The sequence below is a fragment of the Salinarimonas rosea DSM 21201 genome (genome assembly GCF_000429045.1).
GTDB lineage: Bacteria > Pseudomonadota > Alphaproteobacteria > Rhizobiales > Beijerinckiaceae > Salinarimonas > Salinarimonas rosea.
The window spans coordinates 280355-324917 of the sequence record NZ_AUBC01000001.1; the positions used below are offsets into that span (position 1 = coordinate 280355).

A 44563-nucleotide genomic window follows, 5' to 3' on the forward strand; every position below is an offset into this window, starting at 1 on the left:
GGGACATGACCGGCCTCGACCTCGACGCGACCGCGCGTCGCGCCCGCCTCGCGCGGGCCGCGGCGGCCGGGCTCGCGCTGGCGGCCCTCGCCGGCGGCCTCGTCGCGGCCGCGGGTCCCGCCGCAGCGCAGTCGATCACGCTCGATCTCGGCGAGGGCGACGGCGTCACCGAGCGGGCGCTCCAGCTCGTCGCGCTGATCACGGTCCTGGCGCTGGCGCCCTCCATCCTGGTGATGATCACGTCCTTCACGCGGATCGTGGTCGTGCTGTCGCTGCTGCGCTCGGCGATCGGCACGCAGACGGCGCCGCCCAACGGCGTGATTGTCTCGCTCGCGCTCTTCCTCACCGCCTTCGTGATGGCGCCGACCTTCCAGGTCGCCTACGAGGAGGGCATCCAGCCGCTGCTCGCCGACGAGATCGCGCCGGAGGAGGCGTTCGAGCGCGGCATCGCGCCGTTCCGCACCTTCATGCTCGCCCACGTGCGCGAGCGCGACCTCGAGCTCTTCGTCGGCCTCTCCGGCGGCGCCGCGCCGCAGACGCCGGACGATCTCGGCCTGCACGTGCTCGTTCCCGCCTTCATGATCTCGGAGCTGCGCCGCGCTTTCGAGATCGGCTTCCTGCTCTTCGTCCCGTTCCTGATCATCGACCTCGTGGTCGCCTCGATCCTGATGTCGGTGGGCATGATGATGCTGCCTCCGGTCACGGTGTCGCTGCCGTTCAAGCTGATCTTCTTCGTGCTGGTGGACGGCTGGAGCCTGGTGGCGGGCTCGCTGGTGCAGAGCTACGGCGGCGGATAGCGCCCGCCGTCCGCCTCAGAGCGCCTGCTGCCCGTCGGGCGCGCGCGCCTCGGGGCCGGGAACCTCGGGGCCGGGGACCGGCACCGGCTCGGTCGCCGGCTGCGCGGGGACCTCGGGCGCGGCCGTCGGCGCCGGATCCGGCGCGCCAGCCTCCACCATGGGACCCACCGGCAGCGCCGCCCCCGGGTAGCGCGCCTGCAGCGCGGCGAGGAAGTCGGCGAGCGTGTCCTCGCTGGAGATCGTGCGTGCCGCCTCGCGGAAGGCGGGCGTGGCAATCGCGCCCGGGTCGGAGAGGTGCGCGAAGCCCGGAGCGTCCTGCGAGGCGTTCATCGCGTCGGCGAACTTCGCCTTCAGGCGATCGAGCCCGATCGCGTCCTGGCCGAGATTGTAGGCGAGCGCGGCGCGCATCACGTCGGTGCGCTCGCGATCGGTGAGCTCGCGCTCCTCCTGCCAGCTCGTCCCCGCGAGCGCCTCGTGCGCCTCGCCCGCCTCGCGCCAGCGCCGGCCCGTCCACCAGATGTCGGCGCGCAGGCGGTCGATCTCCGGGCCGCTCTCGTCCTCGATCACCTCGAGCGCGAGATCCGTGCGCGAGAGATCGGAGAGCGCGCGCGCCTCGATCAGGTTGCGCACCCGGCGTGCCGCCCGTGGCAGCTCGGCGATGCGGGTGCGCTCGATCGTCGAGAGCGCCTCGGCCGGACGGCCGTCGATGAGGTGGATCGTGGCGAGCCGCGCCGCGACCGCCGCACGCCCCGCGCCCTCGAGCCGGTTGTCGACCTGGTGCGTGAGGAGCTCCGCCGCCTTGTCGAGCAGCCCGAGCGAGACGAGCCGGTCGGCGAGGCGCCGCACGATCTCGTCGCCGCGCCGGCCGATGGGCAGGAACTCCTTGAAGTCGAAGAACAGCGCCACCGCCTCGACCTCGTCGAGATCCGCCCCGCGCCCGGAGAGGAACAGGTCGTCGAACGCCTGGGCCGTCTCCTCGTGGAGCTTCAGCGTGACGGGATGATCCGGGTAGATCAGGTTCGCCATGTGCGCGGTGAAGAAGGCGTCGCGCCAGCGCCCGGCCTCGGCGTAGAGCCGCCCGAGCAGCCCGTTCGTCTCGATCTCGATCTCGTCGCCGCGCCAGGAGATGGCGAGGCGCTCGAGCGCCTCCATCGCCTCGCTCGCCGCGATCTCGCCCTCGGCGAGCGCCAGGCGCACGCGGGCGAGCTCGGCCTCCGCCGCGACCGGCCGCGAGGCGCTCTCCGCGAGCCGCGTCAGCTCGGCGAGGGCGAACTGGACGCGCCCCGTCTCGGTATCGACGCGGGCGCGCACGAGATCGACCTCGTCGACGGGAACGGCGCCCGGGTGCAGTCGCGCGATGCTGGTGAGCTGGTCGTCCGCGAAGCCGAAGTCGCGCTCCGCCAGCCCGGCGCGGGCGGCGGCGAGGCGCAGGCGGCCCTGCAGATCGTCGGGATAGGCGTTCAGCACCCGCTCGGCGCGGCCGAAACCGGCGATGGCCCGGGGCGCCGGCCCGCGTTGCGCGTCGACGTAGGCGCGCCAGAGCACCGCCTCGGGCAGGTCGATCACGTCGTCCTGCGTGAGCACCGCCTCGGCCGCGTCGAAGCGCCGGTTCATCGCCGCGAGGATGCCCTCGAGCAGGCGCACCTTCGGGTCCGCCGCCAGATCCGGGTCCTCGGCCAGCGCGAAGCGGTAGGTGCCCCAGGCCTCCGCCGCGAGATCGTGGGCGAGGAGCGCGCGGGCCAGCGCGAGGCGCTCGCGGCTGCGCTCGGGGACGGGGGCGTCGACGATCCGCGCCAGGCGCGCGCGCTGGTCGGCCTGCGCCGAGCCGCGCTGCGCCTCGACCCAGGCGTCGTGGTCGAGCACGAGGTCGAGCGGCGCATCCGTCGCACCGCCGTCGTCCGTCTCCGGGAGCGCGATCGAGAGCCCGGCGCCCCTGGTCACCAGCACCCCGTCGAGATCGGCCCGCACCACGACGTCGTCGGCGATCGCGGCGATGGCGACGCCGTGGGCGGTGGGGAGGAGCTCGAGCTCCGTGAAGCGCCGGGTCGACGGGACGTTGCGCGCCGGGCCGGGCGCGGTGACGACGGCGATCCGCTCGCCGCCGTCGCCGAGGCCGATCCAGTGCACGCCGTTGGCGTCGAGGAGATCGAGCGCGAGGCCGCTGCGGCCGGTGTCGTCGAGGACGGTGCGCACGGCGATCGGCTCGGGCGCGGCCTGCGCCGGCGTGCCGATGGTCAGCGTCCAGCCGCCCTGCTCCGGGGTGAGGCGCGCGACGCGGGGCTCGGTCAGGCGCAGGCGCGTCGTGACGAAGGGTCCCTCGCGCGAGAGCGTCTCCAGCCGCGCGAAGTCCGCGGCCGTGCCCGAAAGGTCGGGCTCGGGCAGCGTCGCGGGGGTCTGGAAGACCACCGTGACGACTCCCGCGCGGGTGAAGGCCGCGGCGGGAACGGTCGCGGCGACGGGGAAGGTGACGCGCAGCCCGTCGGCGTCGACACCGACGACGGGCCTGTCGCGGACCGGCGCCGGCGCGGGCGCGGCGGTCGGCGCCGGGGCGACCGCCGGGGCGGGCGCGGGCTCCGGTGCGGGCCCGGGCGCCGAAAGCGGCGGCTCCTCGCGCGGCTCGGCGACGAGGGGCGTCTCGTCGGACGGAGGCGCGTCGGAGGTCGGCGCGTCCGAGGAAGGCGCATCCGAGGGCGGCTCCGCAAGTGCGGCATCCGTTGGTGCCGCCTCCCCCTGCTCGGCCGGCAGGAAGGGCACGAGCCCCAGCGCCGCGCGCACGGGGGCGACGCCACCGGCAGCGGGATCGAGGGGCTCGATGTCGAGGACGAAGCCCTCCTCCTCGCGGAAGCCGCGGGCGACGTAGCCGTCGTCGAGCTCGACGCGCACGTAGAGCGCCTCGCCGGTATCGTCCGCCGCGACGTCGGCGATGCCGGGGATCGTGGGCAGCAGGCGCTCCGGCTCCAGCGCGAGGCGCTCGTCGAAGAACAGCGTGATCGTGTCCTCCGTCGAGCGCGCCTCGACGGGAACGCCCTCGGGCGCCGCGAAAATCAGGCGGGTGAGACCCGGCAGCTCGGCGACGCGCACCGGCATCGGCGTGGGCATCGCCTCGCGGCGGGCGGAACGCTCGGCGGCGAAGCGCTCCTCGGCCGCCGCGGCGCGGCGCGCGAGCTCGGCGACGACGTCCTCTGGCAGCCCCGGCGGCATGCCGCGCCAGGCCTCGGGCAGGAGGTCGACGAAGACGGTCTCGCCCGCGGGCAGCACGCTCGCCGAGAAGTTCTGCGAGAGCGCCATGCGCAGGCCCGTCCCGTCCGGGTCGCGCCGCACCTGGTTGACGTAGGAGGGAATCTCCTCGGCGATGCGCTCGGAGACGATCTCCACCGGTCGATCGAAGCGGATGACGAGAACGCCGTTCTCGGCACGGGCGGCGACGGTCACGAGCGCGTCGAAGTCGAGGCGGATGCGTCCCCAGGTCCGCTCCTGCGCGGCTCGCATCCGTGCCACCGGCGTAGTGCCCGCCTGCGCCTCCTGCGCCTGCGCCGGCCCGGGACCCGGGCCCGCGGGGGCCGGTGCGAGCAGGATCATCGGCGCGAGCGCGAGGGCGAGGACGCGATGCGCCCGCCTCGCCGGCCTCTCCCGCTGTCTCGTCGCCCTCGTCACGCGCCGGTCGCCCCCTGGCGGCGAGCTTTCTCTCGCCGATCAACGGTCTTAGCAGCTCGCGGTTAATGGAGGGCTTAACGGTTCGCCGGCGCCTCGGCGGACGGCGTGGCGAGGACCGCGTTCAGGGCCGCGCCGTAGAGGACGGCGCAGGCGCCGACGAAGAAGAACAGGAGCGTCGCGAAGGCGGCGGCGAAGGGGCCGTAGAGCGCCTGCGGCGGCGCGACGTGCGCCTGATAGAGCGCGACGAGGTTCACGCTCGCGATCCAGCCGACGACGGAGACGCCGATTCCGGGCAGCACGGCGCGAAGCGCGAGGTCGCTGCGCACGAGGCGCGTGTGCGCGAAGACGAGCCCGCCCGCGACGAGCGCGAGCCCGCCGAGCGTCTGGCCCAGGAACAGGAGCGGCCCGGCGCCGGGCGGCGGCTCGGACGGCTCGACCGCAGGAGCCGTCGGCGGCAGCTCCGTCAGCGCCGCGACGAGGCTCGCGAGCGCGAAGGCGAGCGCCGTGCCGGCCGCGACGAGGAGGATCGCCCGCAGCCGTCGGCGCAGGGGTCCCCCGCCTCCGGCGGCCGGCGCGTAGAACCGGGCGAGCCCGGTGCGCAGGATCTCGAGCGCGTTGCCCGCGAGGAGCAGGAAGGCGAGCGCCATCGGCGGGAGCGCCGAGGTGGGCAGGTCGTCCGCGGCGGCGGCGATCGCCTGGGCGACGGGCCGCGCGATGAGCTTCGGCCACAGCGCGAAGAGGCCGCGCTCGGCCGCGTGCAGGATGTCGGGGCTGGCGAGCCAGCGGGAGGCCAGCGCGATCGAGACGAACATCGGCAGCGTGGCGAAGGCGGCGCTCATCGCGAGGAGCGCCGCATGGGCCGTCCCGTCCCGCGCCGCGAAGAGGCTGCCGGCCCGCACGAGCTGTGCCGCCCTCACGGCCCCGTCTCCAGCGCCGCCGCGACCAGGTCGGCGCGGGCGCCCTCGTGCGTCGGGCAGCCGATCGCGAGCCAGCGCGCCCGCGCCCGTGCCATCGCCGCGCCGACCGCGGGACCTCGGGGAACGCCCGCGGCGATAAGGTCGCGGCCGCGCAGGGGGATCGTCGGCACGCGCACGGGGTCGGCCTCGTACTCGGCGATCGCCGCCGCCGCGTCCGGCGCGATCCCCGGCCGGGGCTCGCCCGCGAGCGCGGCGAGCGCGTCGGCGACCGCGACGGGCGCGTGGTCGGCGACGAGCCGGCGCACGCCGAGCGCGCCGAGGGGCGCGGGGGCATCGTGCAGCCGCTCGACGAGGCGGGCGTAGCTGTCGAGCCGATCGCCGTCGGCGTTCGAGAGCCGCAGCCGCTCGCGCAGGCGCGCGGCGTCCTCCGCCGTGGCGACGGCGAGCGCGGCGAGCCGGCCGGTCGCGTCGCGCCCGGCGGCGACGGCGCGCGCGAGCCGCGCCCCGTCCCCGATCCCGCCGAGGAAGCGCCCGAGGAACCCCGTCTGCGCCATCGCCGTGACGATCTCGACCGCGCGGCGGGCGACGAGGAGCCGCATCAGCTCGTTGCGGACGCGCTCGCGCGAGAGGATCGCCACGCCATCGCGCTCCAGGATCGCCGCGTGCAGGCCCTCGGCGTCGAGATCGCCGTGCGAGAAGTCCGCCGAGAAGCGGAAGAAGCGCAGGATGCGCAGGTAGTCCTCGCGGATGCGGCGGCGCGCGTCGCCGATGAAGCGCACGCGCCCGGCGGCGAGATCGGCGGCGCCGCCGGCGTAGTCGTGCAGGCGCCCCTGCGCATCGAGGGAGAGCGCGTTGATGGTGAAGTCTCGTCGCAGCGCGTCGGCGGCGAAGTCCCGCCCGAATCGCACCACGGCATGGCGGCCGAAGGTCTCGACGTCCTCGCGCAGGCTCGTCACCTCGTACGGCTCGCCCTTCACCACGACGGTGAGCGTCCCGTGGGCGAGCCCGGTCGGCACGACCTTGAAGCCCGCGGCCTCCGCCCGCGCGCGGGTCACGTCGGGATGCGCGGTCGTGGCGAGGTCGACCTCGTGGACCCGGCGCCCGACGAGGGCGTTGCGCACCGCCCCGCCGACGATGCGCGTCTCCTCGCCGTCCCCGTTCAGCGCGGCGAGCAGCCGCGCGACGCGCGCGTCCGAGATCAGCGCGGCGAGGCCCGCATGGTGGAGATCGCCCTCGTCGAGGCTCATTCGAAGCGACCCGGCGTGACCACCCCGTCCTGGTAGCTCGGCGGCTGGTAGACCCCCGTCGCCCGCGGCGCCACCGCGCCGGTGTAGACGAGGGCCGCCACGACGAGCACGAGCCCCGCGATCGCGAGCGGCGGGATCGAGCGCTCCCAATGCTCGAAGGCGAGCGGGTTGCGCTGCCGGATCAGCAGGTAGACGAAGAAGGCGGCGAAGGGCAGGAAGAAGAACAGCAATTGCTGGAACAGCGCACGGGTCATGGAGCCTCCGGCCTTTTGACCTGGGCGGGCTCGCGCGTCAGCCGCTCGTAGAGATGCCGCAGGATGCCCGCCGTCACGCCCCACACATAGCGGTTCGCGTGGGAGATCGCATAGTACCGCCGCAGCCGCCCGTTCCAGGCCCGGACGTGCAGCTCCTGGTTCTCCTCGTCGAAGGCGTGAGCCACCGGCACCTCGAACGCCTCCGTCACCTCCGCCGGGTTGAGCGTCAGCGCGAAGCCTTCCGAGACGAGGCCGACCACCGGGATCACGAGGTAGCCCGTGGTCGAGAGATAGGTGTCGGAATAGCCCAGCCGCTCGACGAAACGGGCATCGAGGCCGATCTCCTCGCGCGCCTCCCGCAGCGCCGCCTCCCAGGGCGAGGCGTCGCCCGCGTCGATCCGCCCGCCGGGAAAGGCGACCTGGCCGGAATGGGCGCGCAGCCGGCTCGAGCGGGTCGTGAAGAGCAGCGTCGGCCCCGCCGGGCGGCGCACGATCGGGACCAGAACGGCCGCCTGCTTGGGGTCGCGCGCCCGCGGCACGCCGGCGTTGAGGTCGTGGTCGCCCCGGGCCTCGTCGAGCCGGCCGATCGGCTCGGGCGCGAGCCGTGCGCGGGCGCGCTCCAGGAGCTCGGCCTCCGTCATGGGGCGCGATCCCTCCTCACGGGGGAGCCCCACAGCCACAGGCCGGCGGGCTGCGACGAGTCCGGCCGTCGCGGAGGCGCACGCCGCCGGCCGCAGGCGTCGTCCGAGCCCGCTCACCCCGCATCGGCCGCGTCCATCACTTCCCAGAACCCGCCTCCGGCGGCGATGCCGAAGACGTCCCGGCCGTCGAGCGTGCGCGGCTCGGCCATCTCGGCGAGATCGTAGGCGAGCGCGCGGGTGACGAGCGCCCAGAGCTCACCGCGGACCTTGACGTAGGGCTTGGCGCCCCCGTGCCCGTCGCGGGCGAACACGAGCGGGTGGTCGGCCCCCACCGTCACCACGTCGTCGACGTTGGTGCGGAAGGCGAGCCGGCGCGCCTCGCCCGCGCCCTCGACCGCCATCTCGACGGCGAGGAACGGCGCGTCCTCGACCACGATCCCCACCCGCTCGACGGGTGTGACGAGCACGAATCGCTCCGGGTCCTTTCGCAGCACGGAGGCGAAGAGCTTGACGAGCGCGGGCCGGCCGATCGGCGTGCCCTGGTAGAACCAGGTGCCGTCGGCGGCGATGCGCATGTCGATCTCGCCGCAATAGGGCGGGTTCCAGCGCTCCACCGGCGGCGCGCCGCGCCCGCCCTTCGCCGCGGCGACGAGACGCGAGAGCGCGTCGGGCCCGCCGGTCTCGAACTCGTGATCAGCCATGGTGCACACCCTCGCCCTTCGCGCGCCATCTTGAAAGGGGAGAAATGGCCTCGCGCGCCCCGTTTGTCGAACGCGCGGGCCCACGCCGCGTTCGTGGATGTCCGGGCTGCGGCGGCGCGCCTCGCTTGCCACGACGGCGCGATCGGCCCCAGACTTGCCTGCCGGGGCGCGACGCCGCACTGATGCCGCGAGTCCCGGCCGGGTCCCGGACCGCAACTTCGAAGGTAGCCGCATGTCCCAGTCCCCCGCGCCCGACACGACCGATCTCGATGCGGCGATCGCCCGCTCGGCGGAGACGACGCTCGCGGCGCTCTCGCGCGCCCGCGAGGCGATCCACGCGGTGATCTTCGGCCAGGAGAAGGTCGTCGACCTCGCGCTCGTGACGATCCTCGCCGGCGGGCACGGCCTCCTCGTCGGCGTGCCCGGGCTCGCCAAGACGAAGCTCGTCGACACGCTGGGCACGGTGCTCGGCCTCGACGCGCGGCGCGTGCAGTTCACGCCCGACCTGATGCCGTCCGACATCCTCGGCTCCGAGATCCTGGAGGAGACCGCCGACCGGCGCCGCCACTTCCGCTTCATCAAGGGCCCGATCTTCGCGCAGCTGCTGATGGCGGACGAGATCAACCGCGCGAGCCCGCGCACGCAATCCGCGCTGCTGCAGGCGATGCAGGAGCACCACGTCTCCGTGGGCGGCGAGCGCCACGACCTGCCGCGGCCCTTCCACGTGCTCGCGACGCAGAACCCGATCGAGCAGGAGGGCACGTATCCCCTGCCCGAGGCGCAGCTCGACCGTTTCCTGCTGGAGATCGACGTCGGCTATCCCGACCGGGTCGCCGAGCGGCGCATCCTGATCGAGACCACCGGCGTGGACGAGACGCGGCCGGTGCCGGTGCTCTCCGGCGAGGAGCTGATGCTCGCCCAGCGCCTCGCCCGGCGCCTGCCCGTGGGCGAGAGCGTAGTGGAGGCGATCCTCGACCTCGTGCGCTCGGCGCGCCCCGGCGAGGGGGACGCCACCGTCACCGACAAGCTGATGTGGGGGCCGGGCCCCCGCGCCTCGCAGGCGCTGATGTTCGCGGTGCGCGCCCGCGCGCTGATCGAGGGACGGCTGTCGCCCTCGGTCGAGGACGTCGCCGCGCTGGCGGAGCCCGTGCTGAAGCACCGCATGGCGCTCACCTTCGCCGCGCGCGCCGACGGCGAGACCATCCCCGCCCTCGTCAAGCGCCTCGTCCAGCGCCTCTCGGCGCGGACCTCGGGCTGAGGGCCGGCGCATGGCGCGCGTGCGGGTCCACGAGCCACGGATCAGGAACCCCGGACGCGCCGAGGCGGACGCGGCGCTGGCGCTCGCCCACCGCCTGCCGCGGCTGGTGCTGGAGGCGCGGCGCGTCTCGGCGACCCTGGCCCACGGCCTCCACGGCCGCCGCCGGGCGGGACCGGGCGAGAGCTTCTGGCAGTTCCGCCCCTTCCACCCCGGCGAGCCCGCGAGTCGGGTCGACTGGCGCCGCTCGGCGCGCGACGACCGGCTCTACGTGCGCGAGCGCGAGTGGGAGGCGGCGCACTCCGTCTATGTCTGGATCGACCGGTCGGCCTCGATGGCCTTCTCGTCCGACCTCGCGCAGTGCCCGAAGATCGAGCGCGCCATCGTGCTCGGGCTCGCGCTCTCCGACGCCTTCGTGGAGGCCGGCGAGCGGGTGGGGCTGATCGGCCTCCTGCCGCCGCGCGCCTCGCGCCGGGTCGTGGAGACGTTCGCGGAGGCGATCGCCGCCGACCGCGCCGGGCTCGAGGCCGACCTGCCGCCGGAGGCGCCGCTGCGGGCACAGGACGAGGCGCTCCTCGTGTCGGACTTCCTCACCCCCGTCTCCGAGCTCGCGCCGCGCATCGAGAGCCTGTCCGCGAGCGGTGCGCGCGGGCACCTCCTGATGATCGCCGATCCCGTGGAGGAGACCTTCCCCTTCGCCGGCCAGGCGGTGCTGGAGGATCTCGAGGGCGGCGGACGGCTGCGGGTGGGCGACGCCGCCGCCTGGGGCGAGGGCTTCCGCACGCGTCTGGCCGAGCATCGCGGCGCGCTCGCCGACCTCGCCCGGCGCCGCGGCTGGACGCTGACGCTGCACCGCACGGACCGGCCCGCGAGCGAGGCGGCGCTCCGGGTTCTCACCCTGGTGGGCGCCTCGCGCGCCGGCCAGGGACTGACGGGAGCGGCGTGACGATGAGCTTCGCCGCCCCCCTCGTCCTCGCCGCCCTCGTGGCGCTGCCCGCGATCTGGCTGCTCCTGCGCGTGACGCCGCCGCAGCCGCGGCTGATCGCCTTCCCGCCCTTGAGGATCATCCGCGACCTCGCGCCGCGCCGCGAGACGCCGGCACGGACCCCCTGGTGGCTGCTCGCCTTGCGCCTGCTCATCGCCGCCGCCCTCATCCTCGCCGCCGCCGGCCCCATCCTGAACCCGCCCCCCGCGCTCGACGGCGCGGCCGACGCGCCGGTGCTGCTCGTCGTCGACAACGGCGCGCTCGCCGCCGGCGACTGGGAGCGTCGCGCGGGCGTCCTCGTCGAGCAGGGCGAGGCACTGGCGCGCGAGGGCCGCTCGCTCGGCATCGTCGCGACGGCCGAGCCGACGCCGCAGGTCCCGCTGCTCGCCCCGGCCGCAGCGCTGGAGCGCCTGCGCGCCATCCGCCCCGCACCGCATCTCGCCGGCAGGAGCGCCGCCCTCCCCGCGATCGCCGGCTTCCTCGCCGAGCATCCCGACGCACAGGTCGTGTGGATCTCCGACGGCGTCGCCGGCCCGGAGGAGGACGGCTTCGCGGCGGAGCTCGCCGATGTGGTCGGGGAGCGCTCGATCGTCGTCTTCGCCGAGGCCCGCGCCCCCGCCCGCGCACTCGCGGGAACGGACAACACCGCGTCCGGCCTCGTCGCGACGCTGGTGCGCGCCGAGCCGAACGGGCGCGACGCCGGCGTCTTGCGCGCCGTCGACCTGCGCGGCCTGCCGGTGGGCGAGACGCCCTTCGCCTTCGACCCCGGCGGGACCGAGACCACCGCGCGCTTCGACCTGCCGATCGAATTGCGCAACGCCATCGCCCGCGTCGAGATCTCCGGCGAGGGCTCGGCGGCGGCGGTGTCGCTGATCGACGAGCGCTCGCAGCGCCGGCGCGTGGGGATCGTCTCGGGCGCGAGCCTCGACCAGGCCCAGCCGCTGCTCGCGCCGACCTTCTACATCGAGCGGGCGCTCGACCCCTTCGCCGAGATCCTCGAGGCGCGCGGCAGCGCGTCGGAGGGCGTCGAGCGCATGCTCGACGACGGCGTCTCGGTGCTGGTGCTGGCCGACGTCGGCGCGCTCGAGCCCGCGGTCGAGGCGCGGGTGGAGGAGTTCGTCGCCGACGGCGGGCTGCTCCTGCGCTTCGCCGGGCCGCGGCTCTCGGCGGGCTCGGACGCGCTCGTGCCGGTGCGCCTGCGCCGCGGCGGGCGCACGCTCGGCGGCGCGCTCTCCTGGGACACGCCGCGCACGCTCGCGCCCTTCACCCGCGAGAGCCCCTTCCAGGGCCTCGCCGTGCCGGAGGACCTGGGCGTGCGCCGCCAGATCCTGGCGGAGCCCGACGCCACCCTGCCGGAGCGCACCTGGGCGGCGCTCGCGGACGGCACGCCCATCGTCACCGCCGAGCGGCGCGGCGACGGGCTCCTCGTGCTCTTCCACGTCACGGCGGACGCGAGCTGGTCGAACCTGCCGCTCACCGGCCTCTTCGTCGACATGCTCCGGCGCACGATCGCCTTCTCCGCGGCGCCCGCCTCGGCACGGGCGCAGGGCGGCGAGGACGTCGGGCCGCCGGTCGCGCCGCGCCAGGTGCTCGACGGCTTCGGCGCCTTCGTCTCGCCCCCGCCCGACGCCGTGCCGGTGACGCGCGCCTTCGCCGGCCGCGCGGAGGCCGCACATCCACCGGGCTTCTACGGCCCGGTCGACGCCGCGCTGGCGATCAACGCCCTCCTGCCGGACGATCGGCTGGCGCCGCTCGACCTCGCCCCGCTCGACGCCGTGCGCGCGCCGCTCGAGCCGGCGGAGACCGTCGACCTGCGGGCGCCCCTCCTCGCGGCCGCGCTGGTGCTCCTCGTGATCGACAGCCTCGCCTCGCTCTGGCTCGGGGGCCATCTCGGACGCCTGACGGGTCGTGCGCGCCGCACCGGCGTCGCGGCGGCGATCGTGCTCGGGGCCCTCGGCGCCCTCGCAGCGCCGGAGGCCGCCCGGGCCGAGGGCGCGGCGGACGACATCGGGATCCTCTCGCGCGAGGTGCTGGAGGGCGCCTTCGAGACGCGCCTCGCCTACGTGATCACCGGCGACGCGCGCATCGACGAGACGAGCCGCGCGGGGCTGGACGGGCTCTCGCGGGTGCTCGCCCGGCGCACGGCGCTCGAGCCCGGCGACCCGGTCGGCGTCGACCCCGGGCGTGACGAGCTCGCCTTCTTCCCGTTGCTCTACTGGCCGATCACGCCGGACCGCCCGCTGCCCTCGGCCGAGGCGATCCGCGCCCTGGACGCCTACATGAAGAGCGGCGGCACGGTGATCTTCGACACCCGCGACGCGCTCACCCATCGCCCCTCCGGCGCACCGACGCCGGAGACGGCCTACCTGCGGCGCATGCTGGCGACGCTGGACATCCCGCCGCTGGAGCCGCTGCCGGCGGACCACGTCATCACCAAGACCTTCTACATCCTGCGCGAGCTGCCCGGCCGCTACGACCGGTCGGAGACCTGGGTCGAGGCCATGCCCGCCATCGCCGCCGAAGACGTCGTGCGCCCCGCCCGATCGGGGGACGGCGTCTCGCCGATCATCATCACCGGCAACGACCTCGCCGCCGCCTGGGCGATCGGCGCCGGCGGCGAGCCGATGTATCCGGTGACCGGGTCGGGCACGCGCCAGCGCGAGATGGCCTATCGCGCGGGGGTCAACATCGTCATGTACACGCTCACGGGGAACTACAAGGCGGACCAGGTCCACGTCCCCGCCCTGCTCGAGCGGCTCGGAAACTGAGAGGCCCAAGCGCTTGCTGACGCTCTCCTTCTCGCCTCTCGTTCCCGAGCCCGTCCTGTGGGCGGCGGCGGCGCTCGCGGCCGTCGTCGCCATCCTGTCGGTGCTCGCCCGCGGCGCACCGGCCGCCCTGCGGGCGCTCGCGCTGGCGATCCTGGTGCTGGCCCTGGCCAACCCCGCCCTCGTCGAGGAGGAGCGCGAGCCGGTCGACGACGTCGTCGCCATCGTCGTCGACGAGAGCGCCTCGCAGGACCTCGGCGAGCGCGCGGCGATGACGCAGGCCGTGCGCGAGGAGCTCGATCGTCGGCTGTCGGCCATGCAGAACGTGGTGCCCCGCTTCATCGCGGTGACCGACGGTGCGGGGGACGACGGCACGCTCCTTTTCCGGGCGCTCGCCAACGGCCTCGCGGACGTGCCGCCGGACCGGATCGCCGGCGTGATTCTGGTCACCGACGGCGTCGTCCACGACATCCCCGAGGGCGCCGGCCAGCTCGGCTTTCGCGCGCCGCTGCATGCGCTGATCACCGGCCGGGAGAGCGAGCGCGACCGCCAGATCCGCCTCGTGCGCGCCCCGCGCTTCGGCATCGTCGGGCGCAAGCAGACGATCGAGGCCATGGTCGAGGAGCGCAACGGCACGGGCTCCGCCGTCGTCACCGTGCGCCGCGACGGCGAGATCATGGCGCGCCGCGACGTGCCCACGGGCCGCGCCTTCACCGTCCCGGTGACGATCGACCGCGGCGGCGCCAACGTGGTCGAGATCGACGTCGAGCCCCTCGACGACGAGCTGACGCGGGCCAACAACCGGGCCGTCGTCGAGGTCGAGGGCATCCGCGAGAACCTGCGGGTGCTTCTCGTATCGGGAGAACCTCACGCAGGGGAAAGGGCTTGGCGGAACCTGCTCAAGTCCGACGCGAACGTCGATCTCGTCCACTTCACCATCCTGCGCCCGCCGCACAAGCAGGACGGCACTCCGATCGACGAGCTCTCGCTGATCGCCTTCCCCACGCGGGAGCTGTTCCAGGAGAAGATCGACGAGTTCGACCTGATCATCTTCGACCGCTACGCCAACCAGTCCATCCTGCCGTCGATCTATTTCGACAACATCGTCGCCTATGTCGAGAACGGCGGGGCGGTGCTCTTCGCCGCCGGGCCGGAGTTCGCCACCGTCGCCTCGCTCGCCCGCACCCGGCTCGCGCCGATCATCCCCGGCATGCCGACCGGCGAGATCCTGGAGGAGCCCTACAAGGCCGAGATCACGCCGGTGGGCGGACGCCATCCGGTGACCCGCGGGCTCGACGGCTCGGAGGTCTCGCCGCCCGCCTGGGGCGAGTGGCTGCGCCTGCTCGACGCGGACGTGCACGCGGGCGACACGGTGATGTCGGGCGTCGACGGGCGCCCGCTCCTGGTGCTCGAGCGCTACGACGAGGGGCGTGTGGCGCTCCTCCTGTCGGACCACGCCTGGCTATGGGCGCGCGGCTTCCGCGAGGGCGGACCCTATCTCGACCTCCTGCGCCGCACGGCGCATTGGCTGATGAAGGAGCCCGCGCTGGAGGAGGAGGCCCTGCGCGCCTCCGCCGACGGGCGCGCGATCACGATCGAGCGCCAGAGCATGGGCGAGGCACCCTCCCCCGTCACGCTCACCGCCCCCTCCGGCGAGAGCGTGCGCGTCGGGCTGGAGCCCGGCGCGCCCGGCCTCTGGCGGGCGCGGGTGACCGGCGCGGAGCTCGGCCTGCACGAGCTGCGCGCCGACGGGCTCGTCGCCTTCGTCAGCGTCGGCCCGGCGAACCCGCGCGAGATGCGCGACGTGTTCTCGTCGACCGCCCACCTCGCCCCGCTCGTCGCGGAGACCGGCGGCTCGGTGCGTCGCCTGGCGGAGGGTGCCGGCGCCGTCGTCGTGCCGCGCATCCAGACGGTGCGCTCGGACGCGCGCCTATCCGGCGCGGACTGGATCGGCATCCGCCCGAGCGAGGCCGCCGTGGTGCGCGGCGTCTCCGTCGTGCCGCTGGCCCTCGGCTTCGTCGGCGTCGTGCTGCTGCTCGGCGCCGTGCTGGCAGGCTGGCTGGCGGAGGGCGCGCGCCGGCGCGCCTGAGGCCGCGTTCCGGGCCTTCCTTGCGGAAAACCGCGCAATTCGACGCAATCGGCCAACAGGATCTTTGTCCTGACCCGTAATCGCGCGGCGATCCCGGTCGTTGCGGGGCGATTCGCTCGAATTGTCCGTATTCGTTTCAGCGCGGGGCGAATTTCCGCCGGCAGTCTCTCCCGTGGACAGGGAGAGACGACATGAACACCACACATTTCGCTTCGGCGCTGGCCGGCATCACGATGCTCCTCTCGGGTGCGGCACAGGCGCTTCCCGCCGTCACCGTCGCGAGCCAGGACTGGGGCCGGGCCCAGCCGATCCAGGGCTGGACGGACTTCTGCCGCTCGTATCCCGGCGAGTGCACCGTCGACCGCAGCGAGCCGGAAACGATCCGCCTCGACGCCGAGACCTGGCGCACGATCGTGGAGGTCAACCAGCGCGTGAACGCGGCCGTGCGGCCGACGACGGACTGGGAGGCCTACGGGCTCGCGGATCTCTGGACCTTCCCCACCGGCGGGTTCGGCGATTGCGAGGACTACCAGCTCCTCAAGCGCAACCTCCTCGCCCAGGCCGGCGTGCCGCGGCGCGCGATGCGCATGACGGTCGTCATCGACGAGAACGACGAGGGCCATGCGGTGCTGATGCTGCGCACGGACCGGGGCGACTTCATCCTCGACAACGTCCGCGACGCCGTCCTGCCCTGGCACGACACCGGCTATGTCTACGTCAAGCGCGAAGGCTCGAGCGGCGACGCCTGGACCTCGCTCGGCCACGTCCGCTCGCCCACCGCCACCGCCCGGGGGAACTGACGCGCGGCCACTGATTCGGAACGCGAGCGGCGCCCGCGGACGCGGATCGCCGCTCCGACGGATGCGACACCCGGTCACGTCCCCACCCTCCCCGTCCCCGACCGGGATCGCACGAGGGGCCAGCCGCGAGGCTGGCCCCTCATCGCTTTCGACGCCGCTCTCCTTCGAGGGAGTCCGGCCCGTCGCCCTACGGCCAAGCTTGTCCTGAAAAATCAGAGTGTTGCGCGGAACCAACGCATGGCGCTGTCGTTGTCGCTCTTCGTCTTCCGACTCTTGAGCCCGCAGCCCACCCGTGGCAGCTTCTCAACAGAAGCTTAACAACGATCCGTGGGGCACGGTCATGCGGCAGATTGGGAAAGCGGGCGGCGGCGGCCGCGACATCATCGTGCGCCTCGCGCATGCGGCACGCAAGATCGCGTTCGCGGGCGCCGTCGCGACCGCGGGCAGCCTCGGCATCGGAGCGCTCGGCACCGGGACCTCCGGCGCGGCCCTCGCCGGCCCCTTCCCCGAGACGACGATCCAGCTCGCGACGACGGGCGGCGCGCGCCCGGTCCCGGCCTGGAACCGCTTCTGCGACGCCTACCCGTCCGAGTGCACGATCGATCCGAACGAGCCGGAGGCGATCGTCCTCACCCCCCGGATCTGGTCGACGCTCGTCGCGATCAACAAGCGGGTGAACCGCGAGGTCCGCCCGATGACCGACGCGCAGCAGTGGAACGTGGTCGACAGCTGGGACTTCCCGGAGACCGGCTACGGCGACTGCGAGGACTACCAGCTCCTCAAGCGCGCGCGCCTCGCCGAGGTCGGCATCCCGCGCCGGGCGATGCGCATGACCGTGGTCCTCGACGAGAACAACGAGGGTCACGCGGTGCTCGCGATCCGCACGGATCGCGGCGACATCATCCTCGACAACAAGGTCGACGCCGTGAAGCCCTGGGGCGAGACCGGCTACACCTACATCAAGCGCGAGGGCGCGGCGGGCACCGCCTGGGTCTCGCTCGGCGGCGTCTCCTCGCCGACGACCGTGGCGACCGCCCGCTGAGGCGACGACGCCGGCGTCAGTCGATCCTGCGCAGGCCCGCGGCGTAGCGCCGCCAGTTCTCGACATAGCGCTGCGCCGCCTGGCGCAGCGCCAGCGCCGCCGGCTCGTCGAGCGTGCGCACCACCCGCGCCGGCGCGCCGACGATCAGCGAGTTGTCGGGAAACTCCTTGCCCTCGGTGATCAGCGTGTTGGCGCCGACGAGGCAGTTCTTCCCGATCCGGGCATGGTTGAGAACGGTCGCGCCCATGCCCACCAGGCTCGCCTCGCCGATCGTGCAGCCGTGCAGGATCGCGTGGTGGCCCACGGTGCACTGCGGCCCGAGCGTCAGCGGCGCACCGGGATCGGTGTGGAGCAGGGCGTGCTCCTGGATGTTCGTGCCCTCGCCGACGTCGATGAGCTCGTTGTCGCCGCGCAGCACCGCCCCGAACCAGATCCCGACATCGCGCCCGAGCCGCACCCGGCCGATCACCTGCGCATCCGGCGCGACCCAGTAGCGGCCCTCGCCGGGCACCTGGGGAGAGATGTCGTCGAGGGCGTAGAGGGGCATGGCGGGGTCCTCGTGGTGGGGGCGGTCGGAGGGAACGCGTTCCGGGCGCGCGCGTCAAGCGAGGCGTTCGCGTGCGGCGTCCCCCCGGGTCCGCAGCGGGCCCGGGGCCCAGATCCACTGCCGTTCTGCTCGGCGTGCGCGGGAGCGCGTTCGTCCACGGACGCTGATGGAGGCCATGCCCGCCGCGGCGCTGGCGCGCCGCTCGAATTGCACCTCCGGTTCCGGGTCCCGGACCTGCTTCGCAATCCGGGACGACGGCCCCCGCCTCACCCGCGCGACGCCTCCTTCACCACCTCCCCCAGGAACCGCCCGCAGGCGGCGAGCTCGCTCGCCGCGACCCACTCGTTCGCCTGGTGCGCCTGGGCGATGTCGCCGGGGCCGATCACCACGGTGGGTATGCCGCCGATCTGCGAGAACAGGCCGGCCTCGGTGCCGTAGGCGACCTTGGAATGCTCGTTCCTCCCCGCCAGCCGCTTGGCGAGCGTCACGACTTCCGCCTCGGGCGCGGTATCGAGGCCGGGGAAGCCGGCGTAGGTGGTGAAGGAGAAGCCGGTGCCGTCCCGGACGGCCGTCATGCGCGGCTCGAGCGCCTCGCGGGCGTAGGCCTCGATCTCGGCGAGCACCGCGTCGGGATCGTCGGCGCCGATCGCGCGGACCTCGAACAGGATCTCGGCGCGGTCCGAGACGATGTTGAGCGCCGTGCCCCCGCGCAGCACGCCGACATGGGCGGTGGAATAGGGCACGTCGTAGAGCGCGTCGCGCGCGCCCTCGGCGGCGAAACGGTCCGCCACCGCGCGGATCTTCGCGACCAGCAAGGCCGCGAACTCGACCGCGTTGACGCCGTGCGGCGCGAGCGAGGAATGGACGGTGTGGCCGCGCACCGTGACCGACACGGAACGCTTGCCCTTGTGCCCGATCACGACGCCCATCGTCGTCGGCTCGCCGACGAAGCAGGCGAGCGGGCGCACGCGCTTGTCGGCGAGACGCGCCACGAGCCCCCGGGCGCCGACGCAGCCCACCTCCTCGTCGTAGGAGAAGGCGAGATGGATCGGCCGCTCGAGCCGGGCCTGCGCCATCGTCGGCGCGGCGGCGAGGCAGGCGGCGAGGAAGCCCTTCATGTCGCAGGCGCCGCGGCCGTGGAGCCGCCCGTCCTTCTCGGTGAGCACGAAGGGGTCGGTGTCCCAGTCCTGCCCGTCGACGGGCACCACGTCGGTGTGGCCGGAGAGCACGTAGCCGGGCACGTCGGCCGGGCCGATCGTCGCCCAGAGATTCGCCTTCGTGCCGGTCTCGTCGAACACGCGCTCGCAGGTGAAGCCGAGGGGGCCGAGATAGGCCTCGACGTGGTCGATCAGCGGAAGGTTGGAGTTTCGGCTCGTCGTGTCGAATGCGACGAGATCGCGCAGATGCGCGACGATGGCCTCGGTGTGCATGGCATGCTCCTCGCGCCGCCCGCAGGCGCGGACGCGCGTCGTACGGATTGCGTGACGGATCAGGCGGCGGGAACGAGGCTCGTCTGCTCCGTGCGCACGAAGTCGACGAAGCGGCGCGCCACGGGCAGGTTTCCGCCCACCGCCGGGAAGAGGAAGGAGGATTCGTAGTCGATCTGCGGTGTGAAGGGCCGGAAGGCGATCTTTGGGCCGGTGACGTAGGCGATCGGGAACGGGTTGACCACGGCGACACCGAGCCCGCCGCGCACCATCTCGGTGAGGAACTGCACCGTCCCCGCCTCGAGCATCGTGCGCGGCTCGACACCGTAGTCCGAGAAGGCGCGCTCCAGCCTGGCGCGGGCCGAGAAGCGGCGCGTCACCTGGATGAGCGGCGTGTCGCCGATGTCGGCGGGGGTGACCGTGTCCTTCTGCGTCAGCGGATGGTCGGCGGGCATCATCACGTGCGCCACCGACTGCCGGAAGGGCTCGGCCCGGACGCCGAAATGGCTCGGCGGGACGTCGAGCACGCCGAGATCGGCGGTGCCGTCGGCGACCGCGTTCACCGCGTCCGGCGAGCGGCCGATCTCCATCTGGATGCGCACGTCCGGATCGACCTGCATGAAGCGCAGGACGAGCGGGGCGAGGAAGGCGTGGGCGATCGTCGGCGGTGCGAGGATCCGCAGCACCGTGCCCGCGGCGCGCACGTCCGGCCAGTCCGACAGGCGCTCGAGCGCGGCGAAGATCGGGGCGGCCTCGGCGTCGAGCGCGAAGGCGTCGGCGGTCGGCACGAGGCGCCCGCCGTCGCGGAGGAACAGGTTCCGGCCGAGCCGCGCCTCGAGGGCGCCGATGGCCCTCGACACCGCAGGTTGAGAAACCCCCAACCTCTGGGCTGCAGCCGTCGTCTTGCGCGTGGTGATTACCGCGTGCAGGACCTCGAGCTCGCGTACGCTCGGCCTCGACGAGCGGCCGCTTTCGTCGTCACTATCCATCTCGCGCATTTCAGTATTACCGTTTTTGATGCGGTTGTGTATCGACAATGCCAGGGTCGAATATTAGCCTGCGCGCAGCGGCGATCAAGCCTTTCCCCGGGAACGCGGAGGCGGCAGGATGGCCCAAGAAAGACCTGCCGGCGGCCGTAGAGTACGCCTCGGCAGGAACCAGAGGAGACGTGACGACATGCACCGTACCGCCAAGCGGCTCGCGCTCGCGAGCCTGCCCCTCGCGATGATCTTCGCCACCCCGGCTCTGTCGCAGAGCCTCACCGTCGGCCTCACCTCGGAGCCGACGGCGGTCGATCCGCACTTCCACAACCTCGGCCCCAACAACTCGCTGCGCATGCACATCTTCGAAGGCCTGACCCAGGCCGACGAGAACCAGCAGAACGTGGCGAGCCTGGCCAGCGATTGGGAGGCGATCGACGAGACCACCTGGCGCTTCAACCTGCGCGAGGGCGTCACCTTCTCCGACGGCACGCCGTTCGACGCGACGGACGTCGTCTACACGATCTGCCGCGTGCCCACCGTCGAGAACTCGCCGTCGTCCTTCACGAGCTTCGTCGCCGGCATCTCCGGCGTCACGATCGAGGACCCGCACACGATCGTGTTCGAGACGAACGGCCCGGTGCCGCTGCTGCCGACCAATCTCGCGAGCGTCGGCATCATCTCGGCCGAGTCCTTCGGCGGCGAGGGCGTCGTCTACGGGCAGGGCGGCTGCGAGAACCTCGGCACGCCGCCGCAGGCGGCCGACTTCAACGATCCCGCCAAGGCGATCGGCACCGGCCCCTACAAGCTCGAGAGCTACGTGCGCGGCGACGCGATCGTGCTGTCGCGCAACGAGAACTACTGGGACGGCACGCCGACCTGGGAGGAGGTCACCCTGCGCCCGATCGCCAACGAGGGCGCGCGCGTCGCGGCGCTCCTGTCGGGCGACGTGGACGTGATCGAGTCGCCGCCCGTGCAGGACTTCGACCGCCTGCGCCGCGACGGCTTCGAGATCGCCCAGGGCCTGTCGAACCGCGTCATCTACCTCCACCTCGACAACCACTCCGAGGACGGCCACGTCCCCCCGGGCGTCACCGGCACGGACGGCAAGAACCCCTTCACGGACGTGCGCGTGCGTGAGGCGATCTCGAAGGCGATCGACCGCCAGGCGATCGCGGCGCGCATCATGGGCACGCTCGCGGTTCCCGCCGGCGACCTCCTGCCCTACCCGATGTTCGGCACCCGCGAGGATACGCCGGTCGATCCCTACGATCCGGAGGCGTCGCGCGCGCTGCTCGCCGAGGCTGGCTACCCGAACGGCTTCGGGCTCGTGCTCTCGGCGCCGAACGACCGCTACATGAACGACGAGAAGGTCGCCCAGGCGGTGGCGCAGATGCTCGCCCGCATCGGCATCACCACGACGGTCGACGCGATGACGGCGTCGACGTTCTTCTCGCGCCGCAACAACTTCGAGTACGGCATGTGGCTCGCCGGCTGGGGTGCCGCGACGGGTGAGATCTCGAGCCCGCTGATCGCGCTCGTCGCGACCCGTAACCCGGACACGGGCATGGGCTCGACCAACCGTCAGCGCTACTCCAACCCGGAGATCGACGCGCTGATCAAGGAGGCGATCGCCACCGTCGACGACGACGCCCGCGAGGCGCTGCTCCAGGAAGCCGCGACGATGGCGATGGCCGACTACGCCACCATCCCGCTGCACTTCGAGGTGACGCCCTGGGCCTACCGCCCGGGCCTCGCGGTCACGCCGCGCGCGGACCAGTACACGCTCGCCATGGAGGTCGAGCCGGCGAGCTGAGGCTTTCCCGGCAGCGGCGGTCGGACCCGACCGCCGCACTTCCACCACTCCCGACACGGCGCGCAGCCCGCGCCGTGTCGTCGCGCCGTTCCCTGAGCGCCCGGGTCAACCATGCTGGTCTACCTCATCCGCCGCATCGGGCAGTCGCTGCTCGTCATCGCCGTCATGGCCTTCCTGGTCTTCCTCGCGGTCTACGCCGTGGGCGACCCGGTGGCGATCCTCGCCAATCCCGAGGCGAACCAGGCCGAGCTCGACGCCATCGCCGCCCGGCTCGGGCTCGATCGACCGATCTGGGAACAGTTCGGCATCTTCGTCTGGAACGCGCTCCAGGGCGACCTCGGCACATCCTTCGTCTATTCCGAGAGCGCGCTGAAGGTGATCATCGAGCGCCTGCCGGCGACGATGGAGCTCGCCTTCGTCGCGCTCCTGCTCTCGATCCTGATCGGCGTGCCGCTGGGCGTCATCGCCGGCCTCAAGCCCGACTCCCTCGTCGGCCGCAGCATCATGTCGACCTCGATCCTCGGCTTCTCGCTGCCGAACTTCTGGATCGGGCTGATGCTCATCCTGCTGTTCGCGGTCGAGCTGCGCTGGCTGCCGGCGAGCGGGCGCGGGGAGACGGTCGAGGTTCTGGGCGTCCACCTGTCGATGTTCACCTGGAACGGGCTCTCGCATCTGCTGCTGCCGGCGATCACGTTGGCGCTCTACAAGTCCTCCCTCGTCATCCGCATCGCCCAGGCGGGCACCCGCGAGGTGATGCTGCAGGACTATGTGCGCTTCGCCCGGGCCAAGGGCCTGTCGTCGCGGCGCATCGTCTTCGTGCACGTGCTCAAGAACATGCTCATCCCCGTCGTCACCGTGCTCGGCCTCGAGCTCGGCTCGATGATCGCCTTCGCGGTCGTCACCGAGACGGTGTTCTCCTATCCGGGCATGGGCAAGCTCTTGATCGACTCGATCAACCGCCTCGACCGGCCGATCGTCGTCGCCTACCTGATGCTGACCGTGTTCATCTTCGTGATCATCAACCTCGTGGTCGACCTGCTCTATGCGGCGATCGACCCGCGGGTGCGCCTCTCCGAGGCGAAGGGCTGAGGAAGACCAGATGAGCGACCTCTCCCCCCACGCCTCCGCGCGCCCCCTGGCCGGCCCCGCCGCCGGGATGCCGGTCGACGCCTCCGTGCCGCCCGCCGCGCCCGACAAGGGCGAGAGCCTGCTGCGCCGGCACGTCTCGTCCTTCTTCGAGAGCTGGAGCGCCATCATCGGCCTCGTCGTGCTCGTGCTCTCGGTCATGGCCGCGCTGCTGGCGCCGTGGATCGCGCCGCAGAACCCCTACGACCTCGCCAGCCTGTCGATCATGGACAACATGCTCCCACCGGGCGAGATCTTCGGCATGGGGCAGACGGCCTATCTCGGCACGGACGACCAGGGCCGCGACATGCTTTCCGCGATCCTCTACGGGCTGCGGGTCTCGCTGACGGTCGGCGCCTCGTCGGTGCTGATCGCCGCCGTGATCGGCGCCTCCCTCGGCGTTCTCGCCGCCTATGCCGGCGGGCGCGTCGAGAGCTTCGTCATGCGCGTCGTCGACCTGCAGCTCTCCTTCCCGGCGATCCTCGTCGCGCTCGTGCTGCTCGCGGTCTTCGGCCGCGGCGTCGACAAGGTCGTGATCGCCCTCGTCGTCGTGCAATGGGCCTACTACGCCCGCACCGTGCGCGGCTCGGCGCTCGTCGAGAAGCGGCGCGAGTACATCGAGGCGGCGCGCTGCCTCGCCCTGCCGCGCCGGCGCATCGTCTTCCGCCACCTCCTGCCGAACTGCATCCCGCCGCTCATCGTGGTGGCGACGGTGCAGATCGCCAACGCCATCGCGCTCGAATCGACGCTCTCCTTCCTGGGCGTCGGCGTCCCCGTCACGGAGCCCTCCCTCGGCATGCTGATCGCCAACGGCTACGGCTACCTGCTCTCCGGCAACTACTGGATCTCCACCTTCCCCGGCGTGGCGCTCGTGATCGTCATCGTCGCCATCAACCTCGTCGGCGACCGGCTGCGCGACGTGCTCAACCCGAGGCTCGCGAAATGACGGCGCCCGTTCTCGACGTCCGCGACCTGAAGGTCACGTTCTCCACCCGCGAGGGCCTCGTCACCGCCGTCGACGGCGTCTCGTTCTCGGTCGACGCGGGCGAGGTGATGGGCCTCGTCGGCGAGTCCGGCTCGGGCAAGTCCGTCACCGGCCTCGCGGTGCTCGGCCTGATCGACCCGCCCGGGCGCATCGCCGCGGGCTCGATCACGGTGAAGGGCCGGGAGCTCGTCGGCCTGCCCGAGAAGGCGCTCCAGAAGGTCCGCGGCAAGGACGTCGCGATGATCTTCCAGGACCCGATGACGACCTTGAACCCGGTCCTGCGCATCGACACGCAGATGATCGAGGCGATCCGCGCCCACGAGGCCGTCTCCGAGAAGGCGGCGCGGGAGCGCGCCCGCGACGCGCTCGCCAAGGTCGGCATCCCCTCCCCCGACGAGCGGCTCTCGGCCTACCCGAACCAGTTCTCCGGCGGCATGCGCCAGCGCGTGGCGATCGCGACCGCGCTGCTCAACCGCCCCGCCGTGCTCGTCGCCGACGAGCCGACGACGGCGCTCGACGTGACGATCCAGGCGCAGATCCTCGCCGAGGTGCAGAAGCTGTGCGCCGAGACCGGCACGGCGCTCGTCTGGATCACGCACGACCTCTCGGTCATCGCCGGGCTCGCGGACAAGGTCGCGGTCATGTACGCCGGGCGCGTCGTCGAGGAGGGCATGGTCGCCGACGTGCTCGAGCGGCCGATCCATCCCTACACGGCAGGGCTGATCGGCTCCGTGCCGAGCCGCAACAAGCGTGGCCGGCCGCTCGCCCAGATCCCGGGCATGACGCCCCAGCTCTCGAAGCTGCCGCCGGGCTGCCCCTTCGCTCCCCGCTGCTTCAACGCGACCGAGCCCTGCCACGGCATCCGCCCCGAGCGTACGCCCTATCCGGGCGGTCGCGCCGCGCGCTGCCACAATCCCCTGAACGTACCCGCCGCCGACGCGGCGCGGGAGCTCGCGCCATGATCCGGACCTCGACCAGCGACGACATCACCTCTCCGGCCGGGACGCCGATCGTCTCGCTGTCGCATGTGCACAAGCGCTTCGTGAAGTCGCTCGACGCGGCGGAGAAGGTCGCCAACCTGTTCGGCGCCGGTATCCAGGAGCAGGTCGTGCGCGCCGTCGACGACGTCACGCTCGACGTGGCGCCCGGCGAGGTCGTGGGCCTCGTCGGCGAGTCGGGGTGCGGCAAGTCCACCCTCGGGCGCATCGTCGCCGGCATCCTCGACCCGTCCGACGGCGTCGTGCGCTTCGAGGGCGAGGACGTCGCCAAGATGTCGGGCGCCGCGCGGCGGCGCGCCGACCTCGCGGTGCAGATGATCTTCCAGGACCCCGCCGCCTCGCTCAACCCGCGCATGCGCGTCATGGAGATCATCGGCGAGGCGCCGGTGGTGCACGGGCTGATCTCGGCGGGCGAGATGGACGCCTACGTCTGCGGGCTGATGGAGAAGGTCGGCCTCGACCCGGCGACCCGTCGGCGCTACCCGCACCAGTTCTCCGGCGGCCAGCGCGCGCGCATCAACATTGCCCGCGCGCTCGCGGTGCAGCCGCGGGTGCTGGTGTGCGACGAGTCGACCGCCGCGCTCGACGTCTCGATCCAGGCACAGGTGCTCAACCTCTTCCTCGAGCTGCGGCGCGAGTTGAACCTCACCTACGTCTTCGTCAGCCACGATCTCGGCGTGATCGAGCACATCGCCGACCGGGTGGCGGTGATGTATCTCGGCCGCATCGTCGAGCTGGCGCGGACCGACGAGATCTTCGAGGCGCCCAACCACCCCTACACCCAGGCGCTGCTCGAGGAGGTGCCGCGCCTCGAGGCGAGGAAGCGCGCCTTCACGGCGCTGACGGGCGAGATCCCCTCCCCCTTGCGCCCGCCGCCGGGCTGCCATTTCCACCCGCGCTGCCCGCACGCCTTCGCGCGCTGCTCGGTCGACCGCCCGGCGCTGAAGCCGATCGCCGCGGCCCGCCTCTCCGCCTGCCACCTCAACGACGAGCCCGGTGCGCGGCCGGGGCGGACGCTGCCGGCGGAGCGGGTGGCGCTGGAGGCGGCGCAGGGGTGACAACGGGTGTCATCCCGGGCGCCGAGGATGCGGTCGGCGTGACTTCGCCGTTCGCGACGTCCGCGACCCCGGATCCTCCCCGGAGGGGAGGAGTCCGCGCGAAGCGCGGACGGTGGGGCCGTTCGATAGCGAGGCGAGCGGGATCGCCGTCCTCCCACCCTCCGGCCCGCGTCCTCCCCTGCGGGGAGGACGCGGGCCGCGGCATTTGTTCGCGGGCGTGTCAGCCGCGGGCGAGGTTGAGGGCGAGGAGGCGCTCGAGGGCGTCCTCGATGCCGATGTCCTCGGGCCAGCCGTAGGCGGCGGCGACCGCGCGGTCCAGGTCGTCGTGCAGCGCCGCGAGCCAGGCGGGCCGCGCGTTGTAGAGCTTGGTCAGCGTGCGCTCCTTGAGCACCGCCGCCGCCGCCTCGTCCTTGGGCAGGACGCGGTCGGGATAGCCCGCGACCACCTCCGGCTCGATCACCACGAGATCGGGCGGGTTCAGCCACCGCCCCCGCGCCGCGTCGAGCGCCCGCGCCGCCGCCACGATGCGCTGCGCGCGCGGGTCGTTGGCATAGGCGGCGGCGGGGAGGTTCGGGGTCAGGCCCTCGGGGAAGGGATAGGTCTCGAAGGTGGTGGTGGGGGTGTAGCGCGGCCGATCCTCCAGGCTCGTGCCGAGCCGCAGGGACCAAGCCTCGTGGAAGCGGGAATGGAGGATCCCGAAGGTGGTGTCGTCGTCGCGGGCGATGGCCGTGAGGTTCTTGTCCGGGACGATGCGCGTGTCCAGGAAGACGAAGACGCGGTGCTTCGCGACCTCCGGCGTGACGATCATTCGCTTCAGGCGAGGGCGCCGAAGAGTTCCGGCCGGCTACGCCAGAGGCGCCAATAGTCTGCGCGGGTGATCTTCCGGCCTCGCTCGGCCTCGTACATCTCGATCTCTCGACGAAGCACCTCGAAGGGCGCCTCGAACCGCGCCGCCGCACCTTCGTCGAGACCATTGAAGTTGATGATCCAATAGTCTCTTGGCCGTCGGGTCACGTCGATTCCGATCCACCAAGGCGACAGCACGTCCGAGTTCGGTCGGCCGTTGACGTTGAGCGGCTCCTTCAGAAGCCGGCGCGCTACCGCACCCGGAACGTCGAGCGGCCCGGACTTCTGAATTCCGATGAATGAGACATCAGCATTCTCCCCAAGCCGTCGCGCGATCGTGATCGGCAAGTCTGCGGTTAGATCCGGATTGATCGCCGCGACCGCGAGCCCGTCCAGCATCGGCTCGTCGGGCGGATCGTCCGCGAAGCAGACGAGCGAGACGCGCACTGACGCGCCGTCGACGATCCAAGGCTCGTCGGACCAGGCCTCGAAGATCTTCAGCCGATGCTGGATCGCCTCCAGCGTCAGCCGGTTGCGACCGCCGCGGATGGAGTTCGTCGCGACGAGCCCGGCGCGCTTCGACCGACCGTCCTCGATCTGCTTGCGAGCCTTGTCGAACCACCAGCAGACGAGGTCGGAGAACGGCGACATCCGGCCGGCGTACACCTCGCGGATCGTCTCCGTCTCCTCCGCCCCGAGCCCCGCAATGAGCTTCTTTCCCCCCAGGAACGGCGGGTTCCCCACGATGAACTCCGCCGCCGGCCACCCGGCCTCCACCACGCTCCCGTCCTCGCGGCGTGTAATCAGCGCGTCGCGGCACTCGACCGTGTCGAGCTTGCGCAGGATCGGGTCGGGGCGGGTGTAGATGGCGTTGCGGATGCGCCATTGGATGTCGCCGATCCAGATCGTGGTGCGGGCGAGCTCGGCGGCGAGCGGGTTGATCTCGATGCCGCGCAGGATCTCGGGCCCGACCTCCGGCGCGCGCGGGGAGAGGCCGAGCCCCTCGCCCTCCTGGATCGCGCGCCATTCGAGGTCCTTCACCGCCTGGAGAGCGAGGTAGAGGAAGTTGCCCGAGCCGCAGGCGGGATCGAGGACGGTGAGCCCGCGCAGGCGCTCCAGGAAGGCGAGCTGGATCGCCTCGGCCTCCCCCCGCGCCTTGGCGAGGACGGCGCCTCGGCGGCTCGGGACCAGGCCCTCCGCCTTCGCCGTCGCCTTCTCCATGATCGCGGATATGCGCCCGCGCGCCGCCTCCCATTCGCGCCGCAGCGGGCGCAGGACCACCGGCTCGACGATCATCATGATCTTGCCCGGGTCGGTGTAGTGCGCGCCGATCTGCGCGCGCTTGCCGGGATCGAGGAAGCGCTCGAACAGCGTGCCGAAGATGGTCGGGTCGATCTCCGACCAGTCGAGCCGCGCTGCCTGCATCAGGAGGTCGGCGTCGCCCTGGTCGAGGTCGAGGGCTTCCTGCCCGTCGAACAGTCCGCCGTTGAAATGCGCGATGTCCTGCAGCGCGAACTCGCCGCCGGTGCGCATCTCGGCGAAAAGCTCGTCGAGGTTCCCCTTTGCGCGCTTCGGCCGCTTCTGCGCCCGGGCGATCAGCGCCTGGAACATGCCCTCGGGGAGCAGCTTCACGCTGGACGCGAAGAAGCAGAAGACGAGCTGGTTGACGAAGTGCGCCACGGCCTCGGGATCGGCGCGGCCCTGCAGGCGCAGCGCCAACGCGGAGAACTTGTCCGCCGCCTCGCGGGTGACGCGCTCGCGGGTGCGCTCGGGCCGGAGCCGGTCGGGATCGTGGAAGACGGCGTGGACGAGGGCGAGCTTCGCCGGGTCCTCGAGGTCCTCCAGCGCGATCTCGATGCTGGTGGCGACGAGGTTCGTCCAGGCGGTGCGGATGCGGATGCGGTCGATGTCGCAGGCGACCTGGAGCGGCGGGTTCTCCAGCGCGGCCGCGTAGCGCACGAGCTGGTCCATCGCCGCATCGAGATTGCGCTTCTTCTTCTTGTATTCCCAGGCGAAGAAGCCGCGCTTCCAGACGTCGGCGAAGCCCTCCCCGCCCCCGGTCTTGGCCGCGCCCTTCTCGAAAGCGTAGGCCTCGCCCGTCGCGTCGCCGGCGGCCGGCGTGGGATGATCCACGAGCCGGCACAGGTCGATGAAATGCTCCTGCGCCGCCTGCCTCTCGGTGAGCGTGGCGGCGGACCATTTGGCGATGAACTCGCGGGGCGTCATGCGGGTGGCGACCGGGGAAGCGTCGGAACGAAAGGTGGACGCTTCCTCATATCACGCACGGGCGGCCTGAACAGCCCCGCACGCTCACCCGACTACCCCCTTACCCAGCCGCCGCGGCACCCTCCGGCTCCGGCTCCACCACCCGCCGGTACAGCCGCCACGTCGCGTGCCCCAGCGCCGGGAGCACGATCAGGAGCCCCAGGAAGAACGGCACGATCGCGAGCACGAGCAGCGCCACGATGAAGGCCGCCCAGCCGAGCATCGGCTTGGGGTTCGTCACCACCGCCTTCACCGAGGTGATCATCGCGGTGATGAAGTCCACGTCCCGGTCGAGCAGGAGCGGGAAGGAGACCACGGTTAGCGAGAACAGCGCGGCGGCGAGCACGGCGCCGACGATGTTGCCGACGACGAGGAACATCAGCCCCTCGGGCGTGGTGAACACGACGGTGAGGAACTCGCCCATCGTGGCGAAGGACTGGAAGCCGAGGAAGATCGCCAGGAGCAGGCGCACCTGGTACATCCAGATGATCATGATGAACAAGGTCACGAAGGCCATCCAGCCGAGCTCGCGCTTCGATTGGCTGAAGACGACGCCGAGCACCGGCCCGAAGGCCAGCGCCTCGCCCGTCTCGCGCCGACGCGAGACCTCGTAGAGCCCCACCGCCACGAAGGGCCCGATCAGGGCGAAGCCCGCCGCCAGCGGGTAGGCGAGGTAGCCCATCCCGGAATAGGCGGTGAGCAGCACGAGGGCGATGCCGGCCAGCGCATAGACCGCCCCGAAGAACAGCCCGAACTGCGGCGCGGCGCGAAAGTCGCTGAGGCCCTCGGAGAGCGCGGCGCGCACGTCGTCCTGCGTGATGGCACGCACGACCGGCTCGGTGCGCCGGCGCGCATCCGTCTCGGCACCCGGCGCGCCGTCCGGCGCCCCGGCGAAATCGGCGTTGGTTGTGTCGGCCATGGTTTCCTTCCCTCGCCCTCGGAACTCTGGTCTCGTTGTCGGGTGCGGATCGTCGGTCTCGGGGGAAAGCCGAGGATGCCCCATTTCCGGCCGCACGCAAAGCCCGTCCCGAGGCGATCGCCGCGGCGCGACCGCCGACGCGCGGCTTGCGTTCGGCACCCGTCCGTGGCTCGCTGCGGCCGAGCAGGAGAGGACGGACCACCGATGAGCTTCGAGACCTGGGCGGCCTTCGCCGCCGCCTCCGCCGTGCTGCTGGTGATCCCCGGCCCGACCGTGCTGCTCGTCGTGTCCTACGCGCTCGGCCAGGGGCTGCGGGTGGCGCTGCCGATGGCGCTCGGCGTCGCGCTCGGCGACTTCACGGCGATGACGCTGTCGATGCTCGGCGTGGGCGCGCTGCTGGCCGCCTCGGCGACCGCCTTCACCGTCCTGAAATGGGCGGGGGCCGCCTACCTCGTCTATCTCGGCATCCGGCTCTGGCGGAGCGGCGGGGGCGCCGCGGAGGCCGAGCCGCGCACGGCCGCGACGCGCCCGGGCCGGATGCTCGGCCACGCCTGGCTGGTGACGACGCTCAACCCGAAGGGCATCGTCTTCTTCGTGGCCTTCCTGCCGCAATTCCTCGATCCGGCGGGCGATTTCCTCACCCAGCTCCTGATCTTCGAGGCGACGTTCCTGGTGCTCGCCTTCGCCAACGCCCTGGCCTGGGCGGCGCTCGCCTCCCGCGCCCGGCGGCTGGCCGGGCGCCCCGGCGTGATCCGCGCGGTCAACCGGGTCGGCGGGACCGCGCTGATGGGGGCCGGGATCGCCAGCGTCGCGATGCGGCCGAGCTGAGCCGCCGACGCGTCCGCCCTTCGCAGGGGCTTCCCCTGGCGTGCCTCTTGCCTCTACGCTCGTGGTTGCGACCCGCGGCGAACGTGGGCGGCGTGAACGACGAGGGAGCGGATGGCGGCGTTCGACGAGATGGATGGGGGCCAGGGGCCCGACGCGTGCCGGGCGGCCTACGGAAAGCTCAAGCGCTGGCTCGCGACGACGCCGCGGGACGTCTTCGACGCGCGCCGCAGCCAGGCGGAGCTGTTCTTCCGGCGCATCGGCATCACCTTCGCGGTCTACGGCGATGCGGAGACGACGGAGCGGCTGATCCCCTTCGACATCATCCCGCGCGTCATCACCCGCGACGAGTGGGGGCGCGTCGAGGCCGGGCTCACCCAGCGCGTCAAGGCGCTCAACCTCTTCCTGGCGGATCTCTACGGGCCGCAGACCGCGCTCGCGGCGGGCATCGTGCCCCCCGAGCTGATCCTGCGCAACGAGCACTACCGGCTCGAGATGCAGGGCGTCGCGGTGCCCCACGGCATCTACTGCCACATCGCCGGCATCGACCTGGTGCGCGTGGACGAGGACACGTTCTACGTGCTCGAGGACAACGCGCGCACGCCTTCGGGCGTATCCTACATGCTGGAGAACCGGGAGGTGATGATGCGCCTCTTCCCGGAGCTGTTCGCCCAGCACCGTGTCGCGCCGGTGGAGAACTACCCCGACGCGCTGCTAGCCACGCTGCGCTCGGTGGCGCCCAACACGGGCAAGAAGGACCCGACGGTGGCGCTGCTCACGCCGGGCCAGTACAATTCCGCCTACTACGAGCACTCCTTCCTCGCCGACCAGCTCGGCGTCGAGCTGGTCGAGGCCTCCGACCTCGTGGTGCGCGAGGATCGCGTCTACATGCGCACGACGGAGGGGCCCAAGCGCGTCGACGTGCTCTACCGGCGCATCGACGACGACTTCCTCGACCCCCTCGCCTTCCGCCCGGATTCGGTGCTGGGGGTGCCGGGCCTCTTCGGTGCCTACCAAGCGGGCAACATCACGCTGGCCAACGCCGTCGGAACGGGCATCGCCGACGACAAGGCGGTCTACACCTACATGCCCGAGATCATCCGCTTCTTCCTCGGGGAAGAGCCGATCCTCAAGAACGTGCCGACCTGGCGCTGCCGCGACGAGGAGGCGCTGAAATATGTGCTCGACCACCTGTCCGAGCTCGTCGTCAAGGAGGTGAACGGCTCGGGCGGCTACGGCATGCTGGTGGGCCCGCACGCCACCAAGGAGCAGCTCGAGACCTTCCGGCGCAAGCTCAAGCACGATCCGTCCGGCTTCATCGCCCAGCCGACGCTCGCGCTGTCCACCTGCCCGACCTTCGTCGCCTCGGGCGTCGCGCCGCGGCACGTGGACCTGCGCCCGTTCGTGCTCTCGGGCGCGGACGGGGTGCGCGTCGTGCCCGGCGGGCTCACCCGCGTCGCGCTCAAGGAGGGCTCACTCGTCGTGAACTCCAGCCAGGGCGGCGGCACCAAGGACACCTGGGTGCTCGACGGCTGATCACCGACGCCGCCACCCGCCCGCGTTTCGCGTCACCACGGACGAGGCCATGCTCTCACGCACCGCCAACAGCCTGTTCTGGCTCTTCCGCTACACCGAGCGGGCGGACTTCATCGCCCGCATCCTCGACGCCACCGTGCGCCTCGCGGCGCTGCCGACGAGCTACGGCGAGCGCAACGAATGGGAGAGCGCGCTCGAGGCCGCGGGTTCGGCGGAGATCTTCCGCGAGCACTACGGGGCCGTGACCGAGGACACGGTGCGCGACTTCCTGGCCTTCTCGCCGCACAATCCCTCCTCGATCCGCTCCTGCCTGGAGCGGGCGCGCACCAACGCGCGGGCGGTGCGCACCGCGCTGACGCTGGAGATGTGGGAGACGATCAACGGCGCCTGGCTGGAGCTGAAGAAGTACCGCAACGCCGACATGAGCCGGGAGGACTTCGCCCGCTTCCTCGAATGGGTGAAGAGCGTCTCCCTCGACTTCGACGGCTCGGCGTACCGCACCATGCTGCGGAACGACGCCTACTACTTCACCCGGCTCGGCGTCTCGATCGAGCGGGCGGACAACACCGCGCGCATCCTCGACGTGAAGTACCACGTGCTCCTGCCGCCGACGGAGCGGGTCGGCGGCTCGCTCGACTATTTCCAGTGGACCACGATCCTGCGCGAGGTGCAGGCACACACCGCCTACCATTGGGTCTACCGCGAGAGCGTGAAGCCCTGGCTGGTGGCGGACCTGCTGATCCTCAACAAGCAGATGCCCCGCTCGCTCGCCTGCTGCTACGAGAGCCTGGTGCGCCACCTCGACCTCGTCGCAGATCTCTACGGCCGGCGCGGACCCGCCCAGCGCCACGCCAGCGACTGCGCGGCGCGGCTCTCGGCGATGCGCATCGAGGAGGTGTTCGGCCGCGGGCTGCACCAATGGGTCACCGAGTTCATCATCGACAACAACAAGCTCGGCTCGGCCATCGCGGATCAGTACCTCACCTGAGGCGCGAGGGCGGGACCGGCGGTTCGCGGGGAGGCGCGCCATGCGCATTCGCATCGAGCACGAGACGACCTATTCCTACGAGGAGCCGGCGCGGGGGCTGATCCAGGTCCTGCGCCTGACGCCGCGTTCGCACGTGGGCCAGCACGTGGTGCGCTGGCGTATCGAGCCGTCCCTCGACGGCGCTTTGCGCCAGGGCGAGGACGCGCTCGGCAACGTCGTCCACCGCTTCGCCGCCGAGACCGCCGGCGAGGCGCTGACGATCCGTGTCACGGGCATCGTCGAGACCGACGAGACCCACGGCGTGGTGCGCGGCACGGTGGAGCGCGCGCCGGATCTCTACTTCCTGCGCACGACGCCGATGACCGCCCCGTCCGATGCGCTCGCCGCCTTCGCGGCCGAGGTCGCCGGCGAGGCGGTGCGGACCGATCCGCTCGCGGCGCTCCACGCGCTCAACACGTCGCTCGCGGAGCGCATGACGATGGAGCGCGGCCCCGCCGACGCGGCGATCGGCGCCGCCGGCGCCTTCGCCGCTGAGCGGGGCGTGGCGCAGGACCTCGCTCACGCCTTCGTCGCCGGCGCGCGCCACCTCGGCATTCCCGCCCGCAACGTCTCGGGCTATCTCCATCGCGGGGACGACGGGGAGACCGCCGATGGCGAGGAGACGGGCGGGCAGCCCCGGGGCACGCAGGCTCCGGACGCACGAGCCCAAGTCGCTCGAGCCCAAGTCGCTCTAGCCCAGGGCGCTCGAGCCGAAGCCGCTCGAGCCGAAGCCGCTCGCGTGCAGGGCGGCCACGTGCATGCCTGGGCCGAGGCGCTGGCGCCGGGTCTCGGCTGGGTCGCGTTCGATCCGTCCTTCGGCGTCTGCGCCGGGCCGCGCCACGTACGCGTCGCCATCGGCCTCGACGCGCCCGGCTGCGCACCCGTGCGCGGCGCCCGCTACGGCGGCGGCGCGGAGAGCCTCTCCGTACGCCTGTCGGTGCAGGACGCCGCGAGCGGCGCGCCGGCTCCCACGCAATCGCGCTCGCAAAGCCAGTCCTGACGCAGTCCGCGGCCCCGCCGCCTCGCGTCTCGCCTCCCGTCTCGCATCCCTTCCCGCCTCGCTCCGGACGCCCCGCCCATGACCTACTGCGTCGGCCTGCTCGTCGAGCAGGGGCTCGTGATGATCGCCGACACCCGCACCAACGCGGGGCTCGACAACGTCTCGACCTTCCGCAAGCTCACCGTCATCGAGCACCCCGGCGAACGGGTGCTGGCGCTCGCGAGCGCGGGGAACCTCTCGGTCTCGCAGACGGTGGTGAGCCTCCTCGAGGAGGGCCTGGAGGATCCCGGGACCGGCGCCGTCGCGCGGCTCGAGGACCAGCCGAGCCTGTTCAAGGCGGCCGAGCTCGTCGGGCGGGCGATTCGAGAGGTGCGTGCCGTCCACGGCCCGGCGCTCGCGGACGCGGGCGTGACCTTCGACGTCTCGTTCCTGTTCGGCGGCCAGATCCGCGGGGGCCCGATGCGGCTCTACATGATCTACGCCGCGGGCAACTTCATCGAATGCGGGCAGGACGCGCCCTTCCTGCAGATCGGCGAGCACAAGTACGGCAAGCCGATCCTCGACCGCGCGGTGCGGTTCGACGGCGATCTCTACGACGCGCTCAAGATCGGGCTCGTGTCGATGGATTCGACCATGCGCTCGAACATCGGCGTGGGGCTGCCGATCGACGTCGTGGTGCTGCGCCGGGACGCCTTCGTGCCCGAGGTGAACCGGCGCATCGAGGCGGGCGAGCCCTACTTCCAAGATCTGCGCGAACGCTGGTCGGCGGCGCTGCGGGCGGCGCACATGGCGATCCCGCGCCCGCCCTACGGCCCGAAGCGTGGCGGGTGATTCGGGACCGCCGCGCTCGCTTCCCGATTTACGTGCATGGCGGAATTCGGGCAACTCGGCGTCCCGGAGCGTCCCGCTCAGCGCATCCGTAAAGGATTTGTGACTGGTTCTCGGCTGCATCATGCGCTGGGCGCATGCCTGATTTCGACTTTCGCCTCTAACTCCGAGGCGCCCGCTCCATATATCGCAGTGCACAAGACAGGACGCGACGGCCCGCACCGATGCGGGGCCGCGCGGCCGGTCCTTCGTTCGTTCCCTCCCTGGAGTCTCCACCGATGTTCCTCACCTGGGTTCTCTCCCGCATCCGCGCCTATCAGCGCTACCGCCAGACCGTGCGCGAGCTCGAGCGCCTGTCCGACCGCGAGCTCAACGACGTCGGCCTGTCGCGCGGCGACATCGATTACGTGGCGCGTCGCTACGCTCATGCCTGAGTCGCGACGCATCGCTGCGCCGCCGCGAACGCCGGCCGGGACATCCCGTGCCGGCGTTCTTCGTTTCGGGCCTCCTTGCTCGACGACGCCGGTGCGCCGGCTCTTCCCGGCGGGCCGACAAAGCACGGTCGTCCGCGCCCGCCGCGCTTGACGCCGGGGTGGCGCGCCTGCATCTCTCGCTCATGTCGAACGCTTCCCAGATCGAGCCCGTCCACGTCGTCGGCGGGGGCCTCGCCGGCTCCGAGGCCGCCTGGCAGGTCGCCCAGGCGGGCGTGCCCGTCGTCCTGCACGAGATGCGCCCCGCCCGTATGACCGAGGCGCACAAGACGCACGGGCTCGCCGAGCTCGTCTGCTCGAACTCGTTCCGCTCCGACGATGCGGAGAGTAACGCGGTGGGCCTGCTGCACCAGGAGATGCGCCGGCTCGGCTCGCTGATCATGCATGCCGGCGACAAGCACCAGGTGCCCGCCGGCGGCGCGCTCGCGGTCGACCGCGACGGCTTCTCGGAGGCGGTCACCGCCGCGCTCGAGGCGCATCCGCTGGTGACGATCGATCGCGCCGAGGTGGCGGGCCTGCCGCCGGAGGAATGGGATCAGGTCGTGGTCGCGACGGGCCCCCTCACCTCCCCCGCCCTCGCCGAGGCGATCCGCGGGCTCACCGGTGCCGACGCGCTCGCCTTCTTCGACGCCATCGCCCCCATCGTCTACCGCGAGAGCGTGGACATGGGCGTGGCCTGGTTCCAGTCGCGCTACGACAAGCCCGGGCCGGGCGGCACGGGGGCGGACTACCTGAACTGCCCGATGAACCGCGAGCAGTACGAGGCCTTCGTCGACGCGCTGCTCGCCGGCGAGACGACCTCCTTCAAGGAGTGGGAGGCGAACACTCCCTATTTCGACGGCTGCCTGCCGATCGAGGTGATGGCCGAGCGCGGCCGAGAAACCTTGCGCTACGGGCCGATGAAGCCGGTCGGCCTCACCAACCCGCACCGGCCCGACGAGAAGCCCTGGGCGGTCGTGCAGCTGCGCCAGGACAACGCGCTCGGCACGCTGTTCAACATGGTGGGCTTCCAGACCAAGCTGAAGTACGGCGCCCAGGCCGCGATCCTGCGCATGATCCCGGGCCTCGAGAACGCCGAGTTCGCCCGGCTCGGCGGGCTCCACCGCAACACCTACCTCGACTCGCCTCGCCTGCTCGACGGCACGCTGCGCCTGAAGGCCGCCCCGCGCCTGCGCTTCGCGGGCCAGATCACGGGCTGCGAGGGCTACGTGGAAAGCGCGGCGGTGGGGCTGATGGCGGGCCGCTTCGCCGCCGCGGAGCGGCTCGGGCGTGCCGTGCGCCTGCTGCCGCCCACCACCGCCATGGGCGCGCTCGCCGCCCACATCACCGGCGGCCACATCCTCGCCGAGGAGGACGAGGACGAGGACGGCGTGGAGGGAGCCGGCGCGGTGGAGGGCGCGCCCAAGCCGGCGAAGCCCCGCTCCTTCCAGCCGATGAACGTCAATTTCGGCCTCTTCCCCCCGCTCGAGGGCGCGCTCCCCAAGAGCGCCGACGGCAAGCGCCTGCGCGGCTCGGCCAAGGCGATCGCCAGGAAGAAGGCGCTCACCGACCGCGCGCGGGCGGATCTGGCGGCGTGGCTCGCCGAGGCCGATTCCCTCGGCGTCGCGGCCGAATAGCGAAGCGCTCCCGCCCCCTCGGGGCGGGGACGATCCGCATAGCGGATCAGGGGCGGGGTCCCCCGGCTCGACGCGTGCAGTTTCGGCTCCGCCGAAGCGCCTTCGGCGCACCCCCTCCGTCTCGTCGCCTTCGGCGCCGATCCACCTCCCCCGATGGGGAAGGAGCGCGCTCCCGCCCCACTGGGGCGGGGACGATCCGCGCAGCGGATCAGGGGCGGGGTCCCCCGGCTCGACGCGTGCAGTTTCGGCTTCGTCGAAGCGCCTCTCGGAGCACCCTCTCCGTCTCGTCGCCTGCGGCGCCGAGCCACCTCCCGCAGTGGAAGTGGAGCGGGCGAGACGGCCACGGTTAACGCGGCCTTTACGCGATCCGGCGTATCCGACGGATCTCGCCCCCTCGCGCCGATCGCCGCATGACCCCGCCTCCGCCGCCCCTCGACGAGGATCTCGCCCGGCTCTCCGCGCTCGCGCGCGACGGCGGCGCGATCGCGCCGGTGCTGCTGCGGGTCCAGGCGGACCTGTTCGCGGCGTCGCGCCGGCGCGCGGACGAGGCGGCGGCGTTCGCGGAGCTGGCGGTCCGGCTCCTGCCGAGGGCGGACGCCGACACCGCCACGCACGTGGCGCGCCGGGTGGCCGCCCTTCCGCAGACGCCCGCCGCGGTGCTCCAGGCGCTCGCCGCCCACGGAGGCGAGGCGGCGCGGCTCGTCGCGGCCCTCGCGCCGGACGCGCCCGGGGCCGCCGACACGGTCGAGCCCCCGGTCGCGGCGCTCGCGCGCGCGCGCCGCGGCGACCTCTCCCTCGACGAGATCGCCCGCCTCGTCGCACGCGACGATCCTGCGGTCGATCTGGCGCTGGCCGAGAACGCGGACGCGGCGCTCGGTGGCCGCTCCCTCGCCACCCTCGTCGAGCGCGCGCGCGGCGACCGCATCCCCCTCCGGACCCGCCTCGCGGGGGCGCTTCTCGCGCGTGACGACCTGCCGGCGGACGACGCCGCGAGCCTCTACGCGCAGGCCGACGAGCCGATGCGCACGCGCCTCCTCGTGGGCATCACCGCCGCCCCGCGGGCGGACGCACACCCGTCGGTGCGCCCGCGCCCGTCGGCGGAGACCGTCGCGACGCTCCTCGCCGCCGCCGAGCGCGGCGACCGTGCGACCTTCGGCTCCGCGCTCGCCGCGGCGCTCGCGCTCGAGACCTCCCCCGACTGGCGCTTCCACGAACCGGCCCGCCACGATCTCCTCGCGCTCGCGCTGCGCGCGGCTGGGCTCGGCGAAGAGGAGACGATCCGCATCTTCCTGACGCTCGATCCCGGCATCGCCCGCTCGGTGACGATCGTCTACCGCCTCGTGGGGCTGATCCGCGGCGTGCCCCGCTCGGTCGCGGCACGGATCGTCGAGGCGGTGCACGGCGTGCGGATCGGCGCGCAGCGCGGCGTCGGGACCACACATATTCCCATGCTCGGCGCGGATTCGCGTCACCGGCCGCGCTTCAGCCGAGTGCTGGAGCCGAATGCCGACAAGCGCGACAGCAAGAACGGCCGCGCTGTCTGAGTTGTCACGCTTCCTCCTGAGATAGATTTCCTGTATCGCGACGTCGTCGACCATGGACGATGTTGTGAGAGCAAGACGCTAGTCTTCCAGCAGGCGTCTCTATTCACATCGGCGTGAGGAACCGATCCGGCGCTGGCGTGTTTCCGGGGCAGCCAAACCGGCAGACACGAAAGGATGCCAGCGATGAAACGCATTTTCCTCGCTGCGCTCGTGGGGTCTACCGCCCTCGCGCCCGCAGCTCTCATGGCCCAGACGCAGCAGAACCAGCAGCAGGGTCAGCAGCAGCAGATGACGCAGGCCCAGTCGGGCCAGACGCAGGGCCAGCAGGGCCGGGTCACCGCCCAGCAGATGCGCGGCCAGCCGCTCGTCGGCGCCAACGGCAACCGCATCGGGACCGTCGAGCAGATCGTGATCGGCCGCTCCGGCCAGAGCTACGCCGTCGTCGCGGTCCAGGACGGGCAGAACCGCCTGCTCCCGACGCAGGCCATCGTCCTGCGCGACGGCCGTCTCTACGTCCAGGACATCACCCGTGAGCAGGTCGCCCAGCTGCGCTCCGCGACGGAGGCCGAGGGCGGCGAGTTCCAGGCGGCCGAGCGCGAGCAGGTGCTCGTCCTCGCCATGGAGTCCGGGACCGAAGGCCGCATGACGCAGGATCGCGAGCGGATGGCCGAGGCCGACGGCGCCTCGATCGTCGTCGAGCGCACCGCCCCGCGCCTGCGCATCGAGCAGCCGACCCCGCAGGTGACGGTCGACCCGGCCGAGCCGGAGGTGACGGTTCGCCAGCAGAACCCGCAGATCCTGGTCCGCCAGGCGCCGCCGCGGGTGACGATCGAGCAGCCGCAGCCCGAGATCATCGTGCGCATGCCCGAGCCGCAGGTCGACGTGGCCCAGGGTCGTCCCGAGGTCATGGTGCGCCAGGGCGAGCCGCAGGTCCAGGTCGAGCAGCCGCAGCAGCAGGCCGCCGTCGCGGTCGAGCAGTCGCAGGCCCAGGTCACGATCGAGGACGACGGCCAGCAGGCCCAGATCGCCACGACGCAGGCCCGTCCGGAGGTGACCTTCGAGCGCACCGGCGAGCCCCAGGTCGAGTTCCTGCAGGCGCAGGGCCAGCCGACGGTCCGCTACGAGCGCATGCAGACCGAGCAGCAGGCCGGGATGCAGATCGAGACCGAGCAGACGGCCGAGATGGATCGCGCCCGCGGCATGCTCATCGACGAGAACGAGGTCGAGGCCACCGGTGCGGTGAACGCTACGACGCGGCCGGTCGCGATCTCGGAGCTCGAGGGCGAGACCGTCTACAACTTCCGCGGCCAGGAGCTCGGCGATGTCGAGCGCATCGTCGCGACGCCGAACGACGACTTCCTCGTCGTCATCGGTGCCGGCGGCTTCCTCGGCCTCGGCGAGGACACGGTGGCGCTGCCGCTCGATCGTCTGTCGATGCGCGGCGACCAGCTGATGGTCCGCGGCATCACCGAGGCGGACATCGAGGGCATGCAGGATTACGAGGCCCGTTATCCGAACGCCCAGCCGCTCGGCGCCGACGAGGACGTCGACCTCATCGTCGAGCAGTAATCGATCGCGCGACGCGCGATGGATGAACGCGAGCCGGCGGTCCTTCGGGGCCGCCGGCTTTCTCGTGCGCGGATCAGCCGGGGTCGCGGGCGAGGGGCACGAACGGCCGGCCCTGCCGGTCCTCGATCTCCACGAGCCAGAGGTCGGGGTCGAAGCGGATCTCCTTGCGCATCCGCTCCTCGACGTCGAGCGAGGTCGCACCCGTGAGGACCGACGCGAAGCGGCGCTCGCCCTCGTCCTGCTCCTCGACGAGCGCCTGGGGCGCCGGGCCGTAGAGGTCGGCGGTGCCGTCGAGCCGGTCCACCTTGACGAAGATCGCCCCGGCTTCCGCCGCGCCGCGCCGGCGCAGCACCGCGGGCACGGTCTCGATCCCCGCCTGGCGGATCAGGGCGGAGACGACGAAGTCCGACGTCAGGCGCATGCGATCTCCCCCGGGTTCTCCCTGCCTCCTGCGGCGACGGACGCGAGGCGCGGAGCGGTCAGTCGATCGTCACGCCCGAGCGCATCGCCAGGACCCGCAGCGTAGCGCCGTCGAGCGCGCCGGTCACGGGCAGGCCCTCGTCGCGCTCGAAGTCCTCGAGCGCGGCCCGGGTCGCGGGGCCGAACAGGCCGTCGACGGTCATCGGCCCGTGGCCGAGCACCACCAGCGCCTCCTGCACCGCGGCCACGCGGGCGTCCGGCGCGGGCGCGCCGAGCGAGGCGGTGGTCGTCGTGTCGCTGCCGCGGATGAGTGCCCCGATCGGATCGTCGTCGCGAGCGAAAGCCGGCGCCGGCGGCGGCGCGGGCGGGGCGGCGATCGGCGCGCGCGCCGGGGGCAGCGGCGCGGGACCGACGTCGAAGGCGAGGCTCGGCGTCGGCGCGGCCGCATGCGGCGGCGGGACCCCGGCGTCACGGGGCGCGGGCGTCGCCACGATCCGCGTGGGCTCCGCGAAGAGCGGCGCGGGATGGCGCGCCGTCTGGAACGCGAGCGCGTTCAGCGCGATGTAGCCGGCGACGGACGCGAACAGCGCGCCGGTCACCAGCCGGCCGGGACGCGCGAGCACGCGGCGCGCCGCCTCCGCCAACGGCGAGCGCCGAGCCCGTGCTTCGAAGCCGGTCGCGCGCCGCCGCACGGGCGCGCTCCTCGTGGTGGTGTCGCGTCCGGAACGGGCCGCCATGACCTCAGGCACTGCGCTTCAGCTCCTCGTTGTCGGCATCTTCGTTGGGTGCCGCGACCACGGCATGCGGCACGCCCACCGCCTGCGCGACCTCCTCGGCGGCGGCGCTCCTGCGCCCGCGCGAGCGGACCGTGATCGGGATCGGCGCGGAGGCCCGGGCGCCGTCGTCGCCGGACCTGGCGCAGCGCCCGAACAGGGGCAGCTCGACCGTCACCGTCATGCCCTCGCCGGGAGCGCTCTCGATGGCGAGCGCACCGCCGTGGAGCCCGACGAGGCCGCGCACGACCGACAGGCCGAGCCCCGTGCCCTCGTGCGGGCGATCGTAGGCGGCGTGTACCTGGAAGAACGGGTCGCCCAGCTTGGCGAGCGCGGCTTCCGGCACACCGATGCCGGTATCGGAGACGACGATCGCCATCATGCCGGCCCGGCGTCTCACGGCGACGTGGACCCGCCCGCCCGACGGCGTGAACTTCACCGCGTTCGAGACGAGGTTGATCAGGATCTGCCGGCAGGCGCGCCGATCCGCCACGAGCTCGGGCATCCCCGGCTCGACCGTGAAGCCGAGCCGCACGCCCGCGGCGTCCGCCTTGAGCCGCATCAGGTCGATGCAGCCCTCGACGAGGGGCGCCACGTCGAAGGGTGCGGGCGCGAACTCGAAGTTCCCGGTCTCGATCTGCGACATGTCGAGGAGGGAGTTGACCACCTCGAGCAGGTGGTGACCCGAGTCGTGGATGATTCTGGCGTAGCCGCGGCGCTGTTCGGGCCCGACGCCGGCCATCGTGTCCGTGGAGAGGATCTCCGAGAAGCCGATGATGGCGTTGAGCGGCGTGCGCAGCTCGTGGCTGACGGTGGCGAGGAAGCGCGCCTTCACGGCGCCCGCCCGCTCGGCCTCGGCGCGGGCGCGCTCGAGGTCGCATTCGTGGTTCTTCTGGGCGGTGACGTCGCGCAGGATGGAGACGACCTTGGCGCGGTCGTCCGCCGTCTCGACGCGGTAGGCCCGCATCTCCGTCCAGACGACGCGCCCGGCCTCGCCGGCGAGGGCGTCGCCGTAGTGCAGCCGGAACTGCGCGGTGACCGGCGCGGAGCCCGCGGCGGCGTCGCTCAGCGCCTTCAGGTAGGCCGGCCGGTCCTGGACGTGGACGCGCGAGAACAGGCCCCGATCCTCCAGTGCCGTGGAGGGCGCGCCGACGAGCTTCATCGCCGCCGCGCTGGCGGAGAGCACGTGGCCGTGCGCGTCGTGCCAGACGACGAGGTCGTCGATCACCTGGAGCAGCGAACGATCGCGCGCATCCCGCCGGCGCAGCGCGTCGGCATTGGCATCGCGGGCGCGGGAGACCGCCAGCACGAGCGAGCCGGCGTGCGCGATGGCGAAGAGGGCGAAGATCGGCGCCGACAGCGTGGCGGGCCAGGGAATCGTGTGCAGCGGCGCGCCCATGGCGTCGAGCACCGCGAGCACGATGACCGCGATGGTCGCGACGATGGTCGCGCTCACCGCGGCCCGGCGCGAGCCGGTGACGAGTGCCTCGAGCGGCACGGCGACGAGCCAGATGGTCGCCGCCGAGGCGAGGCCGCCCGATGCGTTGGCGAGGCAGACGATCAGCCCGGCGAAGCCGGCGGCGGAAATGGTGTGCGCGAGGGTCAGGCGCCCCGTCCGGGCGAGCGTCACGCCGGCGAGGAGCGGCGAGGCCAGGAAGAGGAAGGCCACGTATTCCTGCACGGACGCGGGGCCGCGCAGGGCGAGGTAGATCGGCGCCAGCACCAGCGCGGCGGCACCCATCAGGATTCGCGAGACGATGAACCGGGCGTGCCGATCGCGCTCGGACGCGTCGCCACGGACCCGCTCGTGCACGAGCTCGCCCAGGCGCGCCTCTATCGTTCGAACGCTGATGGACCCGAACACGTCCGCCCAACACGGCGCTTGCGCCGCTCCCTGTCCTCGTTGGCGGGGACTGTCGCAGCCCCCGCTTAAACGAAACCTAAGGCGAACGGGTCGGACCCCGGACGGGTCGGCGGTATGCCGAACGCGTGGTTAACGCCCGCGCGGCGCGGCGTCCCGCCACCGGACGGTCCCGCCGGAGCGATCTCTCGGCATTCGTTCGGGCATTCACCATGTCTGCGAACGGCGCGCGCGCGGCAACGCTCTCTTCATCCGCGCGGGGCCAACCAGGAAGCGACATCCGGGGACCCATGGCCATGCCGCTGGTGCGCGCGCTCGCCGTCATCGCGACGATCTTCTGGTTCTCGCCCGTGCGCGAGGAGGGCGCGGACGCGCCCGCCGCGCCGTCGGTTCCGCGCGCCGCGCCCGCGGCTGCCGGCACCGCGCCGTCCGTCGCCGCACCGGTCGCGACCGGCCTCGATCGGCAGTCCCTCGCGGGGCTGATCGCCGAGGCCGGAGACGATGCCGCGCGGGCGCGCGCCCTCTGGCAGGCCCTGCCGGAGGAGGCCCGCTCCGCCCTCGCGCGGCGAATCGCCGACGAGCTCGCGGGGCCGGCGCCGAATTGAGGCGATTCGGCGGCTTCGGCGCGGGTACGCCTCTGTGTAGGGCCGGACAGAAGTGAGACGGAGGGGACTTGAACGGGATCGGGGATCCCGGAAGCTTGGGTTTGCGACAACACGAGCTTCAGGAGATCCCCGATGCAGGTTTTCGGCCTGCCCTGTCAGGTTATCAGGAACGGTCGGGTCGCGTCGCGTCTCATCGGCGCGAAGACCCCGGATATCGCAGCGACGATGAGACGCGACGCGTTGGCGCGCTGGCGCCGGGCGAGGAGCGCCGGCCTCGACGCCGAGGAGGCCGCGCAGGCCGTGGGCGTGCCGCGCGCGACGCTGTATCGCTGGGAGAACAACCCGCAGCCGCGCA

At 72.6% G+C, this 44563-nt stretch carries 38 protein-coding genes; 23 read left to right on the forward strand and 15 right to left on the reverse strand.

Going from position 1 to position 44563, the window contains the following annotated elements:
* The first annotated feature begins 5 nt into the window (after positions 1–5).
* Positions 6–797 carry a flagellar type III secretion system pore protein FliP gene (fliP, locus tag G407_RS0101395; RefSeq protein ID WP_029029371.1) on the forward strand — a complete coding sequence of 264 codons (792 nt, stop codon included), beginning with the start codon at positions 6–8 and terminating at the stop codon, positions 795–797.
* Positions 798–812: 15 nt separating this feature from the next.
* Here fliP and G407_RS25075 read toward each other — a convergent pair whose 3' ends face one another.
* From G407_RS25075 to G407_RS0101425, 6 genes are all read right to left on the reverse strand, one after another.
* Complete coding sequence (locus G407_RS25075) at positions 813–4451, reverse strand: hypothetical protein (RefSeq protein ID WP_052340809.1); 3639 nt, start codon at positions 4449–4451, stop codon at positions 813–815.
* Positions 4452–4525: 74 nt separating this feature from the next.
* Complete coding sequence (locus tag G407_RS0101405) at positions 4526–5368, reverse strand: YihY/virulence factor BrkB family protein (RefSeq protein ID WP_029029372.1); 843 nt, start codon at positions 5366–5368, stop codon at positions 4526–4528.
* A complete protein-coding gene (locus G407_RS0101410) occupies positions 5365–6615 on the reverse strand; it encodes a CCA tRNA nucleotidyltransferase (RefSeq protein WP_029029373.1) in 1251 nt (416 codons plus the stop codon). Before G407_RS0101410 ends, G407_RS0101405 begins: the two co-directional genes overlap by 4 nt.
* Positions 6612–6869 carry a DUF6111 family protein gene (locus G407_RS0101415; RefSeq protein ID WP_029029374.1) on the reverse strand — a complete coding sequence of 86 codons (258 nt, stop codon included), beginning with the start codon at positions 6867–6869 and terminating at the stop codon, positions 6612–6614. The genes G407_RS0101410 and G407_RS0101415 overlap by 4 nt, the downstream gene beginning before the upstream one ends.
* Positions 6866–7510: a CoA pyrophosphatase gene (locus G407_RS0101420; protein ID WP_029029375.1), complete on the reverse strand. Its 645-nt coding sequence runs from the start codon at positions 7508–7510 to the stop codon at positions 6866–6868. The genes G407_RS0101415 and G407_RS0101420 overlap by 4 nt, the downstream gene beginning before the upstream one ends.
* Before the next feature lie 113 nt (positions 7511–7623).
* Positions 7624–8211: a DUF1285 domain-containing protein gene (locus G407_RS0101425; protein WP_029029376.1), complete on the reverse strand. Its 588-nt coding sequence runs from the start codon at positions 8209–8211 to the stop codon at positions 7624–7626.
* A gap of 232 nt (positions 8212–8443) precedes the next feature.
* On the opposite strand from G407_RS0101425, the gene G407_RS0101430 reads away from it, so the two are divergent.
* The 6 genes from G407_RS0101430 (at position 8444) to G407_RS0101455 (ending at position 17147) form a co-directional block, all read left to right on the forward strand.
* Positions 8444–9469 (forward strand): AAA family ATPase, encoded by a 1026-nt coding sequence (locus G407_RS0101430; protein ID WP_029029377.1) that lies wholly within the window; start codon positions 8444–8446, stop codon positions 9467–9469.
* Between the two features lie 10 nt (positions 9470–9479).
* Positions 9480–10412, forward strand: coding sequence for a DUF58 domain-containing protein (locus G407_RS0101435; protein WP_029029378.1), 933 nt, complete (start codon positions 9480–9482; stop codon positions 10410–10412).
* Between the two features lie 2 nt (positions 10413–10414).
* Complete coding sequence (locus tag G407_RS0101440) at positions 10415–13219, forward strand: DUF4159 domain-containing protein (protein WP_043538626.1); 2805 nt, start codon at positions 10415–10417, stop codon at positions 13217–13219.
* Between the two features lie 13 nt (positions 13220–13232).
* Complete coding sequence (locus tag G407_RS0101445) at positions 13233–15305, forward strand: membrane protein (RefSeq protein WP_029029380.1); 2073 nt, start codon at positions 13233–13235, stop codon at positions 15303–15305.
* 191 nt (positions 15306–15496) lie between these two features.
* Positions 15497–16105, forward strand: coding sequence for a transglutaminase-like cysteine peptidase (locus G407_RS0101450; protein ID WP_029029381.1), 609 nt, complete (start codon positions 15497–15499; stop codon positions 16103–16105).
* 340 nt (positions 16106–16445) lie between these two features.
* Positions 16446–17147 (forward strand): transglutaminase-like cysteine peptidase, encoded by a 702-nt coding sequence (locus tag G407_RS0101455; RefSeq protein ID WP_084327161.1) that lies wholly within the window; start codon positions 16446–16448, stop codon positions 17145–17147.
* A 16-nt stretch (positions 17148–17163) separates the two neighbouring features.
* Here G407_RS0101455 and G407_RS0101460 read toward each other — a convergent pair whose 3' ends face one another.
* From G407_RS0101460 to G407_RS0101470, 3 genes are all read right to left on the reverse strand, one after another.
* A complete protein-coding gene (locus G407_RS0101460; protein WP_029029383.1) occupies positions 17164–17694 on the reverse strand; it encodes a gamma carbonic anhydrase family protein in 531 nt (176 codons plus the stop codon).
* Between the two features lie 266 nt (positions 17695–17960).
* Complete coding sequence (gene argE, locus G407_RS0101465; RefSeq protein WP_029029384.1) at positions 17961–19124, reverse strand: acetylornithine deacetylase; 1164 nt, start codon at positions 19122–19124, stop codon at positions 17961–17963.
* 59 nt (positions 19125–19183) lie between these two features.
* On the reverse strand, positions 19184–20119 hold the full coding sequence (locus tag G407_RS0101470; RefSeq protein WP_084327163.1) for a LysR substrate-binding domain-containing protein: 936 nt from the start codon (positions 20117–20119) through the stop codon (positions 19184–19186).
* A gap of 178 nt (positions 20120–20297) precedes the next feature.
* Here G407_RS0101470 and G407_RS0101475 point away from each other — a divergent pair, with 178 nt between their 5' ends.
* The 5 genes from G407_RS0101475 (at position 20298) to G407_RS25080 (ending at position 26083) form a co-directional block, all read left to right on the forward strand.
* Positions 20298–21917 (forward strand): ABC transporter substrate-binding protein, encoded by a 1620-nt coding sequence (locus G407_RS0101475; protein WP_029029386.1) that lies wholly within the window; start codon positions 20298–20300, stop codon positions 21915–21917.
* Between the two features lie 111 nt (positions 21918–22028).
* Complete coding sequence (locus G407_RS0101480) at positions 22029–23006, forward strand: ABC transporter permease (RefSeq protein WP_029029387.1); 978 nt, start codon at positions 22029–22031, stop codon at positions 23004–23006.
* 67 nt (positions 23007–23073) lie between these two features.
* Positions 23074–23988: an ABC transporter permease gene (locus tag G407_RS0101485; RefSeq protein ID WP_029029388.1), complete on the forward strand. Its 915-nt coding sequence runs from the start codon at positions 23074–23076 to the stop codon at positions 23986–23988.
* Positions 23985–24989 carry an ABC transporter ATP-binding protein gene (locus G407_RS0101490; RefSeq protein ID WP_029029389.1) on the forward strand — a complete coding sequence of 335 codons (1005 nt, stop codon included), beginning with the start codon at positions 23985–23987 and terminating at the stop codon, positions 24987–24989. Before G407_RS0101485 ends, G407_RS0101490 begins: the two co-directional genes overlap by 4 nt.
* Entirely contained in the window at positions 24986–26083 is a 1098-nt protein-coding gene (locus G407_RS25080) for an ABC transporter ATP-binding protein (protein WP_084327165.1), read from the forward strand. The genes G407_RS0101490 and G407_RS25080 overlap by 4 nt, the downstream gene beginning before the upstream one ends.
* Positions 26084–26303: 220 nt before the next feature.
* Here the strand turns inward: G407_RS25080 and G407_RS32240 are convergent, their stop codons facing one another.
* The 3 genes from G407_RS32240 to G407_RS0101505 form a co-directional block, all read right to left on the reverse strand.
* Entirely contained in the window at positions 26304–26891 is a 588-nt protein-coding gene (locus G407_RS32240) for a class I SAM-dependent DNA methyltransferase (RefSeq protein ID WP_210163051.1), read from the reverse strand.
* Positions 26892–26896: 5 nt separating this feature from the next.
* Complete coding sequence (locus tag G407_RS25085; protein WP_210163052.1) at positions 26897–29155, reverse strand: class I SAM-dependent DNA methyltransferase; 2259 nt, start codon at positions 29153–29155, stop codon at positions 26897–26899.
* Positions 29156–29255: 100 nt separating this feature from the next.
* Positions 29256–30113 carry a DUF2189 domain-containing protein gene (locus G407_RS0101505; RefSeq protein WP_084327167.1) on the reverse strand — a complete coding sequence of 286 codons (858 nt, stop codon included), beginning with the start codon at positions 30111–30113 and terminating at the stop codon, positions 29256–29258.
* Positions 30114–30317: 204 nt separating this feature from the next.
* Here G407_RS0101505 and G407_RS0101510 point away from each other — a divergent pair, with 204 nt between their 5' ends.
* From G407_RS0101510 to G407_RS30085, 9 genes are all read left to right on the forward strand, one after another.
* Entirely contained in the window at positions 30318–30941 is a 624-nt protein-coding gene (locus G407_RS0101510) for a LysE family translocator (RefSeq protein ID WP_029029391.1), read from the forward strand.
* A gap of 111 nt (positions 30942–31052) precedes the next feature.
* Entirely contained in the window at positions 31053–32474 is a 1422-nt protein-coding gene (locus G407_RS0101515; RefSeq protein ID WP_029029392.1) for a circularly permuted type 2 ATP-grasp protein, read from the forward strand.
* Between the two features lie 49 nt (positions 32475–32523).
* Positions 32524–33462, forward strand: a complete 939-nt coding sequence (locus tag G407_RS0101520) for an alpha-E domain-containing protein (protein ID WP_029029393.1) — start codon at positions 32524–32526, stop codon at positions 33460–33462.
* Between the two features lie 40 nt (positions 33463–33502).
* Complete coding sequence (locus G407_RS0101525; RefSeq protein ID WP_029029394.1) at positions 33503–34501, forward strand: transglutaminase family protein; 999 nt, start codon at positions 33503–33505, stop codon at positions 34499–34501.
* Between the two features lie 78 nt (positions 34502–34579).
* The gene (locus G407_RS0101530) at positions 34580–35332 is read left to right on the forward strand and encodes a proteasome-type protease (protein ID WP_029029395.1); all 753 of its coding nucleotides are present in this window, start codon (positions 34580–34582) and stop codon (positions 35330–35332) included.
* A 275-nt stretch (positions 35333–35607) separates the two neighbouring features.
* The gene (locus tag G407_RS30890) at positions 35608–35763 is read left to right on the forward strand and encodes a DUF1127 domain-containing protein (RefSeq protein WP_084327169.1); all 156 of its coding nucleotides are present in this window, start codon (positions 35608–35610) and stop codon (positions 35761–35763) included.
* A gap of 182 nt (positions 35764–35945) precedes the next feature.
* Positions 35946–37436 carry a methylenetetrahydrofolate--tRNA-(uracil(54)-C(5))-methyltransferase (FADH(2)-oxidizing) TrmFO gene (trmFO, locus tag G407_RS0101540; protein ID WP_029029396.1) on the forward strand — a complete coding sequence of 497 codons (1491 nt, stop codon included), beginning with the start codon at positions 35946–35948 and terminating at the stop codon, positions 37434–37436.
* A gap of 410 nt (positions 37437–37846) precedes the next feature.
* Complete coding sequence (locus G407_RS25090; protein WP_052340811.1) at positions 37847–38980, forward strand: DUF2336 domain-containing protein; 1134 nt, start codon at positions 37847–37849, stop codon at positions 38978–38980.
* A gap of 183 nt (positions 38981–39163) precedes the next feature.
* Entirely contained in the window at positions 39164–40549 is a 1386-nt protein-coding gene (locus tag G407_RS30085) for a PRC-barrel domain-containing protein (RefSeq protein WP_052340812.1), read from the forward strand.
* Between the two features lie 73 nt (positions 40550–40622).
* Here the strand turns inward: G407_RS30085 and G407_RS0101555 are convergent, their stop codons facing one another.
* The 3 genes from G407_RS0101555 to G407_RS25105 form a co-directional block, all read right to left on the reverse strand.
* Positions 40623–40970 (reverse strand): DUF1491 family protein, encoded by a 348-nt coding sequence (locus G407_RS0101555; RefSeq protein ID WP_029029397.1) that lies wholly within the window; start codon positions 40968–40970, stop codon positions 40623–40625.
* A 58-nt stretch (positions 40971–41028) separates the two neighbouring features.
* Positions 41029–41592 (reverse strand): peptidoglycan-binding domain-containing protein, encoded by a 564-nt coding sequence (locus tag G407_RS30090; RefSeq protein ID WP_156917433.1) that lies wholly within the window; start codon positions 41590–41592, stop codon positions 41029–41031.
* A gap of 118 nt (positions 41593–41710) precedes the next feature.
* On the reverse strand, positions 41711–43555 hold the full coding sequence (locus tag G407_RS25105) for a sensor histidine kinase (RefSeq protein ID WP_245258994.1): 1845 nt from the start codon (positions 43553–43555) through the stop codon (positions 41711–41713).
* A gap of 338 nt (positions 43556–43893) precedes the next feature.
* Here G407_RS25105 and G407_RS0101570 point away from each other — a divergent pair, with 338 nt between their 5' ends.
* Together G407_RS0101570 and G407_RS32820 are read left to right on the forward strand one after the other, a co-directional pair.
* On the forward strand, positions 43894–44208 hold the full coding sequence (locus G407_RS0101570) for a hypothetical protein (RefSeq protein ID WP_029029398.1): 315 nt from the start codon (positions 43894–43896) through the stop codon (positions 44206–44208).
* A 132-nt stretch (positions 44209–44340) separates the two neighbouring features.
* Positions 44341–44563 (forward strand): helix-turn-helix domain-containing protein (locus G407_RS32820; protein WP_210163053.1); only part of this gene is annotated, 223 nt, incomplete at its 3' end.

Excerpts from the sequence above, each read along its gene's own strand:
- fliP (WP_029029371.1), top strand. The coding sequence starts at position 6 with ATGACCGGCCTCGACCTCGACGCGACCGCGCGTCGCGCCCGCCTCGCG.
- G407_RS0101410 (WP_029029373.1), bottom strand. The coding sequence starts at position 6,615 with ATGAGCCTCGACGAGGGCGATCTCCACCATGCGGGCCTCGCCGCGCTG.
- G407_RS0101415 (WP_029029374.1), bottom strand. The coding sequence starts at position 6,869 with ATGACCCGTGCGCTGTTCCAGCAATTGCTGTTCTTCTTCCTGCCCTTC.
- G407_RS0101420 (WP_029029375.1), bottom strand. The coding sequence starts at position 7,510 with ATGACGGAGGCCGAGCTCCTGGAGCGCGCCCGCGCACGGCTCGCGCCC.
- G407_RS0101425 (WP_029029376.1), bottom strand. The coding sequence starts at position 8,211 with ATGGCTGATCACGAGTTCGAGACCGGCGGGCCCGACGCGCTCTCGCGT.
- G407_RS0101430 (WP_029029377.1), top strand. The coding sequence starts at position 8,444 with ATGTCCCAGTCCCCCGCGCCCGACACGACCGATCTCGATGCGGCGATC.
- G407_RS0101435 (WP_029029378.1), top strand. The coding sequence starts at position 9,480 with ATGGCGCGCGTGCGGGTCCACGAGCCACGGATCAGGAACCCCGGACGC.
- G407_RS0101440 (WP_043538626.1), top strand. The coding sequence starts at position 10,415 with ATGAGCTTCGCCGCCCCCCTCGTCCTCGCCGCCCTCGTGGCGCTGCCC.
- G407_RS0101450 (WP_029029381.1), top strand. The coding sequence starts at position 15,497 with ATGAACACCACACATTTCGCTTCGGCGCTGGCCGGCATCACGATGCTC.
- G407_RS0101455 (WP_084327161.1), top strand. The coding sequence starts at position 16,446 with ATGCGGCAGATTGGGAAAGCGGGCGGCGGCGGCCGCGACATCATCGTG.
- G407_RS0101460 (WP_029029383.1), bottom strand. The coding sequence starts at position 17,694 with ATGCCCCTCTACGCCCTCGACGACATCTCTCCCCAGGTGCCCGGCGAG.
- argE (WP_029029384.1), bottom strand. The coding sequence starts at position 19,124 with ATGCACACCGAGGCCATCGTCGCGCATCTGCGCGATCTCGTCGCATTC.
- G407_RS0101470 (WP_084327163.1), bottom strand. The coding sequence starts at position 20,119 with ATGCGCGAGATGGATAGTGACGACGAAAGCGGCCGCTCGTCGAGGCCG.
- G407_RS0101475 (WP_029029386.1), top strand. The coding sequence starts at position 20,298 with ATGCACCGTACCGCCAAGCGGCTCGCGCTCGCGAGCCTGCCCCTCGCG.
- G407_RS0101480 (WP_029029387.1), top strand. The coding sequence starts at position 22,029 with ATGCTGGTCTACCTCATCCGCCGCATCGGGCAGTCGCTGCTCGTCATC.
- G407_RS0101485 (WP_029029388.1), top strand. The coding sequence starts at position 23,074 with ATGCCGGTCGACGCCTCCGTGCCGCCCGCCGCGCCCGACAAGGGCGAG.
- G407_RS0101490 (WP_029029389.1), top strand. The coding sequence starts at position 23,985 with ATGACGGCGCCCGTTCTCGACGTCCGCGACCTGAAGGTCACGTTCTCC.
- G407_RS25080 (WP_084327165.1), top strand. The coding sequence starts at position 24,986 with ATGATCCGGACCTCGACCAGCGACGACATCACCTCTCCGGCCGGGACG.
- G407_RS32240 (WP_210163051.1), bottom strand. The coding sequence starts at position 26,891 with ATGATCGTCACGCCGGAGGTCGCGAAGCACCGCGTCTTCGTCTTCCTG.
- G407_RS25085 (WP_210163052.1), bottom strand. The coding sequence starts at position 29,155 with ATGACGCCCCGCGAGTTCATCGCCAAATGGTCCGCCGCCACGCTCACC.
- G407_RS0101505 (WP_084327167.1), bottom strand. The coding sequence starts at position 30,113 with ATGGCCGACACAACCAACGCCGATTTCGCCGGGGCGCCGGACGGCGCG.
- G407_RS0101510 (WP_029029391.1), top strand. The coding sequence starts at position 30,318 with ATGAGCTTCGAGACCTGGGCGGCCTTCGCCGCCGCCTCCGCCGTGCTG.
- G407_RS0101515 (WP_029029392.1), top strand. The coding sequence starts at position 31,053 with ATGGCGGCGTTCGACGAGATGGATGGGGGCCAGGGGCCCGACGCGTGC.
- G407_RS0101520 (WP_029029393.1), top strand. The coding sequence starts at position 32,524 with ATGCTCTCACGCACCGCCAACAGCCTGTTCTGGCTCTTCCGCTACACC.
- G407_RS0101525 (WP_029029394.1), top strand. The coding sequence starts at position 33,503 with ATGCGCATTCGCATCGAGCACGAGACGACCTATTCCTACGAGGAGCCG.
- G407_RS0101530 (WP_029029395.1), top strand. The coding sequence starts at position 34,580 with ATGACCTACTGCGTCGGCCTGCTCGTCGAGCAGGGGCTCGTGATGATC.
- G407_RS30890 (WP_084327169.1), top strand. The coding sequence starts at position 35,608 with ATGTTCCTCACCTGGGTTCTCTCCCGCATCCGCGCCTATCAGCGCTAC.
- trmFO (WP_029029396.1), top strand. The coding sequence starts at position 35,946 with ATGTCGAACGCTTCCCAGATCGAGCCCGTCCACGTCGTCGGCGGGGGC.
- G407_RS25090 (WP_052340811.1), top strand. The coding sequence starts at position 37,847 with ATGACCCCGCCTCCGCCGCCCCTCGACGAGGATCTCGCCCGGCTCTCC.
- G407_RS30085 (WP_052340812.1), top strand. The coding sequence starts at position 39,164 with ATGAAACGCATTTTCCTCGCTGCGCTCGTGGGGTCTACCGCCCTCGCG.
- G407_RS0101555 (WP_029029397.1), bottom strand. The coding sequence starts at position 40,970 with ATGCGCCTGACGTCGGACTTCGTCGTCTCCGCCCTGATCCGCCAGGCG.
- G407_RS0101570 (WP_029029398.1), top strand. The coding sequence starts at position 43,894 with ATGGCCATGCCGCTGGTGCGCGCGCTCGCCGTCATCGCGACGATCTTC.